At 72.9% G+C, this 55639-nt stretch carries 55 protein-coding genes (1 of these 55 cut by a window edge); 19 read left to right on the forward strand and 36 right to left on the reverse strand.

The genetic code is table 11. The annotated features are described in order from the left end of the window. On the forward strand, positions 1-1917 hold the 3' portion of the coding sequence (gene pknB, locus ACWEJ6_RS17390) for a Stk1 family PASTA domain-containing Ser/Thr kinase (RefSeq protein ID WP_452424606.1). Its footprint begins 9 nt before the window's first position; 1917 of the gene's 1926 nt are visible here — the last part of the coding sequence; its start codon lies off the left edge, out of view; the stop codon is at positions 1915-1917. Positions 1918-1926: 9 nt separating this feature from the next. On the opposite strand, the gene alc is transcribed toward pknB, so the two are convergent. Genes alc through ACWEJ6_RS17405 form a run of 3 tightly spaced genes read right to left on the reverse strand, consistent with a single transcriptional unit; the run spans position 1927 to position 5324 of the window. Continuing rightward, the gene (alc, locus tag ACWEJ6_RS17395; protein ID WP_452424608.1) at positions 1927-2874 is read right to left on the reverse strand and encodes an allantoicase; all 948 of its coding nucleotides are present in this window, start codon (positions 2872-2874) and stop codon (positions 1927-1929) included. Continuing rightward, positions 2875-4185, reverse strand: a complete 1311-nt coding sequence (allB, locus tag ACWEJ6_RS17400) for an allantoinase AllB (protein ID WP_387666267.1) — start codon at positions 4183-4185, stop codon at positions 2875-2877. Next, positions 4182-5324 carry a glycerate kinase gene (locus tag ACWEJ6_RS17405; RefSeq protein ID WP_452424610.1) on the reverse strand — a complete coding sequence of 381 codons (1143 nt, stop codon included), beginning with the start codon at positions 5322-5324 and terminating at the stop codon, positions 4182-4184. The genes allB and ACWEJ6_RS17405 overlap by 4 nt, the downstream gene beginning before the upstream one ends. Positions 5325-5635: 311 nt before the next feature. On the opposite strand from ACWEJ6_RS17405, the gene ACWEJ6_RS17410 reads away from it, so the two are divergent. After that, on the forward strand, positions 5636-6787 hold the full coding sequence (locus ACWEJ6_RS17410; protein WP_452424612.1) for a winged helix DNA-binding domain-containing protein: 1152 nt from the start codon (positions 5636-5638) through the stop codon (positions 6785-6787). Positions 6788-6791: 4 nt separating this feature from the next. Here the strand turns inward: ACWEJ6_RS17410 and ACWEJ6_RS17415 are convergent, their stop codons facing one another. Genes ACWEJ6_RS17415 through uraD form a run of 7 tightly spaced genes read right to left on the reverse strand, consistent with a single transcriptional unit; the run spans position 6792 to position 11448 of the window. Further along, complete coding sequence (locus ACWEJ6_RS17415) at positions 6792-7004, reverse strand: EF-hand domain-containing protein (protein ID WP_357967865.1); 213 nt, start codon at positions 7002-7004, stop codon at positions 6792-6794. A 47-nt stretch (positions 7005-7051) separates the two neighbouring features. After that, complete coding sequence (locus tag ACWEJ6_RS17420; protein ID WP_452424614.1) at positions 7052-8434, reverse strand: 8-oxoguanine deaminase; 1383 nt, start codon at positions 8432-8434, stop codon at positions 7052-7054. Next, positions 8431-8901, reverse strand: coding sequence for a (2Fe-2S)-binding protein (locus ACWEJ6_RS17425; protein ID WP_352353219.1), 471 nt, complete (start codon positions 8899-8901; stop codon positions 8431-8433). Before ACWEJ6_RS17425 ends, ACWEJ6_RS17420 begins: the two co-directional genes overlap by 4 nt. Beyond that, complete coding sequence (locus tag ACWEJ6_RS17430; protein ID WP_452424617.1) at positions 8901-9761, reverse strand: FAD binding domain-containing protein; 861 nt, start codon at positions 9759-9761, stop codon at positions 8901-8903. The genes ACWEJ6_RS17425 and ACWEJ6_RS17430 overlap by 1 nt, the downstream gene beginning before the upstream one ends. A gap of 5 nt (positions 9762-9766) precedes the next feature. Continuing rightward, positions 9767-10630, reverse strand: a complete 864-nt coding sequence (pucL, locus tag ACWEJ6_RS17435) for a factor-independent urate hydroxylase (RefSeq protein ID WP_452424619.1) — start codon at positions 10628-10630, stop codon at positions 9767-9769. After that, entirely contained in the window at positions 10631-10930 is a 300-nt protein-coding gene (uraH, locus tag ACWEJ6_RS17440; RefSeq protein ID WP_364331632.1) for a hydroxyisourate hydrolase, read from the reverse strand. Continuing rightward, positions 10927-11448: a 2-oxo-4-hydroxy-4-carboxy-5-ureidoimidazoline decarboxylase gene (gene uraD / locus ACWEJ6_RS17445; protein ID WP_452424621.1), complete on the reverse strand. Its 522-nt coding sequence runs from the start codon at positions 11446-11448 to the stop codon at positions 10927-10929. Before uraD ends, uraH begins: the two co-directional genes overlap by 4 nt. 144 nt (positions 11449-11592) lie before the next feature. Here uraD and ACWEJ6_RS17450 point away from each other — a divergent pair, with 144 nt between their 5' ends. Then, entirely contained in the window at positions 11593-12435 is an 843-nt protein-coding gene (locus ACWEJ6_RS17450; protein WP_352326779.1) for a deoxyribonuclease IV, read from the forward strand. A gap of 617 nt (positions 12436-13052) precedes the next feature. On the opposite strand, the gene ACWEJ6_RS17455 is transcribed toward ACWEJ6_RS17450, so the two are convergent. The 3 genes from ACWEJ6_RS17455 to ACWEJ6_RS17465 form a co-directional block, all read right to left on the reverse strand. Continuing rightward, on the reverse strand, positions 13053-13793 hold the full coding sequence (locus ACWEJ6_RS17455) for a LytR/AlgR family response regulator transcription factor (RefSeq protein ID WP_387647544.1): 741 nt from the start codon (positions 13791-13793) through the stop codon (positions 13053-13055). Positions 13794-13859: 66 nt separating this feature from the next. Then, positions 13860-14999, reverse strand: a complete 1140-nt coding sequence (locus tag ACWEJ6_RS17460; protein ID WP_358294069.1) for a sensor histidine kinase — start codon at positions 14997-14999, stop codon at positions 13860-13862. Between the two features lie 55 nt (positions 15000-15054). Next, a complete protein-coding gene (locus ACWEJ6_RS17465; protein ID WP_357993229.1) occupies positions 15055-15651 on the reverse strand; it encodes a molybdopterin-dependent oxidoreductase in 597 nt (198 codons plus the stop codon). A 155-nt stretch (positions 15652-15806) separates the two neighbouring features. Here ACWEJ6_RS17465 and ACWEJ6_RS17470 point away from each other — a divergent pair, with 155 nt between their 5' ends. Next, positions 15807-16097: a YiaA/YiaB family inner membrane protein gene (locus tag ACWEJ6_RS17470; protein ID WP_352330712.1), complete on the forward strand. Its 291-nt coding sequence runs from the start codon at positions 15807-15809 to the stop codon at positions 16095-16097. Position 16098: 1 nt separating this feature from the next. On the opposite strand, the gene thiI is transcribed toward ACWEJ6_RS17470, so the two are convergent. From thiI to macS, 3 genes are all read right to left on the reverse strand, one after another. Further along, positions 16099-17295 (reverse strand): tRNA uracil 4-sulfurtransferase ThiI, encoded by a 1197-nt coding sequence (gene thiI / locus ACWEJ6_RS17475; protein WP_452424625.1) that lies wholly within the window; start codon positions 17293-17295, stop codon positions 16099-16101. A gap of 67 nt (positions 17296-17362) precedes the next feature. Beyond that, complete coding sequence (locus tag ACWEJ6_RS17480) at positions 17363-18013, reverse strand: response regulator (protein WP_387666242.1); 651 nt, start codon at positions 18011-18013, stop codon at positions 17363-17365. 9 nt (positions 18014-18022) lie between these two features. After that, entirely contained in the window at positions 18023-19150 is a 1128-nt protein-coding gene (gene macS, locus ACWEJ6_RS17485; protein ID WP_452424627.1) for a MacS family sensor histidine kinase, read from the reverse strand. A 114-nt stretch (positions 19151-19264) separates the two neighbouring features. On the opposite strand from macS, the gene ACWEJ6_RS17490 reads away from it, so the two are divergent. Beyond that, positions 19265-20131, forward strand: coding sequence for an MHYT domain-containing protein (locus ACWEJ6_RS17490; RefSeq protein ID WP_387666236.1), 867 nt, complete (start codon positions 19265-19267; stop codon positions 20129-20131). 235 nt (positions 20132-20366) lie between these two features. On the opposite strand, the gene ACWEJ6_RS17495 is transcribed toward ACWEJ6_RS17490, so the two are convergent. Continuing rightward, positions 20367-21392: a 6-phosphofructokinase gene (locus ACWEJ6_RS17495; protein WP_352331196.1), complete on the reverse strand. Its 1026-nt coding sequence runs from the start codon at positions 21390-21392 to the stop codon at positions 20367-20369. 171 nt (positions 21393-21563) lie between these two features. Here ACWEJ6_RS17495 and ACWEJ6_RS17500 point away from each other — a divergent pair, with 171 nt between their 5' ends. Then, positions 21564-22289, forward strand: a complete 726-nt coding sequence (locus ACWEJ6_RS17500) for a Clp protease N-terminal domain-containing protein (RefSeq protein ID WP_358294079.1) — start codon at positions 21564-21566, stop codon at positions 22287-22289. Here ACWEJ6_RS17500 and ACWEJ6_RS17505 read toward each other — a convergent pair. Then, complete coding sequence (locus ACWEJ6_RS17505) at positions 22284-23780, reverse strand: N,N-dimethylformamidase beta subunit family domain-containing protein (RefSeq protein WP_452424630.1); 1497 nt, start codon at positions 23778-23780, stop codon at positions 22284-22286. The genes ACWEJ6_RS17500 and ACWEJ6_RS17505 overlap by 6 nt on opposite strands. 82 nt (positions 23781-23862) lie before the next feature. Beyond that, positions 23863-24762, reverse strand: a complete 900-nt coding sequence (locus ACWEJ6_RS17510) for a lactonase family protein (protein WP_452424632.1) — start codon at positions 24760-24762, stop codon at positions 23863-23865. 94 nt (positions 24763-24856) lie between these two features. On the opposite strand from ACWEJ6_RS17510, the gene ACWEJ6_RS17515 reads away from it, so the two are divergent. After that, positions 24857-25714, forward strand: coding sequence for a bifunctional helix-turn-helix transcriptional regulator/GNAT family N-acetyltransferase (locus ACWEJ6_RS17515; protein ID WP_452424634.1), 858 nt, complete (start codon positions 24857-24859; stop codon positions 25712-25714). Here ACWEJ6_RS17515 and ACWEJ6_RS17520 read toward each other — a convergent pair. Then, a complete protein-coding gene (locus ACWEJ6_RS17520; protein WP_452424636.1) occupies positions 25671-27863 on the reverse strand; it encodes an MMPL family transporter in 2193 nt (730 codons plus the stop codon). The two genes, ACWEJ6_RS17515 and ACWEJ6_RS17520, sit on opposite strands and share 44 nt — an antisense overlap. Positions 27864-27995: 132 nt before the next feature. Between ACWEJ6_RS17520 and ACWEJ6_RS17525 the strand changes: the two genes are divergently transcribed. Next, entirely contained in the window at positions 27996-28589 is a 594-nt protein-coding gene (locus ACWEJ6_RS17525; RefSeq protein WP_452424638.1) for a TetR family transcriptional regulator, read from the forward strand. Positions 28590-28597: 8 nt separating this feature from the next. On the opposite strand, the gene ACWEJ6_RS17530 is transcribed toward ACWEJ6_RS17525, so the two are convergent. Together ACWEJ6_RS17530 and ACWEJ6_RS17535 are read right to left on the reverse strand one after the other, a co-directional pair. Then, positions 28598-29620, reverse strand: a complete 1023-nt coding sequence (locus tag ACWEJ6_RS17530; protein ID WP_452424640.1) for an alkaline phosphatase PhoX — start codon at positions 29618-29620, stop codon at positions 28598-28600. Positions 29621-29869: 249 nt separating this feature from the next. Next, positions 29870-30337 carry a Dps family protein gene (locus ACWEJ6_RS17535; protein ID WP_387666223.1) on the reverse strand — a complete coding sequence of 156 codons (468 nt, stop codon included), beginning with the start codon at positions 30335-30337 and terminating at the stop codon, positions 29870-29872. 116 nt (positions 30338-30453) lie between these two features. On the opposite strand from ACWEJ6_RS17535, the gene ACWEJ6_RS17540 reads away from it, so the two are divergent. The 3 genes from ACWEJ6_RS17540 (at position 30454) to mmuM (ending at position 35137) form a co-directional block, all read left to right on the forward strand. Beyond that, positions 30454-31194: a helix-turn-helix domain-containing protein gene (locus tag ACWEJ6_RS17540; RefSeq protein WP_452424642.1), complete on the forward strand. Its 741-nt coding sequence runs from the start codon at positions 30454-30456 to the stop codon at positions 31192-31194. Further along, entirely contained in the window at positions 31191-33725 is a 2535-nt protein-coding gene (locus ACWEJ6_RS17545) for a VIT domain-containing protein (RefSeq protein ID WP_452424644.1), read from the forward strand. The genes ACWEJ6_RS17540 and ACWEJ6_RS17545 overlap by 4 nt, the downstream gene beginning before the upstream one ends. A gap of 545 nt (positions 33726-34270) precedes the next feature. Next, entirely contained in the window at positions 34271-35137 is an 867-nt protein-coding gene (gene mmuM, locus ACWEJ6_RS17550) for a homocysteine S-methyltransferase (protein WP_352353249.1), read from the forward strand. 172 nt (positions 35138-35309) lie between these two features. Here mmuM and ACWEJ6_RS17555 read toward each other — a convergent pair whose 3' ends face one another. After that, complete coding sequence (locus ACWEJ6_RS17555; RefSeq protein ID WP_452424647.1) at positions 35310-35738, reverse strand: DoxX family protein; 429 nt, start codon at positions 35736-35738, stop codon at positions 35310-35312. Between the two features lie 81 nt (positions 35739-35819). Here ACWEJ6_RS17555 and ACWEJ6_RS17560 point away from each other — a divergent pair, with 81 nt between their 5' ends. After that, positions 35820-36275, forward strand: coding sequence for a MarR family winged helix-turn-helix transcriptional regulator (locus tag ACWEJ6_RS17560; RefSeq protein ID WP_352353253.1), 456 nt, complete (start codon positions 35820-35822; stop codon positions 36273-36275). 41 nt (positions 36276-36316) lie between these two features. Here the strand turns inward: ACWEJ6_RS17560 and ACWEJ6_RS17565 are convergent, their stop codons facing one another. Next, positions 36317-37024: a lysophospholipid acyltransferase family protein gene (locus ACWEJ6_RS17565; RefSeq protein WP_387666209.1), complete on the reverse strand. Its 708-nt coding sequence runs from the start codon at positions 37022-37024 to the stop codon at positions 36317-36319. A 147-nt stretch (positions 37025-37171) separates the two neighbouring features. On the opposite strand from ACWEJ6_RS17565, the gene ACWEJ6_RS17570 reads away from it, so the two are divergent. Then, positions 37172-37930 carry an alpha/beta hydrolase gene (locus ACWEJ6_RS17570; protein ID WP_357967798.1) on the forward strand — a complete coding sequence of 253 codons (759 nt, stop codon included), beginning with the start codon at positions 37172-37174 and terminating at the stop codon, positions 37928-37930. A 46-nt stretch (positions 37931-37976) separates the two neighbouring features. After that, a complete protein-coding gene (locus ACWEJ6_RS17575; protein ID WP_452424650.1) occupies positions 37977-38438 on the forward strand; it encodes a hypothetical protein in 462 nt (153 codons plus the stop codon). A 9-nt stretch (positions 38439-38447) separates the two neighbouring features. Here ACWEJ6_RS17575 and ACWEJ6_RS17580 read toward each other — a convergent pair whose 3' ends face one another. From ACWEJ6_RS17580 to ACWEJ6_RS17610, 7 genes are all read right to left on the reverse strand, one after another. After that, a complete protein-coding gene (locus ACWEJ6_RS17580; protein ID WP_387666201.1) occupies positions 38448-39554 on the reverse strand; it encodes a hypothetical protein in 1107 nt (368 codons plus the stop codon). Between the two features lie 37 nt (positions 39555-39591). Next, positions 39592-40326, reverse strand: a complete 735-nt coding sequence (locus ACWEJ6_RS17585) for an endonuclease/exonuclease/phosphatase family protein (RefSeq protein ID WP_452424652.1) — start codon at positions 40324-40326, stop codon at positions 39592-39594. A 12-nt stretch (positions 40327-40338) separates the two neighbouring features. Next, entirely contained in the window at positions 40339-41271 is a 933-nt protein-coding gene (locus tag ACWEJ6_RS17590; RefSeq protein ID WP_387666196.1) for an ROK family glucokinase, read from the reverse strand. Positions 41272-41284: 13 nt separating this feature from the next. After that, positions 41285-41680 carry a DUF5304 family protein gene (locus tag ACWEJ6_RS17595; RefSeq protein ID WP_357967786.1) on the reverse strand — a complete coding sequence of 132 codons (396 nt, stop codon included), beginning with the start codon at positions 41678-41680 and terminating at the stop codon, positions 41285-41287. Positions 41681-41719: 39 nt separating this feature from the next. Beyond that, the gene (locus tag ACWEJ6_RS17600) at positions 41720-42883 is read right to left on the reverse strand and encodes an ArsA family ATPase (RefSeq protein ID WP_452424655.1); all 1164 of its coding nucleotides are present in this window, start codon (positions 42881-42883) and stop codon (positions 41720-41722) included. Next, entirely contained in the window at positions 42880-43323 is a 444-nt protein-coding gene (locus ACWEJ6_RS17605; protein ID WP_352353271.1) for an SRPBCC family protein, read from the reverse strand. Before ACWEJ6_RS17605 ends, ACWEJ6_RS17600 begins: the two co-directional genes overlap by 4 nt. An 83-nt stretch (positions 43324-43406) precedes the next feature. Next, positions 43407-44174, reverse strand: a complete 768-nt coding sequence (locus ACWEJ6_RS17610) for a metallophosphoesterase family protein (protein WP_387666192.1) — start codon at positions 44172-44174, stop codon at positions 43407-43409. Between the two features lie 128 nt (positions 44175-44302). Between ACWEJ6_RS17610 and ACWEJ6_RS17615 the strand changes: the two genes are divergently transcribed. Further along, a complete protein-coding gene (locus ACWEJ6_RS17615) occupies positions 44303-46048 on the forward strand; it encodes an AMP-dependent synthetase/ligase (protein ID WP_452424658.1) in 1746 nt (581 codons plus the stop codon). Positions 46049-46051: 3 nt separating this feature from the next. On the opposite strand, the gene ACWEJ6_RS17620 is transcribed toward ACWEJ6_RS17615, so the two are convergent. Beyond that, positions 46052-46444 (reverse strand): MerR family transcriptional regulator, encoded by a 393-nt coding sequence (locus ACWEJ6_RS17620; protein WP_452424660.1) that lies wholly within the window; start codon positions 46442-46444, stop codon positions 46052-46054. 59 nt (positions 46445-46503) lie between these two features. On the opposite strand from ACWEJ6_RS17620, the gene ACWEJ6_RS17625 reads away from it, so the two are divergent. Beyond that, positions 46504-47397: an aldo/keto reductase gene (locus tag ACWEJ6_RS17625; protein WP_452424662.1), complete on the forward strand. Its 894-nt coding sequence runs from the start codon at positions 46504-46506 to the stop codon at positions 47395-47397. Positions 47398-47501: 104 nt separating this feature from the next. On the opposite strand, the gene ACWEJ6_RS17630 is transcribed toward ACWEJ6_RS17625, so the two are convergent. Further along, the gene (locus ACWEJ6_RS17630) at positions 47502-48284 is read right to left on the reverse strand and encodes a DeoR/GlpR family DNA-binding transcription regulator (RefSeq protein ID WP_452424664.1); all 783 of its coding nucleotides are present in this window, start codon (positions 48282-48284) and stop codon (positions 47502-47504) included. A 182-nt stretch (positions 48285-48466) separates the two neighbouring features. Between ACWEJ6_RS17630 and ACWEJ6_RS17635 the strand changes: the two genes are divergently transcribed. From ACWEJ6_RS17635 to ACWEJ6_RS17645, 3 genes are read left to right on the forward strand one after another with little or no spacing between them, the layout of a single operon-like run. Then, a complete protein-coding gene (locus tag ACWEJ6_RS17635) occupies positions 48467-49753 on the forward strand; it encodes an ABC transporter substrate-binding protein (protein ID WP_452424666.1) in 1287 nt (428 codons plus the stop codon). Continuing rightward, entirely contained in the window at positions 49753-50625 is an 873-nt protein-coding gene (locus ACWEJ6_RS17640; RefSeq protein ID WP_352322927.1) for a carbohydrate ABC transporter permease, read from the forward strand. The genes ACWEJ6_RS17635 and ACWEJ6_RS17640 overlap by 1 nt, the downstream gene beginning before the upstream one ends. Then, positions 50622-51539 carry a carbohydrate ABC transporter permease gene (locus ACWEJ6_RS17645; protein WP_358294118.1) on the forward strand — a complete coding sequence of 306 codons (918 nt, stop codon included), beginning with the start codon at positions 50622-50624 and terminating at the stop codon, positions 51537-51539. Before ACWEJ6_RS17640 ends, ACWEJ6_RS17645 begins: the two co-directional genes overlap by 4 nt. Positions 51540-51555: 16 nt before the next feature. Here ACWEJ6_RS17645 and ACWEJ6_RS17650 read toward each other — a convergent pair whose 3' ends face one another. The 3 genes from ACWEJ6_RS17650 to ACWEJ6_RS17660 are packed head-to-tail and all read right to left on the reverse strand — an operon-like array spanning position 51556 to position 55438. Then, the gene (locus ACWEJ6_RS17650; RefSeq protein WP_397212975.1) at positions 51556-52650 is read right to left on the reverse strand and encodes a glycosyltransferase family 4 protein; all 1095 of its coding nucleotides are present in this window, start codon (positions 52648-52650) and stop codon (positions 51556-51558) included. Beyond that, positions 52647-54593, reverse strand: coding sequence for a M48 family metallopeptidase (locus tag ACWEJ6_RS17655; RefSeq protein ID WP_452424669.1), 1947 nt, complete (start codon positions 54591-54593; stop codon positions 52647-52649). Before ACWEJ6_RS17655 ends, ACWEJ6_RS17650 begins: the two co-directional genes overlap by 4 nt. 11 nt (positions 54594-54604) lie before the next feature. Beyond that, positions 54605-55438 carry a hypothetical protein gene (locus tag ACWEJ6_RS17660; protein WP_452424671.1) on the reverse strand — a complete coding sequence of 278 codons (834 nt, stop codon included), beginning with the start codon at positions 55436-55438 and terminating at the stop codon, positions 54605-54607. Between the last annotated feature and the right edge of the window lie 201 nt (positions 55439-55639).

Genomic DNA, 55639 nt, shown 5'->3' on the forward strand with positions numbered 1-55639 from the left:
ACGACTGCGGACCCCCTGGTCGGGCGGCTCCTCGATGGGCGTTACCGCATCGAGAGCCGGATCGCCCGGGGCGGTATGGCGACCGTCTACCTGGCGCTCGACGTCCGGCTGGATCGCACTGTCGCGTTGAAGGTCATGCACCGCTCGCTCGCCGAGGACCCGGCCTTCGTCCGCAGGTTCATCGGCGAGGCCAAGTCGGTGGCCAGCCTGTCCCACCCCAACGTGGTGCACGTCTTCGACCAGGGCACCGACACCGACGTCGTCTACCTGTCGATGGAGTACGTGCCGGGCCGCACGCTGCGCGACATCCTGCGCGAGCGCGGCAGGCTGCCCGCCCGCGAGGCGCTGGAGATCATGATCCCGGTGCTGGCCGCCCTGGGCGCGGCCCACCAGGCCGGGATGGTCCACCGCGACGTGAAGCCCGAGAACGTGCTGATGACCGACGACGGCCGGGTCAAGGTCGTCGACTTCGGGCTGGCCAGGGCGATCGAGGCGACCAACCAGACCCGTACCGGCGTGATGATCGGCACGATCGGCTACATGTCGCCCGAGCAGGTCACCACCGGCGGCGCCGACGTGCGCAGCGACGTCTACGCCGCCGGCATCATGCTGTTCGAGCTGGTGACCGGGCAGCAGCCCTACGACGGCGAGACGCCGATGTCGGTGGCCTACCGGCACGTGCACGACACGGTGCCGCCGCCGTCGTCGCTGGTGCCCGAGGTGCCGCCGCTGATCGACACGCTGGTCGGGCACGCCACGGCCCGCGAGCCCCACGACCGCCCGGCCGACGCCACGGCGATGCTGGTCGAGGCGGTCGACGCCCACCGGATGCTGCCCAGGCTGAGCACCCCGCCGGCCATGACGGCCGTGTTCAACCAGTCGATGCCGCCGCGGCCGAGCGGCGCGGGCGCCCCGTCGATGCCGCTGGCCGCGCCGGCGCACACGCTGATCCAGCCGCGCGCCGAGGTGACGCCGCCGGTGTCGCCGCCGCCGTCCAGGCGTTCGTTCAGGCCCAACTGGTTCCTGGTCCTGCTCGCCGCGGTCATGGTCGTCGCGGTGGCGGTGACCGGCTGGTACTTCTCCCAGACCCAATACGTGCAGGTGCCCGACCTCGTCGGCCAGAGCGTGGTGGTCGCCGAGCGCGCCGCCACGAGCAAGGGCTTCAAGGTCAAGAAGGTCGCCGGCGAGTACAACGAGGACACCGCCGAGGGGCTGGTGCTGCGTACCGACCCCGAGGGCAAGACCGAGGTGGAGAGCGGCAGCACGATCACGCTGGTGCCCTCGCTCGGCCCCAAGCGGGTGATCGTCCCCAGCGTCAGGGGCCTGACCAGCGACGAGGCCCGCGTCAAGATCGCCGAGGCCGGGCTCACCGTGGGCAGCGTCAAGCGCCTGCCCAACGGCGAGGTCGAGCGGAACAAGGTGATCCGCAGCTCTCCCGAGGCCGGCGAGAAGGTCAAGGAGGGCGCGAAGGTCGGCATCTTCGTGAGCGCCGGCATGGTGATGCCCGACGTGACCGGCATGCCGAAGGACGAGGCCGCCGCCTACCTCGGCGGCCAGGGCTTCGCGGTGCAGGTCAACGAGGTCGACGACGACGCCGAGCCGTGCACGGTCATCGCCCAGGCGCCGAAGGCCAAGTCCGAGGTCGACAAGGGCACCCCCGCGATGATCACGGTGGCGCGCTGCCAGACCGACTTCTGGGACTGGTTCAAGGGCGACAACGAGGCCCGCGACGACCAGGAGTTCCGTCTGGTGCCCGCGGTCATCGGCAAGAACGTCAAGGACGCCAAGTCGGAGCTGGAGTCGCTGGGCTTCCACGTACGGGTCCAGCGGCTGGCCAACGGCGGCGTCGTGCAGTACCAGCGGCCGTTACCGAACAGTGAGCGGCCGCCCGGCGCGACAGTCTTCCTCTGGCAGTAGTGCGCCGGGTCAGGCCAGGTGCCCGTGCAGGCGCACCCTGGCCAGCCCGCCGTCGGGGTAGATGTCGACCCGTACGTGGGTGATCGGTTCCGGGTGGCCGAGCCGGAAGCGGTGGGGCGTGTCGGGCTGCAACCGGGTCTTCGGCAGCAGCGTGACCTCGCGCCCGCCGGACAGCCCGGTGAGCGCGACGTGGCCGGGGGCGTTGAAGATCAGGTTCGTGGTGTCGATCTCGGCCAGGCGCACCAGCCCCGGCCCGGCCAGGCGGATGAGCAGCCAGTCGTTGCCCGGGCCGCGGCGGCGCGCGGTCTCCCAGCCCTCCGCCTGGTGGCGGGCCAGGCCGGGGGCGATGACGTTGTTCGGCGCGGAGTAGAACTCGTCGGAGCAGGCGGTGACCAGGCCGCCGTTCTGGAGGGCGGCCAGGTCGAGGCTCAGCCCCTCGTAGACGGACAGGTCGGGGCGTACCTCGCCGTGCACGCGCAGGCGGGCGATGCCGCCGTCGGGGTAGATGTTCAGGCGTACGTGGGTGTAGCGGGTGTCGTCGCCGGTGACCTCGGCGTGGTGCTCGGCGTCGCCCTTGAGCGCCGTCCTCGGGACGATCTCCGTCCAGTCGGCGGCGGCCAGCTCGGCGGGCGAGGGATGGCCGGGCACGGCGGCGGCCTCGACCGAGGCGTACGGCGGATAATTGCCCTTGAACCAGGCCGTGTCGATCACCACGCCGCGGATCGCGCCCGGCAGGCCCAGCCGCACCAGCGCCCAGTCGTGGCCGGGGGTGCGGCGGCGGCGGGTCTCCCAGCCGTCGTAGACCTGCCCCTTGTTGCCGAACGTCTCGGCGCGGAAGCCGGGGCGGCCCGGCCTGATCAGGCTCTCCTTCTCGGCGAAGGACTCGTCGCTGGCCGCCACGACCGCGCCGCCGAGGGTGCGCAGGGCCAGGTCGGGCAGGGCGGTGAAGCCGGGCATCTACTGCTCCCCGAGGATGAGGCGGCCGTGCGGCTCGCCGTCCACGGGACGGCCGCGCAGCCAGGTGGTCAGCACCGCGCCCTTGAGCACGCGGCCGTGGTAGGGGGTGACGGGGTTGCGGTGGTGCAGGCGGGCGGCGTCCACCGGGTTGTCGGCGTCGGGGTCGAAGGCGACCAGGTCGGCGTCGCCGCCGGGGCGGATCGCGCCCTTGCCGGGGAGCCGGGCCGTCTCGGCGGGCGCGGCCGACATCCAGCGGACGACGTCGGCGAGGGTGTGGCCGCGCCGGGCGGCCTCCGTCCAGACCGCGGACAGGCCGAGCTGGAGGGAGGCGACGCCGCCCCAGGCGGCGGCGAAGTCGGGCACCTTCAGGTCGGCGGGCGAGGGCGAGTGGTCGGAGACGACGCTGCTCAGCACGCCGCTGGCCAGGCCGTCCCACAGCAGCTCGCGGTTGGCTCGCGAGCGGATGGGCGGGCAGCACTTGTACGCCGTGCGCCCCTCGGGCACCTGCTCGGCCTCCAGCGTCAGGTAGTGGGGGCAGGTCTCGGCCGTGACCGCCACCCCGTCGGCCTGGGCCCGCGCCAGCACGTCGAGACATTCGGCGCTGGAGACGTGCAGGATGTGCACGCGCGCGCCGGTCTCGGCGGCCAGCGCGACGACCCGCGCGACCGCACTGCGCTCGGCGGCTCCCGGCCGCGACTCCAGGAACTCCCGGTACGTCGGCCCGCCCGGCTCGGCCAGCAGCTCGGGGTCCTCGGCGTGCACCACGACGAGCCCGCCGAACCCGGCGACCTCGGTCAGCACCGCCCGCAGCTCGGCCGTGGCGAGCGGCGGGAACTCCTCGACGCCCGACGGCGACATGAAGCATTTGAAGCCCCGGACGCCGCGCTCGTGCAGCGGCCGCAGCTCCTTGAGGTTGCCGGGGACCGCGCCGCCCCAGAACGCCACGTCCACGTGGCACTGCCCGCGGGCGGCCCGCAGCTTGGCCTCCAAGGCCTCCACGCTGACGGTCGGCGGCAGGGAGTTGAGCGGCATGTCCACGATCGTGGTCACGCCGCCCGCGGCGGCCGCCCTGGTGGCCGAGGCGAAGCCCTCCCAATGGGTCCGGCCCGGCTCGTTGACGTGCACGTGCGTGTCCACCAGGCCGGGGAGCAGGGGCAGGTCGCGCAGGTCGATGTCCTCGGCGGCGTCGAGGGGCTCGGCGTAGTCGTACAGGGCCTGGACGCGTTCGCCCCGTACGGCCACGGCCGCGGCCCGCTCCCCCTCAGGCGTGACCACCCTGCGGGAGCGGACGACGAGGTCGTGAACGGTCATCTGCCCTCCAGATGCTCGGCGGCCACCCGGGCGGCCAGGCGTTCCAGGAGCGGGCCGGCCTCGGCCATGCACCGGGCCGGGTCGGGCTCCAGGTCGGTCAGGGCGTAGGCGGCCTCGATGCCGGCGTCCTTGAGCTCGGTGTCGCCGAGGGTGCGCCGGCCGCAGACCGCGACCACCGGCACGCCCGCCCTGGCCGCGGCCTGGGCCACGCCGATCGGCGCCTTGCCGCGCAGGGACTGCTCGTCGAGCGAGCCCTCGCCGGTGATCACCAGCCGCGCGTCCTGGACGAGCGCGCCGAAGCCGAGCAGGTCGAGCAGGTACTCGATGCCGGGCCGCAGCTCGGCGTGGAGGAAGGCCAGCGCCGCGAACCCGACGCCGCCCGCCGCGCCCGCCCCGGGGGCTCCGGCCACGCCCATGGCGCGCGGGGTGTCGTCGTGCTCGACGGCGCCGACCAGGCCGTGGGTCTGCGTCGCGACGGCGGCCAGCCGGGACAGGCCCGCCTCCAGCACCTTGACGTCCTCGGGGCCGGCGCCCTTCTGCGGCCCGTAGACGGCGGCGGCCCCGTGCGGGCCGAGCAGGGGGTTGTCCACGTCGCTCGCCACCACGAACTCCACCCCGGAGACGTCGGCGAACCCGGACAGGTCGATGCGGGCCAGCCCGCGCAGCGCGGCGCCGCCGTCGGGCAGCTCGGCGCCGTCGCCGTCCAGCAGGCGGGCGCCGAGCGCCTGGACCATGCCCGCTCCCCCGTCGGTGGACGCGCTGCCGCCGAGCCCGAGCACGATCCGCCGGGCGCCCCTGCGCAGGGCGTCGGCGATCAGCTCTCCGGTGCCGTAGGAGGTGGCGGTCAAGGGGGCCGGCCCGGCGGACAGCCGCCGCAGCCCCGACGCCTCGGCCAGCTCCACCACGGCCGTCGGCGTGCCGCCGGCCGCCCGCCAGGCGTACGCCGCGCTCACGCGTTCGCCGGTGGGCCCGGCGACCTCCACGGTGACGCGGTCGAACCCGCAGGCCACGGCCGCCTCGACGGTGCCGTCGCCGCCGTCGGCGACCGGCAGCTCGACCGTGGGCACCCCGAGCCCCGCCGACACCCGGGCCGCGACCTCGGCGGCGGTGAGGGAGCCCTTGAACTTGTCGGGTGCCACCAGAACCTGCTTTACCACTACGAACTCCCACAAGATGCTGAACAATGGCCGGACACGCCTTCCTGCCCGGTGCGAGCGGGCAGGAAGGCGTGACTCATCATCACATCAGCCCCCCGGCCGGCGGCGGCCGAGGGTAGGCGCCCTCAGTGAAAGGTGCCCTCAGCGAAGGGTGCCCTCAAGGAAGGTGCCCTCAGTGAAGCAGGCGCCCGCGCCCGCCGCCCATGGGCCGCGAGCACGAACCTGAACCGTTCTGGCGGGTTCTGAGGTGTGTGATCCTCCAATTAGGCTCACATCCCGTAAGGAGGCGTTTGATGCGCATATCTGAGCGGGAGAGGCGGCGCCGGCTGGGCGTGCGCCACAGCCTGGCGGCCAAGGCGGCGACCCCGGAGGAGGCGACGGCGTCCGTGGTGGCGCTGCACGCCACCGACCCGGCGACGGTGTTCCTGTCGGCGGGCGCCCGGCTGACCGCGCCCGGGACCGCGCCGGTCGAGCGGGCCCTGTACGAGGACCGCACGCTGGTGCGCATGCACGGGATGCGTCGCACGGTGTTCGTGGTCCCGGCCGCGCTGGTGCCCGTCGTGCACCACTCCTCCACGCTCGCGGTCGCCACGAGGGTGCGCAAGGCGCTGGTCAAGGAGCTCGCCGCGGCCGGCGGCTGGGACGAGGCGTGGCTGGCCGACGTGGAGTCGTCGGTGCTGCGCGTCCTGGCGGCGGAGGGCACGGCGACGGCGGCCCGGCTGGGGGTGCTGGAGCCGCGGCTGCGCGAGCAGTTCCGGGTGGCCGTGGGCAAGCCGTACGAGGCCGTGCACAGCGTCGGGCAGCGGCTGATCACGCTGATGGGCATGGAGGGCCGGCTCGTCCGCCAGGGCCGCCCGTCCGGCTCGTGGACGAGCACGCAGCACCTGTGGGCCGTCGCCCCGCCCATGGACGCGACCACGGTCCCGCAGGCCCAGGCCGAGCTGGTGCGCCGCTGGCTGGCCGCGTTCGGCCCCGGCACGGAGGCCGACGTCAAGTGGTGGACCGGCTGGACGCTGCGTGAGGTGCGCGCCGCGCTGGCCGCCGTCGGCGCGGTCGAGGTCGAACTGGACGAGGGCGCGGGATACGTCCTGCCCGGCGATCTGGACGAGACGCCCGAGCCGGAGCCGTGGGCGGCGCTGCTGCCCGCCCTGGACCCGACGCCGATGGGCTGGCAGGGCCGCGACTGGTACCTGCCGAAGGAGCACCGGGCCGAGCTGTTCGACCGCAGCGGCAACGTCGGCCCTACCGTGTGGTGGGACGGGCGGGTCGTCGGCGGCTGGGGACAGCGGCCCGGCGGCGAGATCGTGTGGCGGGCGCTCACCGACCTGGGCTCCGACGCCGTGGCCGCCGTGGAGGCCGAGATCGCCGGTCTGGCCTCCTGGCTCGGCGGCGTGCGGATCACGCCCCGCTTCCGCACGCCCCTGGAGCGCGCGCTGGCGGAGTAGGACGTCAGGAGACGACGCGGATGAACTCCTCCAGCGAGTAGCGACCGTCCTGGTCGGAGTCGGCCTCCTGGCTCAGCGCGCCGAGGGCCTCGGCGGGCAGGTCGGGGAAGTGCCGCTTCAGCTCGGCCTCGCTGACGAAACCGTCGCCGTCGGTGTCGATCTCGGCGAAGGTGCTCTTGAGCTGCGCCAGCCGCTCACCGGGGAGTTCTGCCGACACGGGACCGCCTTTCGGTACTGAATGCCACGTTCCGGACATTCACCACCCTAGTGCTGGACCTCCCTGCCCGCCGAGTGCCCGCGCTCGGCCGCCAGCCGCATCAGCCTGCGGTGGGCCTCGGCGCCCGCCCGTCCGGCCGCGTCGTGGGACGTCGTCCGCAGCTCGCCGTCCTCGACCACGGTCCGGCCGCCGACCAGGACGCGGGCCACCGGCGGCGGGGGCCCGAACACCAGCGCGCACACCGGGTCGGCCACGGCGGCGGTGAAGGGCCCGCCGGTCCGCCACAGGACGACGTCGGCCAGCTTGCCCGGCTCCAGCGAGCCGAGCTCCGCCTCGCGGCCCAGGTTGCGCGCCCCGCCCAGGGTGGCCAGCTCCAGCGCCTGGCGGGCCGACAGCGCGCGGGGGCCGTACCTGGCCCGCTGGAACAGCAGGGCCTGCCGCATCTCCCCGGCCAGTGAGGTCAGCTCGGCGGAGGCGCTGCCGTCCACGCCGAGCCCGACGTTCACGCCCCGGCGCAGCATCTCCGACACGCGGGCGATCCCGGAGCCGAGGCGGCCGTTGGAGGAGGGGCAGTGGGCCGCGCCCGTGCCGGTGCGGGCGAGCTTGGCGATGTCGGCGTCGCTGAGGTGCACGGCGTGCGCGAGCCACACGTCGGGCCCCAGCCAGCCCAGCTTGTCCATGTAGTCGACCGGACGCAGTCCGAACCGCTCGACGCAGTGCTCGTCCTCGTCGAGCGTCTCGGCCAGATGGGTGTGCAGGCGGACGCCCTTGGCCCTGGCCAGGGCCGCCGACTGGGTCATCAGCTCGGCGCCGGCCGAGAACGGCGAGCACGGCGCGACCGCGACCCGCACCATCGAGGACGGCGACGGGTCGTGGTGGGCGTCCACCGCCTCGGCCGTCGCGGCCAGCACGTCGTCGAGCTGCTCGACCACCTCGTCCGGCGGCAGCCCGCCCTGCGAGCGGCCCAGGTCCATCGAGCCGCGCGCCGGGTGGAAGCGCAGGCCGATCTCCCGCGCCGCCTCGACCTCGGCCGCGAGCAGGTCGCCCCGGCCCTTGGGGAAGACGTAGTGGTGGTCGCTGGAGGTGGTGCAGCCGGACAGCGCCAGCCAGCCGAGCCCGGCCGTGGCCGCGCCCCTGACGACCTCGGCGTCCATGGCGGCCCACACGTCGTAGAGCGCCACCAGCCACTCGAACAGGGTGGCGTCCTGGGCCAGCCCCTGGGAGGCCCACTGGTAGAGGTGGTGGTGGGTGTTGACCAGGCCGGGGGTGGCCAGGCAGCCGGAGCCGTCCACCCGCCGGGCGCCGGGGGTGGCGGGCGCGGGGCCGGGGCCGAGCGCGGCGATCCGGTCGCCCTCGACGACGAGGTGGCCGGACGGGATCTCAGGGCCGGCGACGGGCGCGATGTGCACGTTCTCGATCAGCAGGGTCATCGGGACGCCTTCCGCGCGGCGGCCAGCCGGACCGCGTCGAGGATCTTCTCGTAGCCGGTGCAGCGGCACAGGTTGCCCGCCAGCGCCTCGCGGATCTCCGCGTCGGACGGCCGGGGCACGCGTTCGAGCAGGTCATGGGCCTGTACGACGAGCCCAGGGGTGCAGAACCCGCACTGCACGGCCCCGCACTCGGCGAACGCCTCCTGCACCGGGTCGAGCCGGTCGCCCGCAGCCAGCCCCTCGACCGTGCGCACCCGCCGCCCCTCGGCCTGCCCGGCGGCGACCAGGCACGAGCAGACCGGCAGCCCGTCGAGGTAGACCGTGCACGAGCCGCACTCGCCCTGCTCGCAGGCGTTCTTGGAGCCGGGGAGCCCGATCCGCTCGCGCAGCACGTACAGCAGGCTCTCCCCCTCCCAGACGTCGTCCACGCTGTGGGCGCGGCCGTTGACGGTGACGTTCAGGCGCATCAGGCGGCCCTTCTCGCGAGGTGGTCGTTCCAGGCCCAGGTGAGCGTGCGCCGGGCCATCACGCCGACCGCGTGCACCCGGTAGGCGGCGGTGCCGCGCACGTCGTCGATCGGCGCGGCGGCCCGCGCGCACAGCTCGCCGAAGCGGGCCAGCAGCGCGGGGTCGAGCGGGGCGTGCCAGTCCAGCTCCCGGGCCAGCAGCTCCTCCGCCTCCAGGGCGCGGCGCGGCGTGGGCGCGGCCGAGCCGATCCCGGTGCCGACCCGCCGCTCGCCGGGGTGCAGCGCGACCGCGAACGAGCACACCGCGATCACCATGGCGTTGCGCGTGCCGACCTTGGAGAAGTACTGCGGTCCCTGGGCGGGTTCGACGCGCACGGCCCTGATCAGCTCGTCCGGCTCCAGGGCGTTGCGCTTGACCCCGAGGTAGAACTCGGCCGCGGGGATCAGCCGGGTGCCGCGCTCGCGCGACTCGACCTCGACGACCGCGCCCGCCGCCAGCAGCGGCGGATGGCTGTCGCCCGCGGGCGAGGCCGCGCCGAGGTTGCCGGCGACCGTGCCGCGGTTGCGGATCTGCGGCGAGCCGACCGTGCGCGCGGCCTGCGCGAGCCCCGGCAGCACGCCGCCCAGCTCGTCGACGACCGTGGCGTACGTGACCCCGGACCCGATCCGGCAGACCCCGTCGGTCATGCCCCATTCGCGCAGCTCGGCCACCTGGTTGAGGTCGAGCAGCGCCTCCGGCCTGCGCACGTCGAAGTTGATCTCGACCATCACGTCGGTGCCGCCCTGGACGGGCAGCGCTCCGGGCCGGTCCGCCTTGGCGGCCAGCGCCTGCGCCCACGTGGTGGGCCGCAAGAAGTCCATCGTCCTCACTCCCAGGCGAATCCCGCGTCGGGTGCGTCCTCACGCAGCACACTGCCCTCGATCAGCCCGTAGGGACGGTCGGCGGCGTAGAAGACCTCGTTCTCGTTGTCCAGGCCGAACGGCGACAGGTCGACCAGGAAGTGGTGCTTGTTCGGCAGCGTCAGCCGCACCTCGCAGACCTGCGGGCAGGTCGTCAGCACCCGCTCGCCCATCGCGTAGAGGGTCTGCTGCAACGACAGGCTGTGCGTCTGCGCGAAGGCGTCCAGCAGGCACGCGCGCACCTGCGCGTACGGCGGGCGCTCGCCCGTCCCGGCGTGCCGCCAGCGGGCGGTGACCGCGGTGGCCAGGACGCGGTCGGTCGTCGGCTGGAGGGTGGTGTACTCGTCCACGAGGTAGCCGTGGAACTCCGAGCCGGTCGAGTTCAGCACGACCAGGTCCGTCAGGCCGGACACGACGGTGGTGCGGCCGTCCCTGTCGTGGTGGACGACGCAGGTGCGCACCTCGCCGCCGTCGCGCACGAAGGAGTGCCGCGACTCGCCGGGGATGCGGTTCCAGGCGTACTCCTCGATCTCCACCCGCGCGTGGTGGATGGACGGGTGCGCGGAGACGTAGTGGCGGGCCAGTAAGAGGGCGAAGTCCTCGATCTCGCCGACGCCGTGCTTCCTGGCGAAGGCGTAGGCGGTGTTCTTCTGCGTGTCGGTGGGCAGGACGGCGGCGTTGCTGCCGTTCCTGTGCACCTCCTCCATGTCGCCCGACAGCGAGGTGCTGACGTTGATGTCCTTGAGGTGGTGGACGGCCCCCTCCCTGACCACGTGGACCAGCCTGGTCTCCGCCTTGCCGTAACGGTTGGGGCCCAGCTTGACGGTCATCTAGCTCCCTCGGTAGGTGGAGTAGGCGTACGGGCTGAGCAGCAGCGGCACGTGGTGGTGCGCCGCGGCGTCGGTGACGGTGAAGGCGATGACGACCTCGGGGTAGAAGGTGTCGGCCAGGTAGGCGCCGGTGTCGAAGACGACCCGGTGCACGCCCTCCTCGGTGTCCCAGCCCTTGATCCGGCCGTCGTCGTCGGTGCTGCCCCGGGCCAGCACGCGGCCCTCGTGCTCCAGCCGGACGCCCACCCCGGCGGCCGGGCGGCCCGAGACCGCGTCCAGGACGTGCGTCGAGAAGCTCATCTCCCCTCCCCTTCCATGAGCTTCCCCAGCCGAAGCCGGGTGATCTTCACCAGTTCCTCGCGGACGACCCCGCGCTCGGTCTCCGCGTCGTTGTCCAGCCGGGCGCGCAGCCGGGCCAGCAGCTCGGTCCCGCTCAGGCCGGTGGCGCAGACCAGGTAGACGTACCCGAACCGCTCCTCGTACGCGCGGTTGCCCGCGGCCAGCGCGGCCCGCAGCTCCTCGGCCCCCGGCGCCTCCGGGTGCGCGCCCGCCTGCTCCTGGCGTGACCAGCGCGACTCCCGGCCGTCCCCGGACGGGCGTTCCCCGATGCGCGGGTGGGCCGCCAGCGCCTCCAGCACGTCGGGCCACGTCAGCTCGCGCACCGCCGTCTCGGCGGCCTCGGCGAGCCGTTCGCGGGCGGCGTAGGGCCTGCGGGCGGCCACCGCCGCGGCGAACGCGCGGGAGGCGCAGCAGGCCAGCAGCTCCGCCTCCGCCTCCGCGCGCGGCCGCCGGTTGAACCCGGCCAGGGAGTTGGACATGTCAGCAGTACACACACGGGCCTGGTTCCCGGTCCATCCGTGAGAACTCCCAAGTACGCAACGGGATGGCCAGGACTTTTCGTGTCATGCTCCAACCCGGCCCCGGCCGGGACGCCCCTGAGCTGCGCCTACACTGGAGCCATCATGACCTTGACATCCCTGATCGGCGGGCACGTGTCCGTCACCGGCGGCCTGGCGACCGGCGGCCTGAAGTACATGGCCGAGATCGGCGCCGAGATGGTCCAGGTGTTCGTCACCAACCCGCGCGGCTGGGCGCTCAACGACGGCAAGCCCGCCGAGGACGCCAAGCTGGCCGAGTCCGGCGTCACCGCGTTCATCCACGTGCCGTACCTGGTGAACTTCGGCTCGCCCAACCCCGAGACGCTGGCCAACTCCATCGCCGTCGTCCGCCACGGGCTGCGGCGCGGGGTCGAGACCGGCGCCAAGGGCGTCGTGGTCCACACCGGCTCGGCCGTCACCCAGTCCCGCGACGACGCGCTGCGGCAGATCCGCGAGACCCTGCTGCCGCTGCTCGACGAGATCCCCGAGGGCGGCCCCGACCTGCTGCTGGAGCCCATGGCGGGCCAGGGCGCGATGCTCTGCGCGACCGTCCAGGACCTGGAGCCCTATCTCGCCGCGCTCGACTGGCACCCGCGGGCCTGCGTCTGCCTCGACACCTGCCACGCCTTCGCCGCCGGCCACGACCTGGCCGCCGAGGGCGGGGTGCGGGAGACGTTCGACGCCCTGCACGCCATCGCGCCCGGCCGGCTCAAGCTCATCCACGCCAACGACAGCAAAGACGTGTGCGGGGCCAAGAAGGACCGGCACGAGAACATCGGCGCGGGCCACATCGGCGCGCAGCCGTTCGCCGAGATCATGCGGCATCCGGCGGTGGCGGGCGTGCCCATCTGCATCGAGACGCCCGGCAAGGCCGACAAGCACCGCGAGGACATCGAGCTGCTGAAGAAGCTCCGCGACGAGGGCTGACCCGGCGCGATCCCCGGTGAGGGGATGAGAGCCCGTCCAGGTCGGCAATCGTGATAGGGGCGCCTGCTCGCACGATCCGGCCGCCCCCGAAGGCCGGATCGCGGGGCCGGGGTCCGTGGCCTCCGCAGGCGCCCCCTCACCTGATCGGCAGGCGGGCCCTACCCCCCGGTCAAAGGCCCGACAGCCGTGGTGACCTGGTGGTCACCGGTGAAGCCGACGCATCAGGCCCTTGCTTGGGCCTTGCGGCCCGTCCCCCCCGATGCGCCGGGTGGCTTCCGATGCCGAAACACTACGGTCGCGATCTTGTGGGCGAAACCCTGTTCGCGGCCAGCTCGCTGAACGGTCTGTAGTCATCGACATACGGAGGGTGGCCGGACGGCGAGCGGTCACCCGCGAGCGACGAACGGCTGGTTCATGGGTCCTCCCAGCGATCGGCAGCCCCCTGGAGGGCATCGCGGGAACCGGCGCCAAGGGCCCGCCCCCGACGTGACCTGGGAAATCTTTTACCATCACAGCGGCAGACCGCCCGGCGGCCGGGGCCCGGCGCCCGCCCGGCGCCCGCCGGACACGCCCAGCTTCACGCCCACCCATCGGCACCAGCCCCCGCGGGCCGGCGGTCAGGAGAAGACGCCGCGATGCTGGCGGACGAGCTGTTCGCGCACCTGACGGCTGTGCCGCCGGCTGACCTGCAACGTCTCGGTGCCGACGGTGAGCGTGACCCGGCCGCCCTCGAAGCGCAGCTCGCTGACGTGCCGGGCCGAGACCAGGGTGCTGCGGTGGACGCGGATGAACCCCGCCTCCGACCAGCGGCGTTCGAGCGCGGCCAGCGACATGCGGACGAGGTAGCTGCCGTCGCCGGTGTGCAGCCGCACGTAGTCGCCCTTGGCCTCGGCGAACCAGATGGCCTGCTGCGGCACGAATCTGGTGCGCCCGCCCAGCTCGACCGGGATCACGTCGTCCTGGCTCGGCTCGGCGAGCGGCGCGGAGGCCGCCTCCAGCCGCCTGACCGCCTCCGCCAGGCGCTCGGCCCGGACCGGTTTGAGCAGGTAGTCGACGGCCTCCAGCTCGAACGCCTGCACCGCGCACTCCTCGTGCGCCGTGACGAACACCAGCTTGGGGGGGCTGGGGAAGCCGCCGACCAGCCGGGCGAGGTCGAGCCCGTCGAGGCCCGGCATCCGGATGTCGAGGAAGATCGCGTCGAGCCGCTCGCCGCCGCCGATCATCTGCACCATGTCCTGCAGCGCGGTGACGCCGTCGGCCGCGGTCGCGACGTGTTCGATTCTCGTGTCCTGGCGCAGCAGGTAGGCGAGCTCCTCAAGAGCGGGCAGCTCGTCGTCGACCGCCAGGACCCTCAGCATGGGCTCCACGCTGCCGTATGAAAGCAGAGGTCACAAGCGACACGCCAGCTCAGCGTAAGGAATTGACTACAATGAGGTAAATTGCGTCTTCGGGACGCGCAGCCGTACCCGGGTGCCGGCGCCGAGCGCGGTCTCCACGACGAGGCCGTAGCCGTCGCCGTAGATCTGGCGCATGCGCAGGTCCACGTTGGCCAGGCCGATGCCGCCGCCCTCGCGGGCCGGTTCGCCGTCGAGCATGCGCCTGGCGCACTCGGGGTCCATGCCGGTGCCGTCGTCCTCGACGGTGATGTGGGCCTCGGGGCCGGCGTCGCGGACCACGACCCGCACCTCGCCGCCGCCGCGCCGGCCGCGCATGCCGTGCTTGATGGCGTTCTCCACCAGCGGTTGCAGGCACAGGAACGGCACCGGGACCGGCAGCACCTCGGGCGCGACCTGAAGGCTGAAGCGCAGCTTGTCGCCGAAGCGGGCGCGCTCCAGCAGCAGGTACCGGTCGACGCAGGTCAGCTCGTCGGCCAGGGTGGTGAAGTCGTGGGCCCGGCGCAGGGCGTAGCGGGAGAAGTCGGCGAAGTCGAGCAGCAGCTCGCGGGCGCGCTTGGGGTTCGTCCGGACGAACGAGGCGATCGTGGTCAGCGCGTTGTAGACGAAGTGCGGCGAGATCTGGGCACGAAGGGCGCGCATCTCGGCCTCCAGGGCCCGCCTGCGGGAGGCGTCGAGGTCGGCCAGCTCCAGTTGCCCCGACACCCAGCGGCCCAGCTCGGTCACGGCGCGCACGAGCGCCGCGCTGACCTCCTCGTCGAAGGCCGCCAGCGTGCCCACGACCGTGTCGTCCACGGTCAGCGGCACGACCACGGCCCCGTACGGCCGCCCGGCGAACACCTGCGCCCGCCCGGCGGCCAGGGTGGTGCGGGCGTAGGTGAGCACGTCGTCGGTGCACGGGCCGTTCCAGGCCAGCGCGGCGTCGGTGGAGGTGATCGCGACGGCGCGGGTGCCGAGCAGCGCGTGCAGGTGGCGTACGGCCTTGCGCGCCGAGTCGCGGTCGAGCCCGCCGCGCAGGGCGGGTGCGGCCAGCCCCGCGACGTGCAACGCGGTGAAGGTGGCCTCGTGCTTGCCGCCGCCTTCCGGGAGCGCCGGGCGGCGCGTCCTGGCGCAGGCGTAGCCGAGGAGGAAGAGCAGGAGGGAGAGCGCCACGCATGCGGTGGTCTGCATGCGCCAAACCGTAGCCAATAACCGGTCGTGTTCGGGTGGAAACCCGCAGTGAAGTCTACGGGGGGCCCTCGCCGGGTTCCTCCTGGTAGGAGTAGCGCTGTTCGCGCCAGGGATCTGCCAGGTTGTGGTATCCGCGTTCCTCCCAGAAGCCGCGCCGGTCCTCCAGGAGGTATTCGACGGCGCGCACCCACTTGACGCTCTTCCACGCGTACAGGTGGGGGACCACGATGCGCACGGGGAAACCGCGGTCGGGGCTGAGCGGCTTCTCGTCCAGCTCGGTGGCGAACAGGGTGTCGGGGGCGGCGAAGTCGGACATGCGGAGGTTGGCGCTGTAGCCGTACTCGGCCCAGATCATGACGTGGCGCACGCCGGGGTCGGGCGGCGCCAGCTCCATGATCGTGGCCGGGGTGACGCCCCGCCACTCGTTGGCCATGAGGGAGAACTTGGTGACGCAGTGGAAGTCGGCGATGCGCGTGTCCCGGGGCAGCAGCTCGAAGTCCGCCCACGTCAGGCAGTGCTCCTCGCCGGAGGCCGTGGCGCCGAAGACGCGGAAGTCCCAGCTGTCCGGCTTGAACGCGGGCACCCTGCCGTAGTGGATCACGGGGCGGCCGCGCGGGACGTACTGGCCTGGAGGCAGGCGCGACTCCTCCACGATCACTCCCCTCACCGATCTCGCGTCTTGGGCCATCCTGCCATCGGCCCGCCCACGCCCCGCGTCCGGGGCTGCGGCCGGGCCTTTCGTACTCATTAGTAACTTGAGTACGAAACCTCATGCGACGGCCTGGCCTGCGAGATCACCATGAACTCATGAGCAAGCCCATCCGTCCCACGCAGACCGCCGCGTTCTACGTCCAGGCGGTCCTGTCGTTCGCCGTCTCCGTGTCGTCCGTGGTGATCGCCCTGATCTACCTGCCGGCCTCCGGCTGGATCAGGGCGTTCCTCGCGCTCGGCCTGCTGTACGTGGTCACCTCCACGGTCAACCTGTGCAAGGTCGTCCGCGACCGGCAGGAGCTGGCGGAGGTGACCAACCGCGTGGACCAGGCCAGGCTGGACAAGCTGCTGGCCGAGCACGACCCGTTCAAGGTCGACGCGGCCTGAGCTACAGCGTGTACTCCTGGATCGAGTCGGCGAGCTGCACGCACAGCTCCTCGGCGTCGAGCCGCTTCTCGATCTGCTTGAGGTCGTCGATCTTGGCCCGCGTCTCGGCGCGCTTGGGAGCCAGCAGGGAGCAGCAGTCCTCGTCGGGCAGCTCCGAGATCTCCAGCGTGCCGATGCGCCGGGCCTCGGCCATGATCTCGGTCTTGTCCCAGCCCACGAGCGGGCGCAGGATCGGCAGCTCGACCGCGTTGTCCTGGGCGGTGATGTTGGCCAGCGTCTGGGAGGAGACCTGGCCGAGCGCGTCGCCGGTGATCAGCGCGCCGGCGCGGATGCGGTGGGCGACCTCCTCGGCCGTCTTCAGCATGAGCCGCCGCTGGGCGATCACGGCCAGGCGGTCCTGGCCCGAGTTGCGGATCGACTGCTGCGCCTTGCCGAACGGCACCACCCACAGCCGCGACCTGCCCTGGAACCGGTCGAGCTTCCTGACCAGCGCGTACGCCTTGTAGATCGACTCGGAGGTGGTGAACGGGATGCCGGAGAAGTGCAGGAAGTCGACGTGCAGGCCGCGCTTCATCATCCGGTAGGCCGCCACCGGCGAGTCGATGCCGCCCGACATGAGCACCAGCGCCCGGCCGCTGCTGCCGACCGGCAGGCCGCCCTGGCCCGGGATGCCGTCGGTGAAGACGAACACCTCGTCCCGGTCGACCTCGATGAAGACGGTCAGCTCGGGGTTCTTCAGGTCGACGGGCAGGTGGTACTCGTCGTTGATCGCGCCGCCGACGAGCCGGTCGAGCTCGTTGGAGGTCAGCGGGAAGCGCTTGTCGCGGCGGCGGGAGCGCACCGCGAAGCGGGCCCCGCGGGCGACCTCCTCGCGGTCGCGGATCAGTTCCAGGCCGGCCTTGAGCACGGTGTCGGGGTCCTTGGCCACCCGCCAGGCGCGGTGGATCCACACCAGGCCGGGCACGTCGGCGACCCGCCGGGCCACCGCGTCGGCCTGCTCGACGTCCGCCCCCTCGGGCAGGAAGATCGCGACGACGCCGTGGCGCCGGCGGACGTCCGTCTTGAGGCCGAGATCCTGGAGCGCGAAGCGGATGTTGTCGATCAGGCGGCGCTCGAACAGCTCACGGTTCTTGCCCTTGAGAACGATCTCGCCCAGCTTGAGCAGAACGCATGGCTCGCCCAGGGCGGACATCGTCATGGTGGAACCTCCGGGGAAGACGGGGAAGGCGCGGCCGCTAGGAAGGCAACGCCGCGACCCATCGAGTTTAGTCCGCGTCGAGGCCCTGCTCGATCGCATATCGGACCAGTTCCACCCGGTTGTGCAGCTGGAGCTTGCTCAGCGTGTTCTGCACGTGGTTCTGGACCGTGCGGTGGGAGAGCACCAGGCGGTCGGCGACCTGCCGGTAGGTCAGGCCCTTGGCGACCAGCCTGAGCACCTCCGTCTCGCGCTCGGTCAGCCTCGGGCCGTCGTCGTCGGCGCGTCCGGCGGGGCGCGCGGCCAGCCGCCGGTACTCCCCCAGCACCAGCCCGGCCAGGCCCGGCGTGAAGACGGCGTCGCCCTCGGCGGTGCGGCGGACGGCGTCGAGGAACTCCTCCCGGCTCGCCGACTTCACCAGGTAGCCGGACGCGCCCGCCTTGACGGCCGCCAGCACGTCGTCCTGCTCGGCGCTGGCCGACAACACCAGGACCTTGGGCGCCGGCTCGGCCCCGGCCAGCCCGGCGGCCACCTCCGCGCCGGACATGTCGGGCAGGCGCAGATCCAGCACGACGACCTGGGGGCGCACGGCCGCGGCCGCCCTGATCGCCTGCCGCCCCTCCCCCACCACGGCCACGACCTCGTAGCCCGCCTCGGACAGATCCCTGGCCACGCCGTCGCGCCACATGGGATGGTCGTCCACCACCATGACCCGCACCATGACGTCACTCTAACCGGGCCGGTCCCCGCCTATCCGCGCCTGTCCGCAGGGAAGACTGATCTCGATCTCGGTCCCGGACGGCGTGGAGGCGACGGCGACCGTCCCGCCCAGGTCGGCGACGCGCCCGCGGATGGACTGCGCGACGCCCAGGCGGCCCTCGGCGGCGGCCCGCTCCAGGCGCCCCTCCGGGATGCCGCGACCCTCGTCGCGCACGGTGACCATGACCACGTCGTCGCAGGACTCGGCGAACACCCAGGCCCGCGCGTCCGCGCCGCAGTGCTCGCGCACGTTGTCCAGTGCGGCCCCGACCGCGGCCGCGACGCCCTCGGCCGCCGGGGTGGGCAGGACGAGCGGCGTGGCCGGGGTGGAGACCGTCACCAGCGGCGAGCCGTGCCGCATGAGCAGGGAGCGCAGGTCCGTGGCGCCGGTCGGGGCGGGGCGGGCGGCGATGAGCTCGCGCAGCGCGGCCTCCTGCTCGCCTGCCAGGCGGCCCAGCTCGGCCGCCTCGCCGCCGATCTGCCGGCCGCGCCGCTGGACCAGGGCCAGCACCTGCAGGACGGAGTCGTGCAGGTCGCGGGCCAGCCGGTCGCGTTCGCGCTGGGCGGCCTCCATCTCGGCCGCGCGCTGCATGCGCTCCTCGGCCTCCTTGGCCAGCCGGGCCACGTGTCCGACAACCACTCCTGACAGGAACAGCAGGACCGCGCCGTTGATCATCACGGGCGCCTCCGGGGCGCGCACGCGCAGCCACAGGTCCGCGGCGGCGACCAGGGCCGCCGCCACCGCGCCCGCGCGCCTGCCGCCGTACACGGCCCAGGCCAGGACGGGCGCGGCGACCCAGGTGGCGGGCACGGGCATGGTGCCCGCCACGCCCTGACGGGCGCCCTCCACGTACGGGGACGCCAGCAGGCAGGCCAGCGCCACCACCATGTCCACGGCCAGCAGCGGCCACCCGCGCAGCCTTTCCGACGCGTACGCGTACGTGGCTCCGGCCGTCCACAACGCCATCAGGGCGATCACCAGCCAGCCGGCGACCGGCTGCTCGTACCCGCGGTACTGGGCCATCAGCACGGCGGCGTACAGCAACGACGCGGCGCGGAAGACGGCGATCGCGCGCCAGAAGGGCCCCTCGATGCTCATGAGACCCTCTCATGTTTCCGACACGCCGGTTGACAGATAGTTGCGTTATCCATGCGGAAGGGACAGACCGGATGACACAATCCGTCAACCCCTAATCACAAGGAATGTCGATATATGACCGCTGTTAATCATTTCACCCACGGACCGCTCACACCGCTGCTGGCGTACCTGATGTCGTGCCTGGGTTCGATGCTCGGACTGCGGCTCACCGCACAGGCGCACGCCAGCCGCGGCGCGTCGCGGGTGCGCTGGCTGATCGGCGCGGCCATCTCCATCGGCGGCACCGGCATCTGGGTCATGCACTTCGTCGGGATGATGGGCTTCGCGGTGGAGGGCACGCAGATCAAGTACGACGTGCCGCTCACCGTCGCCTCGGCCGCCGTGGCCGTGGTGGTGGTCGGCACCGGGCTGTTCCTGGTCTCCTACGGCCGCGGCCGGGCGCTGGCGCTGCTCGGCGGCGGCCTGCTCACCGGGCTCGGCGTGGCCAGCATGCACTACCTCGGCATGTACGCGATGAACATGAGCGCCCACGTCTCCTACGACCGCACGATCGTGGCCGGGTCCGTGGTGATCGCGGTCGTGGCCGCGACCGCCGCGCTCTGGTTCACCCTGCGGGTCAAGAAGCCGGTCTGGATCACCGGCGCGGCGCTGGTCATGGGCGTGGCCGTCTCGGGCATGCACTACACCGGCATGTACGCCATGCGGGTCACCGTCGACGCCGAGCCCGGCATGGTCACCGGCGCGGACGCCCTCGACTTCCTCGTCCCCCTGATGACCGTGATCAGCCTGATCACGCTGACCATGCTGCTCATGGTGATCCTCGCGCCCTCGGAGGAGGAGCTGCACGAGGACGCCGAGATGGTCGCCCGCCTGGAGCTGCGCCGGCGCGCCGCCCAGCAGCAGCAGCGCCTGGCCTACCCCGCGCCGCAGGCCGCCCCCCGCCCGCAACAGCAGCAGATGATGCGCACCCGCCGCAGGTAGCCCGCGGCGACGAGCGTCCGGACGGGGCCGGACGCGACGAGGGCGCGCCGGAGGTGGATCACCTCGGCGCGCCCCGCGATTGAGCTATCTCCTGGGTACGGCTTGCGGCGCAAAGTGGGCCGCCGACTCGCTGCGCCCCAAGCCGTACCCCGAGGGGGGTTGTAAGCGGTAACCCCGCTGCCCAGAAAGTACGGCCCGGCGCTTGCAAGCCGCTTTCAGCCAGCCGTAGAGAGCCTCACCCGAAGAACACCTCGGCCTCGGAGTACCGGGAGGCCGGCACGGTCTTCAGCTCGGCCGTCGCCTCGTCGAGCCCGACCCGGACGATGTCGGTGCCGCGCAGCGCGACCATCGTGCCGTAGTCGCCCTCGTGCGCGGCGTCGATCGCCTGCAGCCCGAACCTGGTGGCCAGCACCCGGTCGTAGGCCGTCGGGGTGCCGCCGCGCTGGATGTGGCCGAGCACGGTGGTGCGGGCCTCCTTGCCGGTGCGCTTCTCGATCTCCTTGGCCAGCACCTCGCCGATGCCGCCGAGCCGGACGTGACCGAACGCGTCGAGGGTGCCGGTCTGCAGCTCCATCTGGCCCTCGATCGGGTGGGCGCCCTCGGCCACGACGATGATCGGCGAGTAGCGGGTGCGGAAGCGGGACTCGACGTACTCGCAGACCCGGTCGATGTCGAACGGCTTCTCGGGGATGAGGATCACGTTCGCGCCGCCGGCCATGCCCGCGTGCAGCGCGATCCAGCCCGCGTGGCGGCCCATGACCTCGCAGATCAGCGCGCGGTGGTGGGACTCGGCGGTGGTGTGCAGCCGGTCGATGGCCTCCATCGCGATGTTGACCGCGGTGTCGAAGCCGAAGGTGTAGTCGGTGCCGGACAGGTCGTTGTCGATGGTCTTGGGCACGCCCACGACCTTGACGTCGCGGTCGTAGAGCTGTTTGGCCACGCCGAGCGTGTCCTCGCCGCCGATGGCGATCAGGGCGTCGACGCCGGTGGCGGCGAGGTTCTCCTTGATGCGGTCGACGCCGCCCTCGATCTTGATCGGGTTGGTGCGGGAGGATCCGAGAATGGTGCCGCCCCGCGGCAGGATGCCTCGTACGGCCTGGATGTCGAGCGGCATCGTGTCGCCTTCCAGGGGCCCGCGCCAGCCGTCGCGGAAGCCCACGAACTCATGGCCGTACGTGCTCACCCCCTTACGCACCACGGCCCTGATGACGGCGTTGAGACCCGGACAGTCTCCGCCTCCGGTGAGCACTCCTATACGCATGGCGGGTTCCTCCCGATGGGGTTCACGAACCATTGCTCGGTGACTGCTCGCATTGTGCCTGCCGCGACGCTCAGTGGTCTAGACCAAACGCGCGGCCCTCGATCATTTCCTGGAAGCGGCGATCGTCAACCCGGAGTTGACGACACTCCGGCGTCAACCTATGGTTGACGCATGGACGAAACCGTACGTCTCGACGACCTCATCGCCGCCATCAAGAGCCGTCACCCGGACGGCGACCCGCTCGGCCAGCTCTCCGACGCCGTCACGCTGGGCGAGCACCTCGGAGAGGTGGCCGACCACCTGATCGGCCACTTCGTGGACCACGCCCGCCACTCCGGCGCCTCCTGGACCGACATCGGCCGCAGCATGGGCGTGACCAAGCAGGCCGCGCAGAAGCGGTTCGTGGTCAAGGAGGGCGGCTCGCTCGCCGACGACCTGCGCAACTACGCCCGCTACACCGACAAGGCCCGGGTCGCGGTGGTCAAGTCCCAGGAGGAGGCGCGCCTGTCCGGGCACGACCACATCGAGGTCGGGCACCTGGTGCTCGGGCTGCTGCACGTGCCCGAGGCGCTGGCCGCCTCGACCATGGCCACGCTCGGGGCCTCCCCCGAGGCGGTCAGGGAGGCCGTCACGGCGGCCATGGCGCCCGGCGGCGGGCAGTCGCCCGTCACCCTGCCGTTCTCCGCGCAGTGCGCCAAGGCGCTGGAGCTGACCCTGCGCGAGGCCCTGCGGCTCGGGCACAACTACGTCGGCACCGAGCACCTGCTGCTCGGCGTGCTCTCCCTGGAGGAGGGCCCGGTGGTGCGGGCCCTGGCCGATCTCGGCGTGCACAAGGAGGCGGCCGAGCGGGAGATCAGGGAGCGGCTGGCGGCGATCCTGCGCGAGCGCCGCTCATAGCCGCCTCCGGCCGCCCTCGGGCCGCTCACGGGGGCCGCTCACGGCCGCCCTCGGGCCGGCCCCGGGGGCGGCGTTCCCCGGCGGGCCCGCGCGGCCCTGAGGAGGGTGGGCGGGCTGGCCGGAGCGTCCGGCCGGGCCGGCGGCGAACCGGGTCAGCACGTTCGCCGTGGCGCGGCGGGTGAAGGCGGCCGCGGACTCCGGGACGCCGTGGCCGCAGCGCTTGCCGCGCATCGCGCACACCCAGCGCATCGTGCCCGAGGCGAACACCCCGGCCCCGCTCGGCGCCGTGTAGTACGTGCTCTGCGACGTCGTCCCGCGCCCTCCGCACGAGAACGGCGAGTCGGCCAGCACCTCCACGCCCTTCGGCGAGCCGCGCGAGACCTTGTCGGTCTCCGGGCCGACCATGCCGGGGAAGCGCCGGCCCCGGGTGCCCGCGAAGATCCAGTGGCCCGGCCTGCGGACCGTGTAGGCGCCCTGGGCGGGGAAGCAGTCGTACATCTGGCCCACCAGGGCGCTCTCCGGGCGGGAGTCCCGCCACAGCGGGCACAGCCGTTCCTTGTCGCAGGCGACCGTCCTGCCCTTGATCGCGATGCGCCAGTAGACGGCGTTCGCGCCGAGGAAGGCGAGGTTCGTCCCGCTGTCCCTGGCCCTGGTGACGGCCGTGCGCATGGCGGGCGACCAGTACTCGTCGTGGCCGAGCGAGACCACGGCCCGGGCGCCGTCCAGCACGCCGGGGCCGAGGTCGAGGCTGGTGAGGTAGGCCAGGGGCACGCCGCTGCGCTCGGCCACGGCCAGGGCCGACTGCTCGAAGTCGAGGAACAGGCGGGCGCCGCCGCCGTCGTACGGGCGGTCGAAGGTGACCTCGCGCGAGCGGTCGGCGAACCCGCCGGGGCCCAGGTACAGGCTGCGGCCGCCCCACAGGTTGTACGCCTGCCAGGTGGTGACCGCGTTCACCATCACCACCCGGCCCCGGGTGGAGGCCGAGCGGACGGTGATCGGCACGTACCGCTGGGCGCCGGTCGAGGCGTCGAGCCTGATCAGGTACGCGCCCTCCGTCCAGCCGCGGGTGTCCACGGTGAGCGAGGGCTTCCAGTGGGCGGCGGTCACCATGCCGTGCACGGTCCTGGCCGGAGGCTGGCGCACGCCCTCCACCTGCGGCGACTCCCACACCTTGGCGGGGTGCGCGCCCATCCTGAACGCGCCGGCGGTGAAGCGCGGGGCGGTGGTGGAGACGTGCAGGGCGAAGGGCTGGCCGGGCAGGACGCTCACGTGGTCGGCGTAGCCCTCGATCTCGTGGTCGGCCCCGCGGGTGGTGATCCGCCAGGACTCCCCCGCGTCCACCGGCGGCGGCGACGGCCGGCCCGTCTCCGACGGCTGCGGGACGGGCGGCGCGGGCGACGCGGACGGCGCCGGCCGCACGGGACCGCCGCCGCATCCGGCGGCCGGCAGGACGGCGATCAACAGGGTGAGGAGCAGCGGGAGCTTGCGCACCCGGCCATCGTCGCGGCCCGCCTCGGGGCCGGGCCACGACTTGGCCAGATCCTTACACCGGGCCGCTTCCCGCCCAGCGTCCCTATGCGGGCAGCACGCAGGACGGGCTGGGCACCTCGTACGACTGACCGGCCGGCTCGGGCACCCCGTCCTCCAGCGTGAACACGGTCACCTCGCCGGAGTTCTGGTTGGCGACGTACAGGCGGTCGCCGGCGATGGCGAAGTGCCGGGGCCAGGCGCCGCCCGAGGGCACCTCGGCCACCGGGGACAGGTCGGCGGCGCGCAGCACCGAGACCGTGTCGGGCCCGCGGTTGGCGACGTAGACCAGGTCGCCGTCGAGCTGCAGGTGGCTGGGCGCGTTGTCGCCCCCGGCGCGCGAGGCGGGCACGACGATGCGGCGCTCGCCCTCGACGAGGGTCACGGTGCCGTCCAGCTCGCCGGCCACGTACAGGCGGTCGCCGGCGAAGGCGAAGTGGCGGGGGCCGGTGCCGGGGGCCAGGGTGATCGGGTCGAGCGGGGAGCCGTCCAGGCGGTAACGGCGGATCTCGTCGGTGCCGAGGTCGGAGACGTGCAGGACGTCGTCGTGGAAGACGCACATGTGGGCGTACGAGCCGGCCTGGCGGTCGGGGTCGGGGCCCGAGCCCTCGTGCCGCAGGACGACGGGGTCGCCGGTGAAGGCGCCCCGCTCATCCAGGTGGTGCAGGCCGGCGGTGCCGTCGCCGTAGTTGGCCACGGCCAGCAGGCTCCCCGAGGGGTGGACGGCGACGTGGCAGGGGCTGTCGCCGTCGCTGGACCGTTCGTCCAGCGGGGACAGGCCGCCCTCGGCGGTGAAGGCGGTGAGCCAGCCGCGCTGCAGCTCGCCGGCCGCGTACAGCACCGGCAGGGTGGGGTGGGCGGCCAGGAACGACGGCGAGGCCACGCGGGTCAGCTCGCCGCCCACCGTGACGATGCCGGGACCGTAGCCGCCTATGTAGAGGTTCACAACGGGATCCTTCTTATGGTTGACTGGGGCAATGAATTCGTTGACGGAGGCAAGGGTTTCTGAGATCAGAGCCTTCAACCGGTTCTATACGAAAGTGATCGGCGTCCTCCAGGCAGGCATGCTCGACTCGCCCTACTCGCTGACGGAAGTCAGGGTGCTGTTCGAGCTCGCGCACGCCGAGAGCATGGAGACCGGCGAGCTGCGCGGCCTGCTCGACCTCGACGCGGGCTACCTGAGCCGGATCCTGGCCCGTTTCGAGGGCGACGGGCTGGTCGCCCGCGAGCGGTCGGCCGCCGACGCCCGCAAGCAGCTCGTCCGGCTGACCGAGGCGGGCGCGGCCACGTTCGCCGGGCTCGACCGCCGTTCGGCCGAGGAGATCGAACGGCTGCTCGGCGGCCTGCCCGAGGCCGACCGGGCGCTGCTGGTCGGCAGCATGGCGACGATCCGGCGGCTGCTCGGCGAGCCGGCCGCCCGCCCGTACGTGATCAGGCCCCCGCGTACGGGCGACCTCGGCTGGGTCGTCTACCGGCACGGCGCCCTCTACAGCGAGGAGTACGGCTGGGGCACCGAGTTCGAGCAGCTCGTGGCCAGGATCGTGGGCGCCTACGACCCCGCCCGCGACGCCGGCTGGATCGCCGAGGTCGACGGCGAGCGCGCCGGGTGCGTGTTCTGCGTGCACCAGGACGACACGACGGCCAAGCTGCGCATGTTGCTGGTCGAGCCGTCGGCGCGGGGCCTCGGGATCGGGCGGCGCCTGGTGGCCGAGTGCCTGCGCCACGCCAGGGACCGCGGCTACCGGCGGATCACGCTGTGGACGCGCGACTGCCTGGTGAGCGCGCGGCGCATCTACCAGACGGCCGGGTTCGAGCTGGAGTCGGCGGAGCGGGGCGTGGAGAACGGCGCCGAGGTCACCGAGGAGATGTGGTCGCTCGACCTCGCGGCCACCAGTTGAGCGGCCCGGCCAGGCGCATCATGCTCGGCACCAGCACCGCCCTGATCACGGTGGCGTCCGCCAGCACCGCGACGGCCATGCCGACCCCGAGCATCTGCACGAACGCCACCCGCGCGGTGGCGTAGGCGGCGAACGTGAGCGCCAGGATGCCGCCCGCCGCGGTGATCAGGGGCGCGCCGCGCTGCATGCCGGTGGCGACGGCCTGCCCGGTGTCGCCCGTCCTGTCGTACTCCTCCTTGATCCTGGACAGCAGGAAGACCTCGTAGTCCATCGACAGGCCGTAGGCGACGCAGAGCATGAGGATCGGGATGCTCGGGTCGAGCGTGCCGGTCGGGGTGAAGCCGAGCAGGCCCGACAGGTGGCCCTCCTGGAAGATCCAGACGACGGCGCCGAACATGACGCCGAGGCTGAGGACGTTCAGCAAGGTCGCCTTGAGCGGGAGCACCAGGCTGCCGGTCATCAGGAACAGCACGGCGAACGTGACGCCCAGCATGAGCGCCAGCACCAGCGGCAGGCGGTCGACGACCGAGGCGCGGTAGTCGGCCAGCTCGGCGGGATAGCCGCCGACCAGGACCTCGAAGGGCGGCGGCACGGCCCGTACGGACTCCACCAGCCGGACGGGGTCACCGGCCAGCGCCTCGGCGGAGGGCACCACCGACAACCACGCGCCCGGCCCGCGGAAGCGGGCAGGGTCGCCGTCGCCGACCCGCCGCCCGGCCGCGTGGGCGCCGGCGGCGGAGTCGACCTGGGCGACCCCGGGAACCCGCGAGAGCCGCATCGCGTACGCCGAGACGTCGGCGGCCCGCGCCGCACCCGTCGAGACGATCTGGATGGCGTCGGTCTCCTCCGCCGGGAACGTCTGCCGGATGACCTCCTGGGTCTGCCGCGAGGACGCCTCCGGCGGCAGGATGCGGTCGTCGGCCGTGCCGAAGCGCAGGCCGAGGAACGGCGAGGCGAGCACCAGCAGCAGCGCCGCCGCCAGGCCGCCGGACACCACCGGCCGGCGCATGACCCGGACGGCCAGGCCGTGCCAGAACCCGGCTCCCCGGGCCTCGGCTCCGCCGCGCCCGGGACGCGCCGGCCCGGGCAGCATCGCGCCGCCGGCCGAGGCCAGCACCGCGGGCAGCACGATCACCGCCGCGAACAGGCCGCCGGCCACGACCGCGATGCCCGCGAAGGCGAAGGAGCGCAGGAAGTCGAAGGGCAGCGCGAACAGCACGGCCAGCGAGGCGGCCACCGTGAGGCCGCTGAACAGCACGGTCCGCCCGGCGTGCTCGACGGCTCCGGCGACGGCCGCCGCGCGGTCGCGTCCGGCGCTCACCTCCTCGCGGAAACGCTGGACGACGAACAGGCAGTAGTCGATGCCGAGCCCGAGGCCCATGGCGAGGGTGAGGTTGAGGGCGAAGGTGGAGACCTCCGCGAACACCAGGACGCCGCGCAGCAGCGCCAGGCCGACCACCATGGCCAGCACCCCCGCCAGGATCGGCGCCAGGGCGGCCATCACCCGCCGCTGGTAGAGCCAGAGCAGCACGAACGCCAGCGGGAAGATGACCAGCTCGGCCCGGACGAAGTCCTGCCTGGCCAGCGGCACGGTCTCGCGGAACACCTCCTCCCCGCCGCCGGCCCGCACCTGGAGCGGGCCCTGCTCGCCGACGATCCGCGGCACCAGCGCGGGCAGCACCCGCGCCCGCACGTGGTCGGCGTCGCCGGGGACGCGCACCACGATCAGCGCGTGCCGGCCGTCCCGGCTGCGCAGGGTGGCGGGCCTGCCCCTGGTCCAGTACGAGGAGGACTCCGCGACGCCGTCCGAGCGGCCGATCCGGTCGGTGAGGGCGCGGCCCGCCGCCTCGGCCCCGGGGTCGTCGACGGTGCCCGATCTGGGGGTGACCAGGAAGACCAGGTCGGGGCTGCCAGTGCCGAACCGGCGGACGAGCTCGGCCTGGGCCCGGTCGGACTCCGAGCCCGGCGCCTCGAAACGGGCCAGGGAGAGGCGGGAGACCGTACCGGCGGCCAGGACACCCGCGACGACGAGCAGGAGCGCGGACAGGGCCAGCACGAGCCGGCGGCGGCGGACGAGGAGGTGGCCCAGCCTGCGCAGCGGCGGCTCGGCGGCGGCGCGCGGGCCCCGGGCGGCGACGTTCACGGCCACGCGGGCACCGCCCGCGCCGGGCCTGATGGGCAGGTTCGCATGGGATCTCCGGAAAACTCGGTAAACTACTCGTGTTTCGCTGTCGAACCCAGAAATACAAGTAAATGCTCGTATTTGTCAACGAGGTGGCCCATGCCTGAACGCACGGTCCACAGGCAGGCGCGCGGCCTGAAGCGGATGGCCGAGATCCTCGACGCCGCGGAGTCGGTGATCGCCGAGGTCGGCTACCCGGACATGACGACGAACCAGGTCGCCGCGCGGGCGGGGCTCTCCCCCGGGTCGCTGTACCAGTTCTTCCGGAACAAGGAGGAGATCCTGGACGGCCTGGTGTCCCGCTACACCGACGACCGGGACGAGTTCTGGGCGTCCCGGCTGGCGGCGATCACCCCGGACGTCCCGCTGGAGGCACTGGTGGGGCAGCTCGTGGACGAGAGCGTGGCGTTCAAGGCCGACTCACCGGCGTACTGGTCGCTGCTGTACGGATCGGCCACCGGCGACCGGCTCGCGGCGGCCTCCCAGCGCATGCACGCCTCGCTGGCGGAGCGGATCGCGGCGCTGCTGCGACGGCGTTCGCCCGAGCTGCCGCAGGAGCGGGCGCTGCTCAACGCGACGATGGCGCTGGCCATGGTGAAGGCGGTGCTGCCCATGCTGGGGCCGGCGACGCCCGAGCGCGGCGCGGAGCTCGTGGCCGAGCTCAAGCTCATGCTGGTCCGCTACCTGACCTGAGCCCGCGGTCAGGGGCGGAAGGGGCCGCGGACCTCGAAGGTGTGGCCCTCGGTGCGGCCGCGCCTGGCCGAGAAGTAGAGCCGGTCGCCCCTCGGCGAGAACGCCAGCCCCGTGAGCTCGGCCCCCTCGTGCCCGGTGAGCCGCAGGAACGGCGTGACGGCCCGGTCGGGCGCGATGACGTCGATCTCCGTCGTCTCCCTGGCCACGTAGAGGTCGCCCGAGGGGGCGGCGGTGATCGCGCGCACGCCCTCGCACAGCCGGTCGAGCGTGGAGGTGTGGGCGTCGTAGGCCCACAGGCCGGTGTCGCCCTTGGTGGTGAAGTAGCAGACGCCGCCCGCGTAGTGGCAGCCGTCGCCGCCGTCGAAGTGGCGGGCGTCCTCGACCTGGTGGCGGGCCGCGGTGAGCAGCGCGGCCGGGGACGGCACCGGCCGCCATCCGCCCGACGCGCACAGCACCTCCAGCGTGCCCTCCGTCAGGTCGCCCCAGTCGCCGGGACGGAAGCGGTAGAAGCAGCCGTCGTGCTCGTCCTCGGTCATGTAGACGACGCGCCGCTCGGGGTCGCAGGCGGCGGCCTCGTGCCGGAAGCGGCCCATGGCCAGGCGGGGGCGGGCGGCGCGGGCGCCGTAGGGGTCGCACTCGAAGACGCGGCCGCGGTCGCCGAGCTCGCACGACAGCCAGGTGTGCCACGGCGTGGCGCCGCCCGCGCAGTTGAGGTCGGTGCCGGACAGGATGCGGTAGGCGTCGGCGACCGTGCCGTCGGCGTGGAAGCGCACCGCGGAGGCGCCGCCGAGCAGGGGCAGCTCGGAGTTGGAGACGTAGATCCAGCCTGCGCCGTCGGGGAAGCAGGCGCCGCCGTCGGGCGCGGCGTGCCAGGTGAGCCCGGCCACCTTGTCGCCCGACCGGGCCACCACCCGGCCGGTGAAGCCCGGCGGGAGCGCGAGCCCGTCGGCGGACGCCGGCGTGAGCGGCCCGTACGGGCTGATGCCGCCCTGCAAGAGCGGGCCCGTGCGGAGGAGAGTCTTGTGGGACATCGTGGGGCCTCCCTCTAGGTGCCACGCTAGTCGACCGCACCGACATGAATGGCAAGGACTCGTGACATCAAACTCTGCGCAAACCCCGCGCTCCGTCGTGGCGTGAGATCGCCGGAGGCCCTGGACGATGCGTGACAGTCCGTACCCACCGGACGGAAGATCGCCCACCTTGGGGGCGGACACGCGAAAGCCCGGGCACTGTGGGCGTGCCCGGGCTTTTCGGGTGGTGCGGCCGGCGGCCGCGCGCGGTCAGCGCTGGGCCTGGAACATCCAGTGCTGCTTGTCGATGTCCTGCGTCACGGCGATGAGCAGGTCCTGGCTGACCGGGTCGGCCTCGTCGGTGGCGCGGATGCGCTCGTACATGCGCTTGCTGATGCCGTCGAGGATGTCGGTGATCGTCGCCACCACCTTGCCGTCCTCCAGCCAGCCGCGCTCGGGCTGCTGGAGCTTGGTGGACTTGGCGACGGTCGCCGAGCGCCCGTCGGGGTTCACGCCGAGCGCGACCGCCCGCTCGGCGATGGTGTCCATGTGGGCACGGGCCAGGTCGGTCAGCTCGTCGAGCTGGAGGTGAATCGGGCGGAAATGGGCGCCGACAAGGTTCCAGTGCGCCTGCTTGGCGATCAGCGACAGATCGATCAGATCGACCAGGGCGTCCTGCAGGGCTTCGGCGACAGTGTTCTTGGCTTCACCCGAGAGCGGACCGGTGATCGTAGCCATGTCGTATTTCCTCCCCTTCAGTGGTGCTTATGCCTGTTTAGAACGTCATCCGGGGCTGGATTCTTCCGATCTTCCGGTCGTTGACAGTGTAATAGTGACAGTGTCATTGTGGAGGTATGAGCGACACCTGGACCATCGGCGAGCTGGCCGAGCACGCGGCGCGGGCGCTGCGCGCGGGCGCCCAGCCGGTCAACGGCCGGGTCCGCGACGTGCCCGGGGAACGCCTGATCAGGTGGTACACCACCATCGGCCTCGTGGACCCGCCCCTGACCCGGCGCGGCAGGATCGCCCGCTACGGCCGGCGGCACCTGCTGCAACTGGTGGCGGTCAAGCGCATGCAGGCGGCGGGGCACTCGATCGCCGAGATCCAGACGGCGCTGGCCGGCGCGACGAACGCCACGCTGGCGGCGGCGGCCGGGCTCGCCGACGTGCCGTCCGCGGGCGACGGGCGGGCGGTCCCTGGTTCTCCGCCGGACAGCCCGCGCTCGGCGGGGCCCGCGTCCGTCATCGCCACGACGACGAACGTGACGTCCGGCGGCGAGGCGAACGGGGCCTTCGACGGTCAGGCGCGTGCGGCGCGACGCCCGCCGGGCGGGCGGGCCGGAGGCGGCGGCGAGCCGGGGCGTGAAAGGTTCTGGGCCGAGCGGCCGGTCCGCCGCGCCCCGGCGGGGAGCGAACGCCCCGCCGACGTGGAAGCGGGGCATGCCGGGGGCGGGCCGGCCGCGGGGGTCGTGCTCGCGGACGGGGTGCGCATTGTGTGGGACGGGGGGCGGCCTCCGTCCGAGGACGACGTTCAGGCGGTGCTGGCGGCGGCCGGGCCGCTGCTCGCGGTGCTCGTAGAGAGGAGACTGCTGTGAAGATCACTTCGCTGGAGCCCGCACGGTGCCTGCCGGTGCCGGAGGCCGGGTTCGGCGCGCTGCTGACCGAGCGCGGCAACCTGCCGCTGGACAGCGTGGACGTGCACGCCGACATCGCCGGGCTCGTCGCCGGGGTCGAGGTCGAGCAGGGGTTCCGCAACCCGTTCGACGTCACGCTGGAGGCGACCTACGTCTTCCCGCTGCCCGACCGGGCGGCGGTGACGGCCTTCAGGATGGAGGCCGACGACCGGGTCGTGGAGGGCGTGCTGAAGGAGCGCGGCCAGGCCAGGGCCGACTACGACCAGGCGCTGCGCGAGGGCAGGCGGGCGGCCATCGCCGAGGAGGACCGGCCCGACGTCTTCACCATCAGGGTGGGCAACATCCTGCCCGGCGAACGCGTCTCGATCAGGCTGACCATGAGCCAGCCCCTCCCCTACGAGGACGGCGCGGCGACCTTCCGGTTCCCGCTCGTCGTGGCCCCGCGGTACGTCCCGGGCACCCCGCTCGACGGCGACCCGGCGGGCTCCGGGGTGGCGCCGGACACCGACGCCGTCCCCGACGCGTCGAGGATCACGCCGCCGGTGCTGCTGCCCGGCTTCCCCAGCCCCGTGCGGCTCTCGCTCACCGCCCGCGTCGACGCCTCCGGGCTGGACCTGCGGGAGGTGGCCTCCAGCCTGCACGTGGTCGAGGAGGACGGACACACCGTGCGTCTGCGTCCGGGCGAGCGCCTCGACCGTGACTTCATTTTGCGGCTGTCGTTCGAGGCGTCCACGTCCCTGCAGTTCGACGGGCGGGGGACGTTCGCGCTCACCGTCGTCCCGCCCGCCCTCCAGGCCGCCCGCGCGCCGCGGGACGTGGTGCTGGTGCTCGACCGTTCGGGCAGCATGGGCGGCTGGAAGATGGTCGCGGCGCGGCGGGCGGCGGCGCGCATCGTCGACACGCTGACCGCGCACGACCGCTTCGACGTGCTGACGTTCGACTCGGTGGTCGAGGCGGCGTTCGAGGGGCTGGTGGAGGCGTCCGACCGCAACCGGTACCGCGCGGTCGAGCACCTGGCGCGGGTCGACGCGCGCGGCGGCACCGAGCTGCTCGAACCGCTGCGCCGCGCCATCGCCCTCCTCGGCGCGCCCGGCGACAGGGAGCGGGTGGTGGTGCTGGTCACCGACGGCCAGGTGGGCAACGAGGACCAGATCCTGGAGCAGGCCGGCGGCGCGCTGTCGGCGATGCGGGTGCACACGGTCGGCATCGACCGGGCGGTGAACGCCGGCTTCCTCGGCCGGCTCGCCGGGCTGGGCGCCGGCCGGTGCGAGCTGGTCGAGTCCGAGGACCGGCTCGACGCGGCGATGGAGCAGATCCACCGCAGGATCGGCGCGCCGCTGGTGACGGACCTGGCCCTGAAGGGGCTGGAGACCGAGCCCGGCACCGTGACCCACCTCGGCTCGATCTTCCCCGGGGTCCCGCTCCGGGTGTACGGACGGTGCCGCGAGGGCGCCGAGGCCGTCACCGTGCGCGGCACGTCGGCCGGCGGGCCGTGGGAGGAGCGGGTCACGGGGGTGACCACCGGCAGTCCGGCCCTCCGCGCCGTCTGGGCCCGCGCCCACCTGCGCGAGCTGGAGGACCGGTACGCCATGGGCGAGCACGGCCTGGAGTCGCGGATAGTCGAGGTCTCGCTGGAGAGCGGCGTTCTGTGCAGGTTCACGGCGTACGTGGCGATCGACACGAGGCAGGTCGCGGAGGGCGCGCCCGAGCACCGGGTGATCCAGCCGGTCGAGCCGCCCAGCGGGTGGGAGCTGCCGCCGAACCCGTCCATGGGCGGGGGGTTCGTGGCGCAGGCGATGACGATGGCGCGTCCCGCGAGTGCCGCCCGGATGATGCCGCCGGCCCCGCCGGCCCCGCCGTCCTTCGACCAGGGCTTCGACCGGAGCCTCGACCAGGGCTTCGGCGCGCCGGGTCCGCTCGGTGGCCCCTCCCCGGCCGACGCCCCCTTCCCGGCCCCGCCTCTCGCGGGCGGCCCTGCCGGGCCTGCGCCGTCCGCACCCGGCTCCGGTGGCGGCCCTGGGCATGGAGCCTCGCCCAAGTTCGCGCCTCCGTCGTCGCCGCGCCCGGCGCACCGGCTGGAGTCGGTCAGGCCGCAGCTGAAGGCCGAACTGGACCGGCTCAGGGCGATGCGCGTACCGGACGCGCTGTACCTGGCCGACCTGGGCTCGCGCCTGGCGGCGCTGGCGGCGTACCTGGGCGGGAACGAGGCGCTGGCGACGCTGGCCCGCGACCTGGAGGCGGCCGAACGTCCCGGCACGGACCTGCGCGCCCTGCACGACCACGCCGTCGAAGCGCTGGCCACCCTCACCGGCACCCCCGCCGACCACTCCCCGGCCGACCCCACTCTCCCGGACACCCCCATCGCGCCGGGCGACCCCCTCCCCGAGGACGGCCCACTCGCCCCAGGGGACCCGCTGCCCAAGGACGGCCCGCTCGCCCCAGGCGACCCCGAGCCCGGCAAGCGCCACCGTCCCTTCTGGAAACGAGGCTGACGCTCACCTGACACCCCGGCAGCGCTGCACCACCCCGCAGCGCTGCCACCTCCGTCCATGAGCGGTCCGACGCGGGAACACGCCGCAGCGCGGCCCGACGGCGCGGCTGTGCGGCGTCGGGCAGTGCCCCAGCGGGCTGGGCGGTGATCGGCGGGGCTCGTGTTCACGGACACTTGGGGTGAATGGCTAATCGGCCACTAACAGGTCCAACCGTGCCGCACCGGACTTGGCGGTAGCGCCGTTTCCAGAACCGCCGTTTCCACCAAAGGCGGGGGATTCTGGATTCTTTGCTGATTTCGCTGCCTAATCATCTGCGAGCCCGACGTAATGGGCCGTGGCGGGCGTCCAGGGAACGATGGCACGCCATGACGGGTCCCGCTGTCGCGAACGACCCGGCACACCCGCGTACCGGCGCACAAATTCCCCCACGACCCATTATGAATTCCACGCCCGGCGATATCTCCGCCGCGATATTCAGGCGTCCCCGGGAAAAGGCGTGCCATTCCCATGTGCCACCATCCCCCGCGGCCTCCTATTCTGGACGGGTGAGCACACTCGTCCTGGACGGCGGCCTGTCCACGCATCTGGAGTCGCTCGGCGCGGATCTGCGCGACGAGCTCTGGTCGGCGCGCCTGCTGCTGGAGCAGCCCGAGCTGATCAGGCGGGTGCACGCCGACTACTACGCGGCGGGCGCCGACGTGGCGACCACGGCGAGCTACCAGGCCACCATCCCCGGCTTCCAGCGGCGCGGGCTCGACCGGTCCGAGGCCGAGCGGCTGATCAGGTTGTCGGTCGAGCTGGCCGGGCAGGCCCGCGACGAGGCCGGTCGCGGCCTGGTGGCGGCCTCGGTCGGCCCCTACGGCGCCTATCTGGCCAACGGCGCCGAGTACACCGGCGACTACGACCTCGACGAAGACGGCCTGCTGGCCTGGCACCGTCCGCGCTGGGAGATCCTGGCCGCCGCCGGCGCCGACCTGCTGGCCTGCGAGACCATCCCGTCCTACGCCGAGGCGCGGGCGCTGGCCGGGCTGCTGGCCTCCACGCCGGGGGTCAAGGCGTGGGTGAGCTTCTCCTGCCGCGACGCCGAGCGCATCAACGACGGCACCCCGATCGACCGGGCCGCCGCGCTGTTCTCCGGAAACCCGCAGGTGGTGGCGGTCGGCGTCAACTGCACGGCGCCGCGGCACATCCCCGGGCTGGTCGCCCGGCTGTCCGGCGGACTGCCCGTCGTGGTCTACCCGAACTCGGGCGAGACGTGGGACGCCGAGCAGCGCCGGTGGCTGGGCCTGTCCGACCCGGTGGAGTACGGTCTGGCCGCCAAGGAGTGGGAGCGCGCCGGGGCGTCGCTGATCGGCGGCTGCTGCCGCACGACCCCCGAGCACATCAGGCAGATCCGCGCCCACCTGACCTGACGCCCCCGGCCCAGGCCCCAGCAAGACGTCACCGGCACACCCGACGCCCCCGGCCGCCGTACGGACGATGCCCCGACCGCAGGACCCCGCGCACGCCGTACGGACGACAGCAAGGCCGCAGACCCCCACGCGTGGGCGCGCGGGGGTCCTGAGCGGCCGGAACGGGCGGTCGCTAGGCGGCGGCCGGAGCCGTGGTGCGGCGACGGCCGAGGAGGGCGTCGAGCGCCAGCGCGCCGCCGCCGGTGAATCCCACCGCCAGGCTCGCCGCCGCCAGCGCGAGGACGAACTCGTAGCCCCCTTCACCGGCCCCGAAGCCGCTGGAGCCGTGGACGAACACGATCGCCCCGATCATGTCGAGGGCCAGCAGCGTGCCCGCGATCGGCAGCGCGGCGCCGAGGATCAGCGCGATGCCGCCGAGCACCTCCAGCACCGCCACGGCCGGCGCGGCCACCCCGGCCAGGGGGATGCCCGCGGACTCGAAGAACTTCGTGGTGCCCGCGATGCCCATGTCGGCGAACTTCTGGTAGCCGTGCACCAGGAAGATCACGCCGACGGCGATCCTGGCCAGCAGCAGGGCGATGGGACGCGCCTGGTCGATCATGGACCCTCCAAAGGGAGTCGTTCAGATTTGAACAACCACTCTACCGGTAGTTCAAATCTGAACAACAAGTACACTTGGGACGTGACGGACACCCGCTGGCTCGACGAGACGGAGATGGCCGCCTGGCGCGCCTTCCTGTCGGCCTCCCACCTGCTCGAACGGCGCATCGAGGAGCAGCTCAAGGCCGCGGCCGGGCTGACGCACCCGCAGTACGAGATCCTGGTGCGGTTGTCGGCCGCCCCCGAGCGCCGGATGCGCATGACCGAGCTGGCCCGGGGCGTGGTGGTGTCGAAGAGCGCGCTGACGTACCAGATCACGCAGCTGGAGAAGGCCGGGCTGGTGGAGCGCGCCACGTGCCCGTCCGACGACCGCGGGGTGCTGGCGGTGCTCACGGAGGCGGGCGAGCGCTGCCTGGAACGCGTCGCTCCCGGGCACGTGGAGGTCGTGCGGGACTACCTGATCGACCGGCTCACCCGCGCGGAGCTGACCTCACTGACCAGCGCGATGACGAAGAGCGAACAGGCTCTCAGAAGCTGACCGCGAAGCCGCCGGGAACCGGCCGGAGAACGGACAGGCCCTCAGGAGCCGGTCTTGGCGGCGGCGCGGCGGGCGCGTTCCATCTCGACCCGGGCGCTGGCCGCGTACTTGTCGACGTACTCCTGGCCGGACAGCTCCATCAGCGCGTACATGATCTCGTCGGTGACCGCGCGCAGGACCAGGCGGTCGTCCTCCATGCCGTAGTAGCGGGAGAAGTCGAGCGGCTTGCCGAACCGGACGCCCGGCCGGATGCCGAGCTTGGGGAACAGCCGCCCGGGCGGCATCATCTCGTACGTGTTGACCATCGCCCACGGGATGACCGGCACCCGCGACTCCAGCGCCAGCCGGGCCACGCCGGTCTTGCCCTTGTAGAGGCGGCCGTCGGGCGAGCGGGTGCCCTCGGGGTAGATGCCGAGGACGTTGCCCTCGCGCAGGATGCGCAGGCCGGTGCGGAGCGCGGCCTCGCTGGCCTTGCCGCCGGAGCGGTCGATCGGCACGGTGCCGACGCCGCTGAAGAACAGCCGGGTGAAGAAGCCCTTGATGCCGGTGCCGGTGAAGTAGTCGGCCTTGCCGAGCGAGATCACCTTGCGGCGGATCTGCAGCGGGCCGAAGAAGTGGTCGGCGAAGGAGAGGTGGTTTCCGGCCAGGATCGCGGGACCCTGCTTGGGTACGTTGTCCCCGCCCTCCGTCCACGGGCGGAAGAGCATGAGGATCGGCTTCAAGATGGCCTTGACCACCCAGTAGAACACCCGGCCACCTCTTCCCCAGGACATCGTGATTGAGCAGAGTCATCTTCCCATCCCTGGCGAGATGCAACTACACCAGCTCTCGCACAATCACCCCTGAACGTGCGACGATCGGGCAGTTCCGGGATGAAATTGCGTCAAGGAGCTGTTATGCCGCTCATGCCAGGCGCGGAGCCCTACCACCACCGAGCGGGTCAGGTCGGTGTGCTGCTGTGCCATGGGTTCACCGGCACGCCGCAGTCGCTGCGGCCCTGGGCCGAGTACCTGGCGGGCCATGGGGTCAGCGTCTCGCTGCCCCGCCAGCCGGGGCACGGCACCACGTGGCAGGAGATGAACCGCACCCGCTGGGAAGACTGGTACGCCGAGGTGGAGAAGGCCTTCGCCGACCTCCAGGGGCGCTGCTCGGAGCTGTTCGTGGCGGGCCTGTCGCTGGGCGGCTGCCTGGCGCTGCGGCTGGCCGAGGTGCACGGTGACGCGGTCAGGGGCGTGGTGGTGGTCAACCCGTCCATCGCCAGTGACGTGCCGCTGCTGAGGCTGGCGCCGCTGCTGAAGTGGTTCCTGCCGTCGGTGCCCGGCGTCGCCAACGACGTCAAGAAGCCCGGCGTGACCGAGCTGGCCTACGCCCGCACGCCCGTCAAGGCGGCCGCGTCGCTGCCGGGGCTGTGGTCGCTGGTGCAGGCCGACCTGGCGAAGGTCACCCAGCCGCTGCTGGTCTTCCACAGCCGCGACGACCACGTGGTGAAACCGACGAGTGTGGCGATCATTCGCCAGAAGGTCCCGCAGGCCACGATCGAGGAGCTCACGGACAGCTACCATGTTGCGACGCTTGACAACGATGCCGACAGGATCTTTGCCGGTAGCCTCGACTTCATCCGGACACATGCCTCGGTACCCTTGCAGAGGGACTGATCGCACCCAGGGGGAAGTCGCGATCGCTGCGGAGAGGCCCATCTAGGTGACGCCCCAGAGTGACGAGGACGAGGTCTGGCGGCAGATCGTCGCGTCCTTCAACGACACAGCCGAGCGCGACTCGGCCGACCAGCCATGGCCGGACAGCGAGAACGTGCCCGCCGAGCCCACCCGCAGGGTGGTCAAACCGTCCGAGGAGCCCGAACTCGACCAGGACGCGCCCGACCACGACGAACCCGCCCGCGACGACGACGAGGACGAGGGGCACTTCGAGCCGCCTCCCCCGCCGCCGCTGCCCAAGCTCGACCTGCCCACCAAGCTCGCCTGGGTGGCGCTGTTCGGCGGGCCCGCCTACCTGCTGGTGGCGGCGATGGCCAGCTGGCAGATGGAGGGGTGGGCGCTGTTCACCGCGGTGGCGGCGTTCATCGGCGGGTTCGTGGCGCTGGTCGTGCGCATGGGCGACGGCCCGCCCAACGACTCCGGCTGGGACGACGGCGCCGTCCTGTAGGCCGGCCCGTCACGACTTGGCCGTGGTGGTGCGGGGGGCGAAGGACTCCACGACGTCGGTGTAGCGGTCGGCCGCGTCGACGGCGTGGCCGACCGCCCACAGCGCCCCCTTGCCGGCCAGGTAGGCCACCGCCTGGAGGCGTACGCTGCTGCGGCCCTTCTCCGCGGCGCCGCGGATGATCTGGCAGGCGTCCTTCTCGCAGCGCATCACGAACGGCTGGGCCGCCTGCTCCGGGTCGTAGCCGGTCATCCAGTAGCGGCCCTTGCCGTCGCCGGTGACGCCGTAGAGGCGGGCGCCGGTGGCCGGGATCGCCAGGCGCTGCCACCGCTTGCCGTTCCAGGTGAGCACGAGCGGCGAGATCTCGCCGGGGCCGTGGTAGACCCCGCCGACGGCCACCGCCCGCTTGGAGCTGTCGACCTGGATGTCCCGCAGGTAGCCGCCGGGGACGGCGGGCACGGACATCGACTTCCAGGCCCCCGACGTGTAGTGCATGATCAGCGGCGCGCCGCCGGTGTCGCCGACGGCGAAGCCCGAGGCGACCGCGTAGAGCGCGCCCTTCTCCTTGGTCTGCTGGACGGTCCAGGTGTTGCCCTGGCCGGTGAGGATGAGCCCGGACTTCTCCCGGCTGCCGACCGCGACCACCCGGCCGGACTTGGCGTCGATGCCGCCCAGCCAGTCGCCGGCGTGCAGCCCCTGCGGCCGGACCCGGTCGAAGCCGGTGACGTCGCCGTGGGCCAGGTAGGGCAGGCCGTCGTGGCCGTCGCCGACCGCCCACACGTCGGAGGCCCCGGCGGCGGCCAGGCCGCGCAGGTTGCCCGCGGCGGTGGCGTCGCGCACGGCCACCTCGTTCCAGGAGGTGCCGTTCCAGTGGCGGATCGTGCCGCGGTTCTTCCAGACGTCCCAGATCTCCTGCTGGCCGACCGCCCACACGTCGCCCGGCGAGACGGCGAGCACGTCGGAGAGCGAGCCGTCCGCGTCGAGGCGCGCGCTCGTCGACTTCTGCCACGCCTCGGCGGCGGGGCGGGGCTCGGCATGCGCGGCGGGCGTGACCTGCGGCAAGGCCACGGACGTCGCCAGAAGGACGGAGAGCGCACGCCGCTGAGAGCGACGGGTCATGAACAAATGCTACGGGCTGGCCCGGGCGGCTCGCCCGTCAGAGTCCAACCTGCAACTCGGCGAGCACCGGCAGATGGTCGCTGGCCCCGGCCAGATCGGCGTTCCCGGCCGCCACTCCCCCGCAGGACAGGACGCGTGCCTCGCGCGCGGCGAACACCGCGTCGATGCGCTCGGCGGGCCGCGCGGCGGGGAAGGTCAGCCCGTCGCCCGCGGGCGCGACGGCGTGGCAGTCGGACAGCCGGGCGGCCAGGAGACGCCAGGCCGGCTGGTGCCCCCGCTCGTTGACGTCGGCGCCGACGACGACGGCGGCGTCGTGCGCGGCGGCCGCCCGTTCCATGAGGGACATGGCCTCGCCCGCGTGCCGCAGCCGGGCGGCGCGGTGCAGGTCGAGGTGGAGCGAGCCGACGGCCAGCCGCGCGCCGCCGATCTCGACGACGGCGACGGCCAGCACCCGGCGTTCCAGGCCGGGGAACGCCTTGAGCCGGTGCAGCCGCGCCTCCAGCACCCGGGCCCGCGGCCCGGCCAGCACGCACACGCCGCCGGCGCGTCCCGGCGTGGCCACGCGCAGGCCGCCGGCCTCGGCCAGGGCCCGGCGCCTGGCCCGCCACCGGGCGAACCTCGGCGCCTCCTGGACGCACACCAGGTCGGCCCGCATGGCGGCGAGCACCCGGCGCAGCGCGGGCACGTCGTCGCGCATGCTGCGCACGTTGTACGAGGCGACCCTGACCAGCACGCCGTCGCGCATGCCCCGCGCGCCGGACGGGGGAACCACGGCCGGCACGCGCTAGCGCCGCCTGGCCAGATCGGCGGCCCCGACCACCCCCGCGGACGCGCCCAGCTCGGCCAGCCGGATGTCGGCGAGCGGCCGGTGGCCGTGGCCGGTGAGCTGCCTGGCGAACACCTCGCGGGCCTCGTCGAGGAACAGGTCGGCGGCCCGAGAGACGCCGCCGCCGACGATGAAGCAGCCGGGGTCGAGCACGGCGGCCAGGTCGGCCATGCCCTGCCCGAGCCAGTCGGCCAGGCTGCGGAAGGCGGCCAGCGAGGCCTTGTCGCCCAGCCGGGCGGCCTCGGTCACCTCTTCGCCCTCGATCCGGCCGCCGGCCAGGCCGAGCAGGATCTCGGCGCGGTCGGGCTGCCGGGCGGCGATCTCCCTGGCCTCCTTGACCAGGGCCTGGCCGCTGGCGTACTGCTCCCAGCAGCCGATGTTGCCGCAGCCGCACACCCGTCCGTCGGGCACGACCTGCATGTGGCCGAGCTCGGCGCCCATGCCCCAGCGGCCGCGGTAGAGGGCGCCGTCGATGACGATGCCGCCGCCGATGCCGGTGCCGAGCGTCAGGCAGACCACGTGGGACTGGCCGCGCCCGGCGCCGAACCTGGTCTCTCCCCAGGCCATGGCGTTGGCGTCGTTCTCGATCACGACGGGCAGGCCGACCAGGTCGCTGATCTTCTTCTGCAGCGGCTCCTCGCGCCAGGCGAGGTTGGGGGCGAAGCGCACGATCGAGCGGGTCTCGTCGACGAACCCGGCCGCGCCGACGCCGACCGCCTCGACGTCCCTGCCCTGCGACAGCTCGCGGACGACGTCCGCGACCGTGTCGGCGACCACGTCGGGCCGGTCGGCCGCGGTCGGCCTGAGCGTGTGTTCGACGATCTCGCCGTTGTCGTCGACCACGCCCGCGGCGACCTTGGTACCGCCGATGTCGACACCGATCGTGAGCATGCCGCGTGTCTCCCTATCCCAGATCTATGTGTTCCACGTCGCCGCGATCGCGGTCACGGGTGTCGCGCGGCCCGCGGGGGGCGGGCCTGCTCAGCGCGTCGAACGCCCCGCGCACCGCGGCGAACAGCTCGCCGCCCGCGGCCACCAGGTGGCCGGTCACGTCGGAGCCCGACTCCCGCTGCGCCGCGATCGCCCGGCACACCGGGCAGGCGCGGCAGATGTACTCGTCGTGGGGCTCGGACACCGCCTCGCTCCACACGTCCCGCTCCTTGCGGGCGCCGCCGCCCGTGAAGGAGTTGTAGACGGTCTTGCCGACCTGGCGCGTGGCGCGCCCCTGAATCGTCTCGAACAGCTTGCGCGCCTCGTCGGCCACGGTGCCGATGGGGTCCCTGTCGTTGTTCTCGGTCATCTGGCCCTCCCTGCGTATGGTTCGCTCATCCTGCTCAACTCATTCGGAGCCGGATTCGCTCCCCACACTGAACCGTATTCTCAGCGCGCCGTCGCGGAGCACGGCGGAGCCGATCTTCCTGCGGGCCAGCGCCGCGGGCAGCGCCAGGATCCTGCGGTACGGGCCGGCGGTGATGATGAGCTCGTCGCCCTTGCGGGCCAGGTCGACGTCGTCGTGGTCGGCGCCGGGCAGGGCGAGCGTCAGCTCGTCGGCGCTCAGCCGCAGCGGCGGCTCGACGGCGGGCGCCGCGAACGGGTCGGTGTCCCCGTAGACGGAGGCGCCCACCTCGGCCAGCGCGCGCCGGCCGACCGGCTCGGCGGGCAGGTACGGAACGGTGTGGACGGGCAGCGGCGCGAACGACTCCTCGGCCTCGGCCAGCAGCCTGGCCTGGGCGCTCACCCAGTTGGCCCGCCACTCGTCGGCGCCGCCGGCCGGGAAGACGCGGTTGGCGATGACGGCGTCGACGCGGTAGCCGTACAGGTTGAGCGAGGTGAGGGTGCGCCTGGCCTCGGCGAGCACCACGGCCTCGGGGGTGAGCACGAGCCGCACGGACGCGCTGTCGCCGGTGAGCAGCTCGCGCACCTCCATCAGCCCGCGGTGGAACCGCTCGGCGGCGTTCATGACGTCGTCGCCCGGCGCGCTGACCCGGGCCACGCTGCGCATGAACGGCGAGACGACCTTGACCAGCTTGCGGCCGACCGGCATGAGCCTGGTGACGTGCCAGTCGAGCGCCTCGGGCAGGGCCAGCAGCCGCAGCGTCTCGGCGGTGGGGGCGCAGTCGATGACGATGACGTCCCAGGCGCCGTGGCGGGCGTGCTCGCGCAGTTCGAGCAGGGCGATGACCTCCTCGGCGCCGGGCAGCACGGTGATCTCCTCGGAGGTGATGTCGTCGAGGCCGAGCTCGGTGAGCACGCCCCTGGCGTAGTGCTGCAGGTCGCCCCAGTGGCGCTCCAGGGTCTTCTGCGTGTCGACCTGGTGCAGGTGGAGGCCCGGCGCGATCTCGCCGGGCTCGACGGCGAGCGCGTCGGCCAGCGAGTGGGCGGTGTCGGTGGAGACGATCAGCGTCTTGAGCCCGCGTTCGGCGGCCAGCGTGGCGGTCGCGGCGGCGGCGGTGGTCTTGCCCACGCCGCCCTTGCCGGTGAAGAGCAGGACCCGGGGGCTCACCGGGTACGGCCCTCGACGCGCTTCTTCAGCCCCTTGAGCGCGGTGTCCACGATCACCTTCTCGGCCTTGCGCTTGATCATCCCGATCATGGGCACCGTGAGGTCGACGGTGAGCTCGTACGTCACGTCGGTGCCACTGCCCGTCTCGGCGAGCTGGTAACTTCCGCGCAGGTCGCCGACCATCTTGCCCGGCTCGACCACCTGCCAGCGCACGTTGTCGTCGCCGTCCCAAGTGTAGGCCAGGGTGTAGGTGTCGTTGATCACGCCCGCGTCGAGGACGAACCGCACCTGCTCGGGCCGCCCGTCGGCGCCCGTACTGACGACCTCGGCGCGCTTGATCGATCCGGCCCATTCGGGATAGGCGGGAAAGTCGGCGATGACCGCCATGACCTCTGCGCGGCCGGCGCCGATGGTGGTGCTCGAAGTGGTGCGATCAGCCATGCGACCACCGTAATGCAGAATCCGCCCGTTGCGGCGGAGCGCCGGTCACGGGCCGCCCAGCTCACCATTCCAGGACGAACGGCTCACCATTCCAGGACGAACGGCTCTCCTTTCCCGCGGAAGTGGCCGACGTTCACGCACTCGGTGCGGCCGACGCGGGCGCGGCGGTGCAGGGGCTGGTGGACGTGGCCGAACAGGGCGTAACGCGGCTGGGTGCGCCGGATGGCCGCCAGCGTGGCCTCGCTGCCGCGCTCGAAGCGCCTGGCCACGACGTCGTAGAGCAGCTCGGGCAGGGCGGGCGGGATGTGGCAGCACAGCACGTCGACCTCGCCGATCGCCTCGACCTTGGCGGCGTACTCCTCGTCGCCGATCTCGTACGGGGTGCGGTAGGGGGTCTTGAGACCGCCGCCGACGAAGCCGAAGCGCAGGCCGCCGATCTCCACCACCTCGCCGTCGAGCACCTGATGGCCCGGTTTGAGGTAGTCGGGCCACAGGCGGGGAATGTCCACGTTGCCGTAGGTGAGGTAGGCGGGGGTGGGCATGGCGGCGAAGAGGGTGGCGTACTGGGCGCGCACGTTGCGCTCGATGTGCTCGCGCGGGTCGCCGTCGAGGGTGGCCCACAGCCGCGCCGACATGGCCCTGGCCTCCTCGAAGCGCTTGGCCGTGCGCAGGGCGATGAACTCGGCGGCCCGCTCCGCGCCGAACAGGTCGGCGAAGATGCCGTTGGCGTGGTCGTCGTAGTCGATGAAGAGGATCAGGTCGCCCAGGCACACCAGCGCGTCGGCGCCCTCGCCCGCGCGGGCCAGCGCGTCGGCCCTGCCGTGCACGTCACTCACCACGTGGACCCTCATGGGGAAATCCTAGGTGGGACGGCTGCTAGCGTGATGAACGCCCTTCATAACGCTCCCATGACGATGCTACCGGCGCGTAACTTAAGGCGGTAACGTCCAGGCGGTCCCCGTAGAGGAGTTGAAAGTTCGTGCGCGAGTACAGCGTCCCCGTCCTGGTCGATGTGCCTGCCTCAGCAAGCCTGCCGGACACGGTCTTCGACCGGGCCGAGCGGGAGCCCGGCACCGTGATCATGCGCCGCAAGACCGACGACGGCTGGCCCGTCGTGACCGCGGGCGAGTTCCGCGACCAGGTGGTCGAGGTGGCCAGGGGGCTCATCGCGGCCGGGATCGAGCACGGCGACCGGGTCGCGCTGATGTCGCGCACGCGTTACGAGTGGACGCTGGTCGACTACGCCCTCTGGTCCGTCGGCGCGGTCACCGTCCCCATCTACGAGACCTCGTCGGTGGAGCAGGTCCGGTGGATCCTGGCCGACAGCGAGGCCAAGGCGGCCTTCGTCGAGCTCGACGCGCACGAGGAGACCGTCCGCGAGGCCGCGCCCGAGCTGAAGGCCGTCTGGCGGGTCGAGGGGCGGCTCGACGCGGAGGGCGTGCCCGACTCGGCCGTGGAGGAGCGCAGGAAGAAGGTCGTCGCCGCCGACCTGGCCACGATCGTCTACACCTCGGGCACCACCGGCCGTCCCAAGGGCTGCCGGATCACCCACGACAACCTGCTGTTCACCGCGCTCAACGTGCTGCGCGGGCCGCTCGACCGGCTGTTCAGCTCGAACGCCCCGGCGGCGCTGCTGTTCCTGCCGCTCGCGCACATCTTCGCGCGGATGATCCAGGTGGTGCTGGTCGAGGCCGGCGCGATCATGGCGCACACCCCGAACATGAAGAACGTCGCCCCCGACCTCCAGGACTTCAAGCCGACGTTCCTGCTGGGCGTGCCGCGCGTGTTCGAGAAGGTCTACAACGGCGCCGAGCAGAAGGCCGCCGCGGGCGGCAAGGGCAAGATCTTCGCCCGCGCCGTCGACGTGGCGGTGGCCTGGAGCAAGGCGGAGGCGTCCGGCGGCGCGCCGCTCGGCCTGCGGCTGCGTCACCTGCTGTTCGACCGGCTGGTCTACGCCAAGCTGCGGGCGGCCACCGGCGGCCGGCTGTCGGCCGCCGTCTCCGGCGGCTCGGCGCTCGGCGACCGGCTCGGCCACTTCTTCCGGGGCGTCGGCATCGAGGTCTTCGAGGGCTACGGCCTGACCGAGACCTCCGCCCCCATCTCGGTCAACATGCCGGGCGGGAACAAGATCGGCACGGTCGGCAAGCCGCTGCCCGGCGTCTCGGTCCGCATCGGCGACGACGGCGAGATCCTGGCCAAGGGCCGCAACGTCTTCCACGGCTACTGGAAGAACGACGCCGCCACCGCCGAGGCGGTCGACGCCGACGGCTGGTACCACACGGGCGACGTCGGCGAGATCGACGCCGACGGCTACCTGCGCATCACCGGCCGCAAGAAGGAGATCCTGGTGACGGCCGCGGGCAAGAACGTCGCCCCCGGCCCGCTGGAGGACGCGCTGCGCGCCCACCCGCTGGTGTCCCAGGCGATGATCGTCGGCGAGGGCCGTCCGTTCGTCGCCGCGCTGGTCACGCTCGACCCCGAGGCGACGCCCGCCGGCCGCAGCGCGGCCGAGCTGCGCACCGACCCGGCGATCCTGGCGCAGGTGCAGGAGGCCGTCGACCGGGCCAACGGCACGGTGTCGAAGGCCGAGCAGATCAAGAAGTTCACGATCCTCGACACCGACCTCACCGAGGAGAGCGGCCACCTGACGCCCACGCTGAAGGTCAAGCGCAACCTGGTGATGCGCGACTACGCCAAGGAGATCGACGAGCTCTACGGCCACTAGCCGTCAGGCGGCCCCGACCAGCTCACCGGCCGGCTCATCGGCCGGGTCGCCGGCCCGCTCGGTCGCGGTCAGGATCGCGGCCAGGGCCTGGCGGGTGGCCTGGAGCTCGGCCAGCTGCTTGTCCAGGCCGGTGAGCCGGCCGCGGAGGGCATCGAGGGTACACGCGTCCAGCACCTCGCCGGAGCCGGAGGCGCACGGGAGCACGTCCCTGATCACTTTGGTCGGCAGTCCCGCGGCGAGCAGCGTGCGGATGCGCCGGACCACGACGGGCGCGTCCGCTCCGTAGCGCCGGTGACCGCCGTCGGCCCGGTACGAGGTCAGCAGCCCCTGCTCCTCGTAGTAGCGCAGCAGCCGGGGGCTGACCCCGGTCTCCGCGGAGAGCGCGCCGATCTTCACGTGATGCTCCTCACACCCGCTTGCATCTCACATCGATGTGAGCTTCTAGCGTGACGCCCATGAGAGAAATTCCTCGCAAGACTGTACAGACGTTCACCATTGGCGGAGACCTGGAGGTGCGCCGGATCGGCTACGGGTCGATGCGGCTGGCCGACGCCCCCGACCCCGCGCGGTCAGCGATGGAGGCGCCCATCTGGGAGGCGCCGGCGGACCGGGCGGGCGCCGTGGCCGTGTTGCGCCGGGCGGCCGAGCTGGGCGTGAACCTCTTCGACACCGCCGACTCCTACGCGCTCGGCGCCAACGAGGAGCTGATCGCCGAGGCGCTGCACCCGTACGGGGACGGCGTGGCGGTGGCCACCAAGATCGGCGTGCTGCGGCCCTCGCCCGCCGAGTGGGTGCCGCTCGGCCATCCGGCCTATCTGCGCCAGCAGGCCGAGCTGAGCCTGCGCCGGCTGCGGGTGGAGCGCATCGACCTGCTCCAGCTGCACCGCCTGGACCCGGCCTACCCGCTCGCCGACCAGATCGGCGCGCTCAAGCAGCTCAGGGACGAGGGCAAGGTCCGGCACATCGGCCTGTCGGAGGTGAGCGCCGAGGAGCTGCGCCAGGCGGCGGAGATCACGCCGATCGCGGCCGTGCAGAACATGTACAACCTGGCCACCCGGCAGCACGAGGACGTCGTGGATCACGCCGCCGCGCACGGCATCGCGTTCCTGCCGTTCTTCCCGATCGCGGCGGGCTCCCACGCCGGGCCCGGCACGCCGCTGGCGGCGGCGGCGGCCGAGATCGGCGTCACCCCGGCCCAGGCGTCGCTGGCCTGGCTGCTGCGTCGCTCCCCCACGGTGATCCCGATCCCGGGCACCTCCTCGATCGGGCACCTGGAGGAGAACGTGGCGGCGCTGTCGGTCGAGCTCACCGACGAGCAGTACGACCGGCTGTCGGCGGCGGCCGCTTGAGGCCGCCGTCCGGCAGCGGGGGCGCGGCGCGGCCCCGCAGCCGGCGACGGGCCCCGTCTCGCGACGGGCCTCATCTCGGGACAGGCCCCATCTCGCGACGGGCCTCATCTCGGGACGGGCCGTGCCTCGGCCAGGACGAGCCGGCCCGCCCGCTCCGACAGCGCCTGCCTGGCCGGCCCCGGCAGGCCGGTGTCGGAGACGACCACGTCGGCCTCGCCGAGCTCGGCGATCGTGCTGATGCCGACGGTCCCCCACTTGGTGTGGTCGGCCAGCACGACGAGCCGGGAGGCCGCCTCGACCAGCGCGCGGTCGGTCTCGGCCTCCATCATGTTCGGGGTGGTGAAGCCCGTCCTCGCGGTCATGCCGTGCACGCCCAGGAAGAGCAGGTCCACGTTGAGCCGGCGGATCGCGGCGACCGCGACCGGGCCGACCAGGGCGTCGGACGGGGTGCGCACGCCGCCGGTGAGCACGACCGTCTGGTCGGGACGGCCGGCGTGCTGGAAGACGTCGGCGACGCGGACGGAGTTCGTCACGACGGTCAGGCCGGGGACCTGGCCCAGGTGGTGGGCGAGCGTCCAGGTCGTGGTGCCGGCCGACAGGGCCACGGCCGTGCCGGGGCGCACGAGCGCGGCGGCGTGCCCGGCGATGGCCTGCTTCTCCGCCTCCTGCTGCACGGACTTGGCGGCGAAGCCGGGCTCGTTCGTGGCGCCGATGGTGGTCGCGCCGCCGTGCACCTTGGCCAGCAGGCCGCGCTCGGCCAGCAGCTCCAGGTCGCGCCGGATCGTGATGTCGGAGACGCCGAACGTGCGCACCAGGTCCACGACCCTGACGCCGCCGTTCTGCCGGACGAGGTCCAGGATCGCCTGCTGACGCTGCGGGGCGAGCATCGCATCACCAGATCCAAACAGGTTCCGACACATCCCGTCCGCATCATGACATGACACCGACCTGGTGAATGCGTCGAAAACGTCATGAAACAGTGCGTTGACAGCGGTAGGGCTTCGTCTTTCGATGAATGGGTGTGAGCGAACTCGGGGGAATCTGAAGGGTCCGGCAAGGAGGAACCACCATGGACCGACACATGCCGATCTCCCGCCGCCGTCTACTCCTCGGAGCCGCCGCGTTCGGCGTGCCCGCCGTCCTCGTCGGGTGCGGGTCCGGCAGCCCCTCCACCGGGCCCGGCAGGTCGTCCGGCGGCGGGACGGGCACGGTCACGATCGGCTCGAACGCCTCCGACGAGGTGCCCAAGAAGGCCCTGGAGACCGTGCTCAAGGGCTTCACCCAGGCCGTCCCGAAGGTCAACACGGTCGACCACAACACGTTCCAGGAGAACATCAACCGCTATCTCAAGGGCACGCCCGACGACGTGTTCACCTGGTTCGCCGGCTACCGGATGCGCTTCTTCGCCGAGCAGGGCCTGGCGACCGACATCTCGGACGTCTGGCGGGAGATCGGCGGCGACTACACGCAGGCGTTCAAGGACCAGTCGACCGGCACCGACGGCAAGCAGTACTTCGTGCCGTTCACCTACTACCCGTGGGCCGTCTTCTACCGCAAGAGCCTGTGGCGCGCCAAGGGGTACGAGCCCCCGAGGACCCTGGACGAGTTCACCGCCCTGGCCAGGAGGATGAAGGCCGACGGGCTGGTCCCGATCGCGTTCGCCGACAAGGACGGCTGGCCGGCGATGGGCACGTTCGACATCCTCAACATGCGCACGAACGGCTACGACTTCCACATCTCGCTCATGGCCGGCAAGGAGTCGTGGACCGACCCCAGGGTCAGGCAGGTCTTCGACACCTGGCGGGGGCTGATGGAGTACCACCAGCCGGCCGCGCTCGGGCGCACCTGGCAGGAGGCCGGGCAGTCGCTCGCGCAGAAGAAGACCGGCATGATCCTGCTCGGCATGTTCGTCGCCCAGCAGTTCCCCGAGGCCGACCGCGACGACATCGACTTCTTCACCTTCCCCGAGATCGACCCCGCCCACGGCACCGACTCGATCGACGCCCCCATCGACGGCTACATGATCTCGGCCAAGGCCCGGAACGTGGACGGCGCCAAGGCCCTGCTCAAGCACCTGGCCAAGGGCTCGTCCCAGAACGAGGCGACCAAGCTCGACCCGGGCACGCTGGCGTCCAGCTCCAAGGCCGACACCAGCGGCTACAGCGCCCTGCAGAAGCGCGGCGCCGAACTGGTCTCCCAGGCCACCCATCTGGCGCAGTTCCTCGACCGCGACACCCGGCCGGACTTCGCCTCCACCGTGATGATCCCGTCCCTGCAGGCGTTCGTCGGCGCGCCGAACGAGATCGACTCCCTGCTGGCGGGCATCGAGAAGCAGAAGGCCAACATCTTCCGCTGATGACCGTCAAAACCCGTCGCTACTCCGCCCGGGACGTGACCGTGCTGGTCATCGGGCTGGGGATGGCCGTCATCGTCAACGTGGGCCTCATCTGGGGGCCCGCGCTGGCCTCCGTCGCGCTGTCCGGCACCGACTGGAACGGCATCGGGCCGATCGAGTGGGTGGGCGGGCGCAACTACCACGACCTGGCCACCGCCTACCCGCCGTTCTGGTCGGCGGTGCGCAACAACGTGTTGTGGCTGGGCTTCCTGGGGCTGGTCGCGACGCCGTTCGGGCTGTTCTGCGCGGTGCTGCTGGACCGGCGGCTGCGCTGGTCGCGGGTCTACCAGAGCGCGCTCTACCTGCCGGTCGTGTTGTCGCTGGCCGTGGTGGGCTTCATCGCCCAGCTCGTCTACTCCTCCGACTACGGCGTGCTGAACGCGGTCACCGGCCTGACCGTGGACTGGCTGGGCGACCGGTCGATCAACATCTGGGTCGTGATGGTCGCGGCCGGCTGGCGGCACGTCGGCTACGTCATGATCATCTACCTGGCCGGGCTCAAGGCCGTGGACCCGGCGCTGAAGGAGGCCGCCGCCATCGACGGGGCCACCGAGGCGCAGGCCTTCTTCCGCGTGGTGTTCCCGACGCTGCGGCCGGTCAACGTGATCGTGCTGGTCATCACCGTGATCGAGGCGCTGCGCGCGTTCGACGTCGTCTACGCCGTCAACAAGGGCAGGAACGGCCTGGAGCTGCTGTCGGTGCTGGTCACCGAGAACATCGTGGGCGAGGCCGGCCGCATCGGCTTCGGCTCGGCCATCGCCGTGATCCTGCTGGTGATCTCGCTGGGGTTCATCGTCACGTACCTGTCGCAGCTGTTCAAGGAGGAGCGATGACGCTCACCGCGCCCGCCGCCGCTCCCCCGGCCCAGGACCGGCGGCCGCCCGCGCGCCGGCCCGTGCGGCCGCTGCGCGTCCTGCTGCACGTCTTCCTCGCGCTGGTCGCGCTGGGCTGGGTGCTGCCGCTGGCCCTGTCGGTCTACGCCTCGCTGCGGCCGTACGCGGAGACGGCCCGGCTGGGCTACCTGTCGGTGCCCGAGCACCTCACGCTGGGCTACTACGCCGAGGCGTGGAGCCGGGCCGAGCTGCCCCGCTACTACCTGAACACGCTGATCATCGTCGTCCCCGGGGTGCTGGTCACGCTCTTGCTGGCCTCGTTCACGGCGTTCGCCGTCGCGCGGGTGCGCGTCCCGGGGCGCAAGGCGCTGCTGATCGTGTTCACCGCCGGGAACCTGATGCCGCCGCAGGTGCTCATCACCCCGCTGTACACCCTCTACACGCTGGTGCCGCTGCCCGCCTGGCTGTCGGACTCCCAGTCGCTCTACGACTCCTACCTCGGGCTGATCCTCATCCACGTGGCGTTCCAGTTCGGCTTCTGCGTCTTCGTCATCGCGAACTTCATGCGGACGATCCCGGAGGAGATCACCGAGGCGGCGCTCGTGGACGGCGCGAGCGTGTGGAAGCGCTACTGGCGGCTCACGCTGCCGCTGTGCAGGCCGGTGCTGGCGGCGCTGGCCACCCTGGAGTTCACCTGGATGTACAACGACTTCCTGTGGGCGCTGGTGCTGATGTCCTCGGGCGACAAGCTGCCGGTGACCTCGGCGCTGAACAACCTGCGCGGCCAGTTCTTCACCGACTACAACCTGCTGGCGGCCGGGTCCCTGCTGGTGGCGCTGCCCACGCTGGTCGTCTTCCAGCTCCTGCACAAGCAGTTCGTCGCCGGGCTCACGCTGGGCTCGACCAAGGGCTAGGCGTACCTGGCCGAGGTCAGGAGGGTCGGAGCAGGGCGTGGAAGCGGGTGGCGACCTGCTCCCACGTCCACTCGCGGGTGATCCAGTCGCGGCCGCGGGCGCCCATCTTGCGTGCCCGCGCGGGGTCGGAGAGCAGGTCGACGACGGCCTGGGCGACGTCCGCGACGTCCGCGCCGTCCACGACCAGGCCCGTCTCCCCGGGCCGGACGGCGTCCGGCGCGCCGCCGGAGTTGCCCGCGACCACCGGCAGGCCGGTCGCCGACGCCTCCAGGAAGACGATCCCGAGGCCCTCGACGTCCACGCCGTTCCAGCGGGTGCGGCAGGGCATCGCGAAGACGTCGGCCGCCGCGTAGTAGCCGGGCAGGCTCGCGGCGGGGACCGTGCCGGTGAACCTGATCGACTCGTGCCCGCCCGCCAGGCGCTCCAGCCTCGACCGGTACGGGCCGCCGCCGACGAGCAGCAGCACCGCGTCCGGCACCGCGCGCAGCACCCTGGGCCAGGCCCGGATGAGCTGGTCCTGGCCCTTGCGCGGGACCAGCCGGGACACGCAGGCCACCACCGGCCGGCCGTCGAGGCCCAGCGCCGCCTTGGCGGCCCGCGGGTGGAACTGGTCGACATCGACGCCGGGCGCCAGGCGTACGAGCTTGTGCGGGGGGATCGCCGCGGCCAGGCGCTGCCGCGTGTAGTCGCCCAGATAGGTCACCACGTCGGCGTGCGCGCCGATCCTGCGCAGCACCGAGCGGAAGCCCGGCGCGCCCGCCCACGACGCCTCGTGGCCGTGGGTGAGCATCACCACCCGCCGCGCCCCCGCCGCGCGCAGGCGGGGTGCGAGCAGGCCGAGCGGCGCGGCCGCGCCGAAGACGACGGTCTCGGCGCGGTGCTCGGCCACCAGCCCGGCCGCCCTGCGCGCGACGGCCGGAGTGGGCAGCATCAGCCGCGTCGGGTGCCGGACGACCCGGTACGGCTGACGCCGGTCGAACTCCTCGCATCCCGGCCAGGCGGGGGCGTAGACGGCCACCCCCGGCGTGCGGAGCGCGAGTCCGTGCACGAACGACTGGATGCCGCCCGGCCTGGGCGGGAAGTCGTTCGTCACGAAGACCACGTCGGTCACGGTTCGGGGACGCCGTTCAGTCTCGCCCACGAGCGGGCCAGGGCGTTGCGCTCGGGGCTGGAGGGATGGGAGGCATAGAGCACATATTCCACCGCATCCGGCGACAAGTCGGAAATGTTGGTTATGGCGAGGCGTTTCTGCATCGCGACGAACGTGGCCGGATCCCTGGTGAGGTCGAGGGCGTGCACGTCGGCCCGCGCCTCCACGTGCCGCGTGATCAGGTTCTGGGCCGGGTCGGAGACCAGCGAGGCCAGCGTCATCAGCCCCATGAGCACGCCGATGGCACGCGGGTCGGCCACCGAGGCGATCCCCGTGCGCCGCCGCAGCGGCCCGACCAGCAGGAACAGGCCGATCGCCCCGAAAGCGGCCAGCAGGCCGCCGAGCAGCGTGCCGTCGAGCACGTCGGCGTGCTTGGCGTGGCCCAGCTCGTGCGCGACCACCAGCTCGACCTCCGACTCCGGCGCCTTGAGCAGCGTGTCGTAGACGACGATCCGGCGGGTGGCCCCGAAGCCCGACACGTACGCGTTGAGCGCCGTGGTGCGCCGCGAGGCGTCGGCGACCAGCACGTCCTCGACCGGGACGCCGTCCCGCTCGGCCATGGCCAGCAGCTCCGACCGCAGCGAGCCCTGCGGCATGGAGGTGAAGTCGTTGAACAGCGGCTCGAACACCACCGGGTAGACGTACGACACGCCGAGGGTGAGCGCGAACGCGCCCACGGCGGCCGGGATCCACCAGCGGCGCACCTTGCGGGCCAGCGCCACGAGGGCGAGCAGCATGACGGCCGTCAGCAGCACGCTGACGCCGGTGTTCTTGAGCCGGTCGGCGGTCCAGCCCGCCCAGTCCTGGGTGGACAGGCCGTAGTCGCGCAGGATCGTCTCGAACCACATGCCGAGCGGCCACCTCAGCACCTCGGTGATCGCGGTGAGCACCACCACGCCGAGGATCACCCGCACCCACCACGGGCCCCTGAGCACGCCCAGCACCTTGGCCGCGAACGGCGTGAGGACCAGCAGCCCGGCGAACAGGACCGTGAGGCCGAGCGAGATGTAGCCGGGCAGGGTGGTGGCCGCGTCGAACGCCTGCGCCCTGGCGATCTGGGCGGCGCTGAAGTCGCGGGCGGGGTCGGGGGCGACGGCGGGCGCGCCCGCCGCGAGGACCCGCCAGGGGGTGGTGAACGCGGCCACGGCCAGGATCACGCCGCCGACCAGGGCCAGGGCGGCGCCGGCGGCGCGCCTGGAGCGGGATTCCGCGCGTTGCCGTTCGCGGGCGATCAGGTGCTCCGCCGTTCCCGTCAGCTTGCCGGTTCCCGGACGGGCCTCGACGCCTTCAGCGAGGGGGCCGGCGGGATCGCCCGCGCCCTTGCCAGGGCCCTTGCCCTCGCCTCCACCTTTGCCGCCCTTGCCCTTGCCGCCGCCCTTGCCGCCTTTGCCTGCGCCTCCGCCTTTGCCGCCCTTGCCCTCGCCTACGGCTTCGCCGCCTTCACGTCCGCCTTTACCGTCCTTGCCCTTGGCGCGGCCTTTGCCGCCCTTTCCGGAGCGGTCCGGGTGCTCGTCGGGGCTCCTGCCGGGGGCGTCCGTGTCCTCGGCGGCCTGCGCGGGGGGCCGGGCGTCGGTGGCGGGGGCGTCGGCGCGGGTGGCGTGGGGGCGGTCGTCGGGGGTGGGGGGTCGGGGGTGACGGGGGTCCTCGGTGTCGGGGTCGGCGTCCGCGTCGGGGCGGGCGTCCGGATAGTCCGGGTCGTCGGCGTGGCCCGGGGACTCGGGGGGCTCGTTGGTGCCGGACGGCTCCGGCGACGCACCGTCACCGGGCCGGTCCCCGCCGTCGTCCCTGATGGCCACACCGCCGCCGTGCGCCGCCGCGACCGCCGTGCCGGGCTCGTCGGCCCCTCCGGCGACCGCTCCGGCGGGCTCGTCCCCTTCCCGGGACGGGTCGTTCCGCTCGCTCATCTGCCTCCCCTTCACGCGAGCTGCTCTCGTACGTACTCGCGCCACCGTGCCGCCAGCGTCTCGGCGGTGAGCCCCACGGAGGCGAGCGCCTGATCGACGCCGGCCACGCGGGCATCACGGTAGAGCCGTACCAGGGTCCCGTCACCGAACCGGTCCGCGAGGAAGCGACACGCCATCCAGGCCTCCTGGTACGCCCGCGCGAGCCGTCCGGGATCGGCGGCCGTGGGGGCGAAAGCCGCAGGTCCGGGCAACTCGCTCGGCAGCCGGCCGGCCTTTACGTCGGCGGCGAGTTCGGCGGCGGCCGTCCCGACGGGAAGCCCTGCGTCGCGGTAGGCCACGTAGTCGGCGAACCCCTCGTAGAGCCAGACGGGCAGCCGGTCGGTGCCCGCGGCGACGTGGGTGAGCTCATGGGTGAGGACGACGTCGCGTCCCGTGGGGGTGAGCCGGGCGAACGAGCCGGGCACGACGATCACCCTGGCGCCGTCGGCCACCGCGGCCAGCCCGTCCAGCGGGCCCGTGCGCGCCAGCCCGGCCGCCTCGGCGTCGGAGTCCGGCACGACGACCAGCGCGCGCACCGGCCGGCCGAGCACCGCGGACACCCGCCGTCCGGCGAGATCCGCGCGGCGGGCCAGATCGGCGAGCACGCCGGGCTCCGCGCGGTGCCCCACGACCACGGACCGCGCGCCGCGGGCCACCTGACCGCCGTCGCTCCACAACCCGCGCGCCCCGGCGGGCAGGACGGCGGCGGGCGGCGCGTCGGCCACCACGAGCACCGCCGTCGACAGCAGCAGGACCGAGAGGAGCAGCCGCGGACCGCGAAGGGACGGACGCACCTGCGAGGACACGGCCCGATGCTAGTAGGCCCACGCCCCTCCCGGCCCCTTCCCGAGGCCGACCCCCCCGCCGGACCGATCCCATCCCGGAGCCGACCCCTCCGCCGGACCGATCCCGTCGCGGAGCCGGGCCCTTCGCCGGACCGGGTCCTGCTCGGGGCCGGGCATGCGACAGGCCCCGGCCCGGACCGGGGAGGGTCCGGGCGGGGCCCG

The organism is Nonomuraea sp. NPDC004702, assembly GCF_053601695.1.

Coding starts and splice junctions, on each gene's coding strand:
- pucL (WP_452424619.1), bottom strand. CDS start 10,630: ATGACCGTCAAGCTGGGCCCCAACCGTTACGGCAAGGCGGAGACCAGG.
- ACWEJ6_RS17540 (WP_452424642.1), top strand. CDS start 30,454: ATGAGCGACACCTGGACCATCGGCGAGCTGGCCGAGCACGCGGCGCGG.
- ACWEJ6_RS17655 (WP_452424669.1), bottom strand. CDS start 54,593: ATGAGCGAGCGGAACGACCCGTCCCGGGAAGGGGACGAGCCCGCCGGA.
- ACWEJ6_RS17525 (WP_452424638.1), top strand. CDS start 27,996: ATGCCTGAACGCACGGTCCACAGGCAGGCGCGCGGCCTGAAGCGGATG.
- ACWEJ6_RS17495 (WP_352331196.1), bottom strand. CDS start 21,392: ATGCGTATAGGAGTGCTCACCGGAGGCGGAGACTGTCCGGGTCTCAAC.
- ACWEJ6_RS17580 (WP_387666201.1), bottom strand. CDS start 39,554: ATGACCCGTCGCTCTCAGCGGCGTGCGCTCTCCGTCCTTCTGGCGACG.
- ACWEJ6_RS17630 (WP_452424664.1), bottom strand. CDS start 48,284: ATGCTCGCCCCGCAGCGTCAGCAGGCGATCCTGGACCTCGTCCGGCAG.
- uraH (WP_364331632.1), bottom strand. CDS start 10,930: ATGAGCTTCTCGACGCACGTCCTGGACGCGGTCTCGGGCCGCCCGGCC.
- allB (WP_387666267.1), bottom strand. CDS start 4,185: ATGACCGTTCACGACCTCGTCGTCCGCTCCCGCAGGGTGGTCACGCCT.
- ACWEJ6_RS17410 (WP_452424612.1), top strand. CDS start 5,636: ATGCGCATATCTGAGCGGGAGAGGCGGCGCCGGCTGGGCGTGCGCCAC.
- ACWEJ6_RS17635 (WP_452424666.1), top strand. CDS start 48,467: ATGGACCGACACATGCCGATCTCCCGCCGCCGTCTACTCCTCGGAGCC.
- ACWEJ6_RS17645 (WP_358294118.1), top strand. CDS start 50,622: ATGACGCTCACCGCGCCCGCCGCCGCTCCCCCGGCCCAGGACCGGCGG.
- ACWEJ6_RS17450 (WP_352326779.1), top strand. CDS start 11,593: ATGACCTTGACATCCCTGATCGGCGGGCACGTGTCCGTCACCGGCGGC.
- ACWEJ6_RS17500 (WP_358294079.1), top strand. CDS start 21,564: ATGGACGAAACCGTACGTCTCGACGACCTCATCGCCGCCATCAAGAGC.
- ACWEJ6_RS17420 (WP_452424614.1), bottom strand. CDS start 8,434: ATGACCCTGCTGATCGAGAACGTGCACATCGCGCCCGTCGCCGGCCCT.
- ACWEJ6_RS17605 (WP_352353271.1), bottom strand. CDS start 43,323: ATGGCTGATCGCACCACTTCGAGCACCACCATCGGCGCCGGCCGCGCA.
- ACWEJ6_RS17490 (WP_387666236.1), top strand. CDS start 19,265: ATGACCGCTGTTAATCATTTCACCCACGGACCGCTCACACCGCTGCTG.
- ACWEJ6_RS17640 (WP_352322927.1), top strand. CDS start 49,753: ATGACCGTCAAAACCCGTCGCTACTCCGCCCGGGACGTGACCGTGCTG.
- ACWEJ6_RS17530 (WP_452424640.1), bottom strand. CDS start 29,620: ATGTCCCACAAGACTCTCCTCCGCACGGGCCCGCTCTTGCAGGGCGGC.
- uraD (WP_452424621.1), bottom strand. CDS start 11,448: ATGTCCAACTCCCTGGCCGGGTTCAACCGGCGGCCGCGCGCGGAGGCG.
- ACWEJ6_RS17430 (WP_452424617.1), bottom strand. CDS start 9,761: ATGGACTTCTTGCGGCCCACCACGTGGGCGCAGGCGCTGGCCGCCAAG.
- ACWEJ6_RS17625 (WP_452424662.1), top strand. CDS start 46,504: ATGAGAGAAATTCCTCGCAAGACTGTACAGACGTTCACCATTGGCGGA.
- alc (WP_452424608.1), bottom strand. CDS start 2,874: ATGCCCGGCTTCACCGCCCTGCCCGACCTGGCCCTGCGCACCCTCGGC.
- ACWEJ6_RS17425 (WP_352353219.1), bottom strand. CDS start 8,901: ATGCGCCTGAACGTCACCGTCAACGGCCGCGCCCACAGCGTGGACGAC.
- ACWEJ6_RS17595 (WP_357967786.1), bottom strand. CDS start 41,680: ATGACCGAGAACAACGACAGGGACCCCATCGGCACCGTGGCCGACGAG.
- thiI (WP_452424625.1), bottom strand. CDS start 17,295: ATGACGATGTCCGCCCTGGGCGAGCCATGCGTTCTGCTCAAGCTGGGC.
- ACWEJ6_RS17570 (WP_357967798.1), top strand. CDS start 37,172: ATGCCGCTCATGCCAGGCGCGGAGCCCTACCACCACCGAGCGGGTCAG.
- ACWEJ6_RS17590 (WP_387666196.1), bottom strand. CDS start 41,271: ATGCTCACGATCGGTGTCGACATCGGCGGTACCAAGGTCGCCGCGGGC.
- ACWEJ6_RS17555 (WP_452424647.1), bottom strand. CDS start 35,738: ATGATCGACCAGGCGCGTCCCATCGCCCTGCTGCTGGCCAGGATCGCC.
- ACWEJ6_RS17460 (WP_358294069.1), bottom strand. CDS start 14,999: ATGCAGACCACCGCATGCGTGGCGCTCTCCCTCCTGCTCTTCCTCCTC.
- ACWEJ6_RS17455 (WP_387647544.1), bottom strand. CDS start 13,793: ATGCTGAGGGTCCTGGCGGTCGACGACGAGCTGCCCGCTCTTGAGGAG.
- macS (WP_452424627.1), bottom strand. CDS start 19,150: ATGAGCATCGAGGGGCCCTTCTGGCGCGCGATCGCCGTCTTCCGCGCC.
- ACWEJ6_RS17610 (WP_387666192.1), bottom strand. CDS start 44,174: ATGAGGGTCCACGTGGTGAGTGACGTGCACGGCAGGGCCGACGCGCTG.
- ACWEJ6_RS17480 (WP_387666242.1), bottom strand. CDS start 18,013: ATGGTGCGGGTCATGGTGGTGGACGACCATCCCATGTGGCGCGACGGC.
- ACWEJ6_RS17535 (WP_387666223.1), bottom strand. CDS start 30,337: ATGGCTACGATCACCGGTCCGCTCTCGGGTGAAGCCAAGAACACTGTC.
- ACWEJ6_RS17470 (WP_352330712.1), top strand. CDS start 15,807: ATGAGCAAGCCCATCCGTCCCACGCAGACCGCCGCGTTCTACGTCCAG.